This is a genomic window from Paraburkholderia sp. SARCC-3016 (genome assembly GCF_031119615.1).
In the GTDB taxonomy this organism is placed as follows: domain Bacteria; phylum Pseudomonadota; class Gammaproteobacteria; order Burkholderiales; family Burkholderiaceae; genus Paraburkholderia.
On sequence record NZ_JAVHZD010000026.1, the window covers coordinates 57,377 to 115,047 of the forward strand.

The window sequence follows — 57,671 nt, forward strand, 5'->3', positions numbered from 1 at the left end:
GCGCGGTATCGGCGAGGTGACCGATATCGTCGAGAAGGAAATGTACAGCTTCACCGACGCGCTGAACGGCGAGAATCTGACGCTGCGCCCTGAAAACACGGCGGCGGTCGTGCGTTCGGCGATCGAGCACAACCTGCTGTACGACGGGCCGAAACGCCTGTGGTACGTCGGGCCGATGTTCCGTCACGAGCGGCCGCAGCGCGGGCGCTATCGTCAGTTTCACCAGGTCGGTGTCGAGGCGCTCGGCTTTGCGGGCCCGGACGCGGACGCGGAAATCATCCTGATGTGCCAGCGTCTGTGGGATGACCTCGGTCTGACCGGCATCAAGCTCGAAATCAATTCGCTCGGTCTTGCGCAGGAGCGTGCGGCGCACCGCGTCGAGCTCATTGCGTACCTCGAACAGCACCAGGACGTGCTCGACGAAGACGCAAAGCGCCGTCTCTACACGAACCCGCTGCGCGTGCTGGACACGAAGAACCCGGCGCTGCAGGACATCGCACGCAATGCGCCGAAGCTGATCGACTTCCTCGGCGCCGAATCGCTTGCGCACTTCGAAGGTCTGCAGCGCATCCTGAAGGCGAACAACATCCCGTTCACGATCAATCCGCGGCTCGTGCGCGGTCTCGATTATTACAATCTGACCGTGTTCGAATGGATTACCGACAAGCTTGGCGCGCAAGGCACGGTTGCCGCCGGCGGCCGTTACGATCCGCTGATCGAGCAGCTCGGCGGCAAGCCGACGGCGGCGTGCGGCTGGGCGATGGGCGTGGAGCGCATTCTCGAATTGCTGAAGGAAGAGCAACTGGTGCCGGAGGACGAGGGCTGCGACGTCTACGTGGTGCATCAGGGCGACGCCGCGCGCGACCAGGCGTTTATCATCGCCGAGCGGCTGCGCGACACGGGGCTCGACGTGATCCTGCACTGCAGTGCGGACGGCGCGCCGTCCAGCTTCAAATCGCAGATGAAGCGCGCCGACGCGAGCGGTGCGGCCTACGCGGTCATTCTCGGCGACGACGAAATTGCAAACGGCACGGTCGGCGTGAAGCCGCTGCGCGAGGTCGGCGCGGCCGCCGCAAAAAGCGAACAGCAGACGGTCCCGGCGGAAGACTTGACCGAATTTCTAATCAATGCGATGGTTGCGTCCTCTGACGACGACGCCGACTGATTTCAGCGTTTTTCGCCGCTTTTCGCGCGCAAAACAGTTGAAAACATTTGAAAACGGATAAAGCATCAATAGGGAAGGAATCGCTTCGCGATGAGTTACCACGACGAACAGGAAACATTAGAAAGCGTGAAGGCATGGTGGGAGCGTTGGGGTAACGCGACCACGTGGGTTCTGCTGGTGGCGGTCGTCGCGGCAGCGGCCTGGAACGGCTGGAACTACTGGCAGCGCCATCAGGCTGGTGAAGCGGCGGTGCTGTACGACCGGCTGCAGCAGGCGACCGCGGCTGGCGACAAGGTCGACAAGGCAACCGTCACGCGCATCGCCACCGATATGGAAGACAAGTTCAGCGGCACCGCTTATGCTCAGATGTCCGCGCTTGCCGCAGCCAAGGCGCTGTATCAGGCCGGCGACGAGCCCGGCGCGAAGGCGCAGCTGCAGTGGGCGGCGGATCATGCGAAAGATCCCGAATTCAAGCAGATCGCGAAGTTGCGGCTCGCTTCGCTGCTGCTCGACGAAAAGTCGTACGACGCGGGGCTCGCGCTGCTCGAGCAACCGGAATCGGACGCTTTCAAAGGTGTTGTAGCCGACAGCCGCGGCGACCTGCTTGCCGCGCAAGGCAAGCGCGACGACGCACGCGCGGCCTACAAGGTCGCGCTCGATGCGCTGCCGAAAAACGATACTTCGACGCGTCAGCTGATTCAGTTCAAGCTCGACGCGCTGGGCGGTTAACGTCATCGGCTGCCGATGCATCTGCGCCGCGTCCCGCCTTCACTTCAATGAATAAACCAGACATGCTTCGTTCACCGATGAATCTGCTGAAACGTTACGCCGTGCCCGTCGCCTGCACGCTCGCGGTGCTCACGATGGCCGCGTGCTCGTCGTCGAAAGACGAGCGCCGCGTGCCGACGCCGCTGACCGAATTCAAGCCCCAGCTCGACGTGCAGCAGACGTGGAAGGCGAGCGTCGGCAAGGCGGGCCGCTATATGTTCGCGCCGGTCGCGGTCGGCGACGCCGTCTATGCGGCGGGCGCAAACGGCTCGGTCGCGAAGATCGATGCAAAGACCGGCAACGATATCTGGCGCGTGAAACTGAAGGACGATCTGTCTGCAGGCGTCGGCACCGACGGCAATCTGACGGCGGTCGGCGGGCTGAAGGGTGCGGTGGACGTGCTCGGGCCCGACGGCAAGCTGCTGTGGAGAGGCTCGGTGCAGGGCGAAATCCTGTCGCCGCCGCTTGTCGGCAACGGTCTCGTGATCGTGCGCACGATCGATGGGCAGATCATCGCGTTCAACGGGCAGACGGGCGAACAGCGCTGGGTGTTCCGCAACCGCGCCGTGCCGCTGAACCTGCGCGTGACCGCCGGCATGACGTTCGCCGGCGACGCGGCGGTGCTCGCCGGCTTCCCGGGCGGCCAGTTCGCGGCGATCAATCTGCAGAACGGCGATGCATACTGGCAAACGCCGGTCTCGTATCCGAAGGGCGTGACCGAAGTCGAGCGCATCAACGACGTGACCGGGCCGCCGACGCTCGTCGGCGCCGAAACCTGCGCGGTGACATTCCAGGGCCAACTCGGCTGCTTCGATGCGAACTCGGGCCGCGCGCTGTGGGAAAAGCCGTTTTCGAGCACGAGCGGTATTGCGCAGGACGAGCAGGTGGTCGTCGGCGGCGATGACTGGTCGATCGTGACCGCGTTCGATGCGACGACCGGCAAGCAGTTGTGGCGCAACGAACAATTGAAGAGCCGCGACGTCAGCGTGCCTACGCTGCTCGGCCACGCGGCGGTGGTCGGCGACTACAAGGGTTTCGTGCATTTCCTGTCGCGCGATGACGGCTCCTTCGTTGCGCGCATGAAAACCGATGGCAGCGAAATCACCGCGGCGCCGGTGCTGGCAGGCGATACGCTCGTCGTGCAGACGCACGACGGCGATCTGTATGGGTTCCGGCCGCGCTAAGCACGTGGTGGTGGCGGTGGCGGCGCAATCAGCGGGCTGCCGTCGCCGAGCGCACCGTCTTGCGCCGTGGCACGGATGTCATCCGAGCGATATGACGGCGGGGAAGCGGCGCAACCCGGTCTACCGCCAGAAGGCGTCAAGGGTGCGGTAGCCGGCCGTGCGGCTGAACCGAGCGGCTTAACCGAGAGGCTTAACCGAGCGGTGTTGAACGACTGTCAGCATCGCCACGCCGGGCGCCGGCTCGTCTCTGGCTCGATCAGGTGCAGGTGCGCATGTCCTCCCGGCGACATGCGCGCACTGTGCGCGCCAACGCACCACGTCTTCGCCAGCGTGTGTTGCACCGGCGCGAGCGGCACCCGTGGCCCTGTACGCCCACGCCGTCCCCGCATCCGGAGCGAGCCGAATTCGTGCTAATTTGCGACAAATGAAATAGCGGCGACTGAATGCCGCCCAATCGTTGCGCGGACCGCGCAAAGCCGCGATCCCGCGGGCCTGATCGGCCGCGTCGCCACACTGGCGCTGAACGACCGTAATCGGCAAGCCCGCGCCTCACAGTGAACAACATCAGATGAAACCCGTTATTGCCCTCGTCGGGCGCCCCAATGTGGGGAAATCCACGCTTTTCAACCGTCTCACGCGCTCGCGCGACGCGCTCGTCGCGGACCTGCCCGGGCTCACGCGCGACCGCCACTACGGCGAAGGGCGCGTCGCCGGCGAGCGGCCGTATCTCGTCGTCGACACGGGCGGTTTCGAGCCGGTCGCGAAAGAGGGCATCCTTTACCAGATGGCGCGCCAGACGCGCCAGGCGGTCGAGGAATCGGACATCATCGTGTTCATCGTCGACGGCCGCAACGGCCTTGCGCCGCAGGACAAATCGATTGCCGACTATCTGCGCAAGACGGGCCGGCCGGTCTTCCTCGTGATCAACAAGGCCGAAGGGATGAAGTACAGCATGGTCGCCGCCGATTTTTACGAACTCGGTCTCGGCGACCCGCGCGCGATTTCGGCCGCGCACGGCGACGGCGTCGCCGAAATGATCGGCGAAGCGCTCGACGTCGCTTATGCGGACCAACCGGAAGAATCCGAAGAAGAAAAAGCGCAGCACGGCGTGAAGATTGCGATTGTCGGGCGCCCGAACGTCGGCAAGTCGACGCTCGTCAACACGCTGATCGGCGAGGAGCGCGTGATCGCGTTCGATATGCCCGGCACGACGCGCGACTCGATCTACGTCGACTTCGAACGTAAGGGGAAAAAGTACACGCTGATCGACACGGCGGGCTTGCGCCGCCGCGGCAAGGTGTTCGAGGCGATCGAAAAATTTTCGGTCGTGAAGACGCTGCAGTCGATCTCCGATGCGAACGTCGTCATCCTGCTGCTCGATGCGCAGCAGGATATTTCGGATCAGGACGCGCATATCGCCGGCTTTGTCGTCGAGCAGGGGCGCGCGCTCGTGGTCGGCGTGAACAAATGGGACGGGCTCGATGCGCACGTGCGTGAGCGCACAAAAGCCGACTTGCAGCGCAAGCTAAAATTTCTCGACTTCGCGAAGTTCCATTTCATTTCAGCTGCGGAAAAGACCGGCATTGGCCCGTTGATGCGCTCGGTCGATGCCGCATATGCAGCCGCGATGGCGAAGCTGCCGACGCCGAAGCTCACGCGCGCGCTGATCGACGCCGTCGAATTCCAGCAGCCGCGCCGCAAGGGGCGGGTGCGTCCGAAGCTGCGCTACGCGCACCAGGGAGGACAAAACCCGCCGATCATCGTCATTCACGGCAATGCGCTCGATGCAGTGACGGACACCTATAAGCGCTACCTCGAAAACCGCTTCAGGGAAACTTTCGCGCTGACTGGGACTCCATTGCGAATAGAGTTCCGATCGTCGACGAACCCTTATGCGGACAAAGGCTGAGAGCCCCGTGCACGTTGGGTTTGGCAGCTTTGCCCTGAATTGCCGGGCAAAGCGCGCATAAAGGAAAATCGGCTATAGTGTAGCGATTGACGGCGGATTTCTTTTTCTTCGTCGTCAATTAAGTCAACCTGCAAAAAAACACGGAGTTTGCTATGAGCAACAAAGGGCAATTGTTACAAGACCCGTTTTTGAACGCGCTGCGTAAAGAGCACGTGCCGGTCTCGATCTATCTGGTGAACGGCATCAAGCTTCAAGGGAACATCGAATCGTTCGACCAGTACGTTGTGTTGCTCCGTAACACGGTTACCCAGATGGTTTACAAGCACGCTATCTCGACGGTCGTGCCCGCGCGTCCGGTGAATTTCCACCCGGATTCCGAATCGTCCTAAACCTCGTCGCGGCCGGTCGACGCATGCCGCCTGACGGCGTTGCGCACCGGCCGCTTCAACAGCGCCCTCTGCGGCCGCTTCCACTTTGACACCCGCCAATTTGACCAACGCAGCACTCGTCGGCATCGATTTCGGCAAGATCGACTTCGTCGCCAGCCTCGAAGAACTCAGCCTGCTCGCACAAAGCGCGGGCGCCCATCCCGCCTTCACGCTGACGGGCCGCCGTTCAAGTCCGGATGCCGCGCTTTTCGTCGGCAGCGGCAAGGCGGAAGAATTGCGCGTCGCATGCGAGGCGAACGGCATCGATCTCGTCATCTTCAATCACGCGCTGTCGCCGGCGCAGCAGCGCAATCTGGAGCGCTTGCTTAACAGGCGAGTCGTCGATCGCACGAGCCTGATTCTCGACATCTTCGCGCAGCGGGCCCGCAGCCACGAAGGCAAGCTGCAGGTCGAGCTCGCGCAACTGCAATATCTGTCGACGCGCCTCGTGCGCGCGTGGACTCACCTCGAGCGTCAGAAGGGCGGTATCGGCCTGCGCGGCCCCGGCGAGTCCCAGCTCGAAACCGACCGTCGCCTGATCGGCGATCGCATCAAGATGCTGAAGTCGCGCCTCGAGCGTTTGCGGCGCCAGCACGGCACGCAGCGCCGTGCGCGCGCGCGCAATCGTACGATGTCGGTGTCGCTCGTCGGCTATACGAACGCGGGCAAGTCGACCCTTTTCAACGCGCTGACGAAAGCACAGGCCTACGCGGCAGACCAGCTGTTCGCGACCCTCGACACCACTTCGCGGCGCGTGTATCTCGGCGGCGAGGTCGGACAGGTCGTCGTATCCGACACGGTCGGCTTCATTCGTGAGTTGCCGCACCAACTGGTGGCCGCGTTCCGTGCGACGCTCGAAGAAACGATTCACGCCGATCTGTTGCTGCATGTGGTCGATGCGTCGAGCGCCGTGCGCCTCGACCAGATCGATCAGGTGAACGAGGTGCTTGCCGGCATCGGTGCGGACACGATCCGGCAGGTGCTGGTGTTCAACAAGATCGACGCGGTGCCTGAACTCGCGGCCCGCGGCGAGGCGGTCGAGCGGGATGAGTATGGTAATATTTCGCGCGTCTTTTTGAGCGCGCGCACGGGGCAGGGGCTCGACGCATTGCGCGCTGCCATCGCCGAAATCGCCACTGCTGAACATCTTTCTGGTGCTGACGTCTGGGCGCAAGATGAAGGGATGCAACACCACGGGATGCAAGACGAAGGAGTGCCGGACGAACGGGCGCCCGACCAGCGTCCCCGGCCTGAAGCATTGCACGTCGATCGCCACGAAGACCACGAAGAATTTCACGAAGAGCACGAAGACCATCGCGCGCACCGTGGGGTCACCGAGCACGGACATTGATGTCGCGCCCGTTGACCGCCGGACGGACTCGCGCTGTGACCCCGCAGTGAACCATAAGCGGGCTCGACGCGTTGAGCTGCGACGGACTTCCCGCATGAGATTGGCCTTTTTCAGAATTGCATCGACCCGCTGTCTACTCTGGTGAACGAACACAGGTGAACCAATACAACCCACGGAGTACCTGGCTGCGTCTGCGCGCCATGATGTCGCTGAACGACCCGCGCTGGGGCCGGGGAGACGGCAACGGCAATGGCGGCAATGGCGACCGGCAACGTTCGAACGATTCGAAGCGCCCGCAGAACGGCAAAGGCGGTGATGGCCCGCCGGACCTCGACGAAATGTGGCGCGATTTCAACCGGCGCCTGTCGCGCTTCTTCGGCCGCAAGGGCGGCGGCGACCGCCGTCCCGACAACGGCCGCAGCGCGCGCATCGGCGTGGGCATCGTCATCGGCGTGCTGATCGCCATCTATCTCGGCAGCGGCGTGTTCGTCGTCCAGGAAGGGCAGGCGGGCGTCGTGCTGCAATTCGGCAAGTATCGCGGCACGGTCGAACAGGGCGTGCACTGGCGCTTGCCGTATCCGTTCGAGTCGAGCGAAATCGTCAACGTCGGGCAGATCCATTCGGTCGAAGTCGGCCGCAGCAATGTGGTGCGGCTAGCGAACGTGAAGGACGCATCGATGCTCACGCACGACGCCGATATCGTCGACGTGCGCTTTGCCGTGCAGTTCCAGATTCGCAAGCCGGTCGACTATCTGTTTCGCAGCGTCGACCCGGAACAGAGCGTCGCGCAGGCCGCGCAGGCCGCGATTCGCCAGATCGTCGGTTCGCGCAGCACGAGCGATGTGCTTTATCAGGACCGCGAAGCCATCCGTCAACAACTGACCGACGCGATCCAGCATTCGCTCGACGAATTCAAAACCGGTCTCGCCGTGACCGGCGTGACGATCCAGAGCGCACAGGTGCCCGAGCAAGTGCAACCGGCCTTCGAAGACGAAGCGAAGGCGCGTCAGGACCGCGAGCGCGCCAGGCGCGATGCGCAGGCTTACGCAAACGACCTGCTGCCGCGTGCCGAGGCGCAAGCCGCGAATCTTATCGACGAGGCGAAGAGCTACAGCGATCGCGTCGTCGCGCAGGCGCAAGGCGATGCGGAACGCTTCAAGGAAGTCTATGCACAGTACTCGAAGGCGCCCGCGGTGATTCGCGAACGGATGTATCTCGACACGATGCAGTACATCTACTCGAACACGACGAAGGTGTTCGTCGACAGCAAGGCCGGCAATAACGTGCTGTATCTGCCGCTCGACAAGCTCGTCGCCGACAACCAGCGCGCCGCGGCGGCTGCGAATGCGGCCTCGGCAGGCGGTGCGGGTTCGACGGCGCAGGCAGCAGGCGCACCGGGCGCGCAAACGTCGCCGGGTACGGTCATCGTGACCCCGCCGACCCCGCAAGCGGTCCCGCAATTTCAGGGGCAACAGGCAGATCAGCAAGCGGGCCAGCAAGCAGGTCAACAGGCAGGTCAACAGACGCCGCAAGCCGCATCGGGCGCGGCGTCCGCGACACCGGCAAGCCAGCCCGCCGGCGCCAGCGACCCGCTGCGTTCGCGCGATGCGTTCCGCAGCCGCGGCCGCGAAGACGATCTGCAATAAGGAGCGCGATCATGAACCGAATCATTGCGCTCGTCATTGCAGTCGTAATCGTGCTGTTCATCGGATCGTCGATGGTGTTCACCGTCGATCAGCGGCATATGGCCGTGTTGTCGCCGCGCGGCGACGGCGAGCCGACGCTCGTCGGTCCGGGCCTGCACGTGAAGCTGCCGCCGCCGCTGCAAACGGTGACGCCGGTCGACACGCGCATCCAGACGCTCGACACGCCTGACGAAGATCATTACGCGGCGGCGGACAAGACCGATCTGCTCGTGAACCCCGTCATCAAGTTCCGCGTGACCGACCCCGTCAGGCTCGTGTCCGAAACGAAGGGCGACGTGCAGAGCCTGCCGGACCGCCTCGCGCTGATTTCGCGCGGCGCGCTGACCGACGCGTTCTCGAAGTACAACCTCGCGGACCTGCTTTCGAAGCTGCAGACAGTCGGCGACGATGCGCGAGCAGGCATGGAGAAAGCGGCCGGGTCGCTCGGCGTAGAAGTGGTCGACGTACAACTGACGCGCGTCGATTTCCCTGCCTCGATGGCCAATACCGTCTACAAGCGGATGATCGCGGCGCGCGAACAGATCGCGAATCAGGAACGTGCGCAGGGCGCGGCCGAAGCCGACAAGATCAAGGATGCCGCTGCGCAGCAACAGCAGGCGCTGCTCGCAGACGCCTACAAGCAGGCGCAGGAAATCAAGGGCGACGGCGACGGCAAGGCCGCGGCGATCGCCGCCGACGCATACGGCCGCGACCCGCAGTTCTATCAGTTCTATCAGAGCATGCAGGCCTACCGGAACAGCTTCAAGCCGAACGACGTCGTCGTGGTCGATTCGAGCAGTGACTTCTTCCGCTTCATGCGCGGCCCGAACGGCGGGGAGACGACGCCGAACGACGCCGCGGCGCCGCGCAAAAATCATCAATAAAGGAAACGCCGCGGCAACCGGATCGCGGCAGCCTCATTCGCATGGACATAGCCGGATCGTTATTGCTCGCGATCGCCCTGATGCTGATCATCGAGGGGATGTTCCCCTTCGTGTTTCCGGTCGCGTGGCGCGATACCTTTCGTAGAATAGCGGAGCGCCCGCCGCACCATATCCGGATCGGCGGATTGATCGTGATGGGGCTCGGCCTCGTGCTGCTGCTGTTCGCGACCTGATGCGCGCGGCGCATGGCCCGGCGCGCTTCGATCTCACCTCGAGCCTGATCTGATTCTTCGGCGCGCAGCGCGCCTTGCACAACGTCGCAGGACTTATCGATGTCGACCTGGTTACTTCCCGAGAACATTGCCGACGTATTGCCGTCGGAAGCGCGCAAGATCGAAGAGTTGCGCCGGCGCCTGCTCGATCGCTTTCGCGCATACGGCTATGAAATGGTCATGCCGCCGATGCTCGAATATATCGAGTCGTTGCTGACGAGCGGCGGCAGCGATCTGAATCTGCGTACCTTCAAGCTCGTCGATCAGTTGTCGGGCCGCACGCTGGGCTTGCGCGCCGACATCACGCCGCAGGTCGCGCGCATCGACGCGCATCTGCTGAACCGTCAGGGCGTGACGCGCCTCTGCTATGCGGGCGTCGTACTCCATACGCGGCCGCGCGGCCTGCACGCGACGCGCGAACAGATCCAGATCGGCGCCGAAATCTACGGTCATGCGGGCCTCGAGGCGGACCTCGAAATCCAGCAACTGATGCTCGATGCACTGCGTCTCGCGGGACTCGCGAAGGTGCGGCTCGACCTCTGCCATGCGGGCGTGCTGGCCGCGCTGATCGACATGGAACCGGCCGCTGCGGCGCTCGGCGAGGCGCTGTACGGCGCGCTCGCGGGCAAGGACGTGCCGCACCTCGTCGAACTCACTGCAAACCTGAAGCCTGTGGTGCGCGACGCGCTGCGCGCGTTGCCGACGCTCTATGGTCAAGCGGACGTGATCGACGAAGCGCGCGCGCGCCTGCCGAATGCGCCCGATATCGCGCGTGCGCTCGACGATCTGACGTTCCTCGCGGCTCAGGTCGAAGGCGCGGAAGTGATGATCGATCTCGCCGATCTGCGCGGCTACGCGTACCACAGCGGCGTGATGTTCTCCGCCTATGTCGACGGCGTGCCGAACGCGGTTGCGCGTGGCGGGCGCTACGACCACGTCGGTCAGGCGTACGGTCGTGCGCGTGCGGCCACGGGCTTTTCGCTGGACCTGCGCGAAGTGGCGCGCATTTCGCCGGTCGAAGCGCGCAGCAGCGCGATTCTCGCGCCGTGGCAGCACGACGATGCGCTGCGCGCGAGTGTCGCCGCGCTGCGCGACGCGGGCGAGGTCGTGATCCAGGCGCTGCCGGGCCACGACCATGGCGTCGACGAATTCGCATTCGACCGCGTGCTCGTCGAAGAGGGCGGCGCGTGGGTCGTGCGAGCGCGGTGAAGTGCGCCCATGCCCTTGAGCGCAAAGGGAAATTTTGTGACAAAAAACCAGAACCAGGTCGCTAACCCCTGCGAACCCAGGTAAAATACGTTTTTAACCAGCTCAAGAAACAACATGTCTGCCAGCGCAGTGAATGTGAACCCCGGGCGCAATGTCGTGGTGGTTGGGACCCAGTGGGGTGACGAGGGCAAGGGCAAGATCGTCGACTGGCTGACGGATCACGCGCAAGGCGTCGTCCGTTTTCAGGGCGGTCACAATGCCGGCCATACGCTCATCATCGGCGGCAAGAAAACCATCTTGCGCCTGATCCCGTCGGGCATCATGCGGCCCGAAGTCGCGTGCTACATCGGCAATGGCGTCGTGTTGTCGCCGGAGGCGCTCTTCAAGGAAATCGAAGAGCTCGAAGCCGCTGGTATCGACGTGCAAAAGCGTCTTTTCATCTCCGAAGCCGCCACGCTGATTCTCCCGTATCACGTCGCTATCGATCAGGCGCGCGAAGCAAAAAGCGGCGCGGGCAAAATCGGCACGACGGGTCGCGGCATCGGTCCCGCGTACGAAGACAAGGTCGCGCGCCGCGGGTTGCGCGTGCAGGACCTGTTCGAGCCGCCAGCATTCGCCGAACGTCTGCGCGCAAATCTCGACTTCCACAATTTCGTGCTCACGCAGTATCTCGGCGCGGCAGCGGTCGACTATCGGCAGACACTCGATTCGATGCTCGGTTTTGCCGATCGTCTGAAGCCGATGGTCACGGACGTTTCCCGCCGTCTCTACGACGAAAACCACGGCGGTCATAACCTGCTGTTCGAAGGCGCGCAAGGCACGCTGCTCGATATCGACCACGGCACCTATCCGTTCGTTACGTCGAGCAACTGCGTCGCGGGTGCGGCATCGGCAGGCGCGGGCGTCGGTCCGCAGAAGCTCGACTACATCCTCGGCATCACGAAGGCGTATTGCACGCGCGTCGGCTCGGGCCCGTTTCCGAGCGAGCTGTACGATGCGGACAATACCGCGCGCCAGGCGCCGATCGGCCTGACGCTCGCCACCGTCGGCAAGGAGTTCGGCTCGGTCACCGGGCGTCCGCGCCGCACCGGCTGGCTCGATGCGGCCGCGCTGCGCCGCTCGATCCAGATCAACGGCGTGTCGGGGCTGTGCATCACGAAGCTCGACGTGCTCGACGGTCTCGACGAAGTGAACCTCTGTATCGGCTACAAGATCGACGGCAAGGATTCGGACATCCTGCCGCGCGGCGCGTCCGAAGTCGCGCGCTGCGAGCCCGTGTACGAGACCTTCGCGGGCTGGAAGGAAAGCACGATCGGCATCAGGGAATGGGACAAGCTGCCGGCCAATGCGCGCGCGTACCTCACACGCGTGCAGGAAGTCGCGGGCGTGCCGATCGACATGGTGTCGACGGGCCCTGACCGCGACGAAACGATCCTGCTGCGTCACCCGTTCAAGGTGTAATCGATGGTTGAAGGTGTACCGATGATCGCGATGAAGGATCCGCGCAACGATGACAAGAACCTTTGGGTCGGCTGGGACGAGTACCACCGGCTCATCGAACTGCTTGCGCTCACGGTTCACGAATCGGGCTGGAAGTTCGACAAGATCTTGTGCCTCGCGCGCGGCGGCCTGCGTGTGGGCGACCAGCTGTCACGCATCTACGATCTGCCGCTCGCGATTCTCGCGACAAGTTCGTATCGCGAAGCAGCCGGCACGCAGCAAGGCGAGCTCGATATTGCGCAGTACATCACCATGACGCGCGGCGAGCTGTCGGGCAACGTGCTGCTCGTCGACGACCTCGTCGATTCCGGCGTCACGCTTGCGCGCGTGCAGCAGCATCTGAAAGACCGTTATCCGGCGGTCACGGCGGTGCGCTCCGCGGTGCTGTGGTACAAGGCGTGCTCGAAGGTCAAGCCCGACTATCACGTGCAGCATCTGCCGACGAACCCGTGGATTCACCAGCCGTTCGAAGAGTGGGATACGGTGCGTCCGCACAATCTCGGCGCATGGATCAAGCGCGGCACGCCGCACGAAGCATGACAAATCCCCGCCCGCCTGATGCGAAGATACGAACACGGTCGTTCAGGAACGTATCGCATGCATGCGCAATGAAAGCAGCGGAGCCCAGCACGGGCTCCGTTTTTTGTATCCGCGAATCACGCACACTGACGATGCGATCGGGCGCAAGCACCGCGCGGCGCGGCATTGATGCACGAATGCATAACAGGAACATTTAAAAGACGATGCTCGCGGCAGACTTCGCCAAAGTGCGATGCTAAACTTCGGACGTTCCAGACCCACGTAGCGTTTGCACAACATGCCGGACGGCCGGCATTTGAGCCCGGTTTAGAATACCGCTCATTTTTGCCGCCGTGGAACGGCTTCTTTTCGCGCTTATGACAGACAACCATCACGCGCCGAGGCAACCCATGCCCGCGCTCGCGATCGCTGCGATCGGGGTCGTGTTCGGAGACATCGGCACGAGCCCGCTGTATGCGATGAAAGAAGCGTTCAGCCCTTCGCATGGCATTCCCCTTACTCAGGATTCGATACTCGGCGTGATTTCGCTGCTGTTCTGGGCAATCGTCGTGGTCGTCAGTATCAAATATGTGCTGTTCGTGATGCGCGCGTCGAACAACGGCGAGGGCGGCGTGCTCGCGTTGATGGCACTGGCGCTGCGCTCATTCGATGCGCGCACCAGGGCGGCAGGGCTCATTACGATGCTCGGCATCTTTGGCGCATGCATGTTCTACGGCGACGCCGTCATCACGCCGGCCATTTCGGTGATGTCTGCAGTCGAAGGTCTCGAGATCGCCGCGCCGAAGCTCGCGCATCTCGTGTTGCCGCTGACGATGATCATCCTGCTCCTGCTGTTCTGGATCCAGCGGCACGGCACGGCGGCGGTAGGGCGGCTCTTCGGGCCGATCATGGTGCTGTGGTTCGTCACGCTCGCGGTGCTCGGACTGTTGCACATCGTGCAGTCGCCCGAGGTGATCGCGGCGCTCAATCCTTACTACGCAGTGACGTTCATGTCCGAGCATTTGCTGCAAGCGTACGTGGTGCTCGGTTCGGTCGTGCTGGTCCTGACCGGCGCCGAAGCGCTCTATGCGGATATGGGCCACTTCGGCGCGAAGCCGATCCGCGTGGGCTGGTATGCGCTCGTGATGCCGTCGCTCGTGCTCAACTACTTCGGGCAGGGCGCACTGTTGATGCACGATCCGAAGGCGATCGAAAACCCGTTCTATCTGCTTGCGCCCGAGTGGGCGTTGCTGCCGCTCGTGGTGCTCTCGACGATTGCGACCGTGATTGCTTCGCAAGCGGTGATCTCGGGCGCCTATTCGCTGACGAGCCAGGCGATCCAGCTCGGCTATGTACCGCGCATGAAGATTTTGCATACATCGGAACTGGCGATCGGGCAGATCTACGTGCCGGTCGTCAACTGGATGCTGCTCTTCATCATCCTGTGCATCGTGATCGGCTTCAAGAGCTCCGATAACCTCGCGGCCGCGTACGGCATCGCCGTGACCGCGACGATGGTGATCACCACCATTCTCGCGTGCGTCGTGATGGTGAAGGTGTGGAACTGGAACAAGCTGATCGTCGCGCTGATCATCAGCGGGCTGCTGATCGTCGACCTCGGTTTCTTCGGCGCGAACCTGCTGAAGGTGGCCGATGGCGGCTGGCTGCCGCTTGGTATCGGCGCGCTGCTGTTCTTCCTGCTGATGACGTGGTTCAAAGGCAGGATGATCGTCAAGGAACGCACGGCAGCCGACGGTATTCCGCTGATGCCGTTCGTGCAGGGGCTGCTCGCGCATCCGCCGCATCGCGTGTCGGGCACCGCGATCTATCTCACAGGCAATTCGACGCTCGTGCCGGTGAGCCTGCTGCATAACCTCAAGCACAACAAGGTGCTGCACGAACGGACCATCTTCCTGACATTCGTTACACGCGATATTCCGTACGTCGAAGAATCGGACCGGTTGACGGTCAAGGATGTCGGCGATGGGCTCTTTCTCGTGAAAGCCGTGTATGGTTTTAACGAAACGCCTGATGTGAAGGCCGTGCTCGAAGCCGTGGGGCGTACGAACGACATGACGTTCGAACTGATGGACACTTCATTCTTTCTTGCGCGTGAAACGGTGGTGCCGACGCAATTGCCGGGCATGTCCGTGTGGCGCGAGCGAGTGTTTGCGTGGATGCATCAGAATGCCGCCAAGCCGACCGACTTCTTTAGTATTCCCGCAAATCGCGTCGTCGAACTCGGGACGAAGATCGAGATCTGACGATGGCGCGGCAGGGCGCGCGCGTGCCGTGCATGCGCTGCGGCCCGAACGCACGGTCGATCAAGGCAAAAGCTCATGCAGAACTTCTCCTGCATGGGCTTTTTTGTCGACTGCCGCCGGCGCCGGACGCTAGCGTTGCTTGAGCTTCGCGAATGCGGCGGCCATCGCGTTGACCGGTTCCGGATCGCGCGAACGGTGCGGCCCGCGCGCATTTCCACCCGAGCCACCGGAGCCAGCACCACCGGAGCGGCCCGCGCCGCCACGATCGCCGTGCGCGCCGGCGTTGCCGCCGCGTGCGCCCGTACTGCCGCTGCCTGCTGCCGCGAAATCGTCGTCGAGGCGCATCGTCAGCGAAATGCGCTGCCGCTTCACATCGACCTCGAGCACCTTGACCTTGACGATCTGGCCGGCTTTCACGACCTCGTGTGGGTCCTTGATGAACTTCGTCGACATCGCCGATACGTGCACGAGACCGTCCTGATGCACGCCGACGTCGATAAACGCGCCGAACGCCGCGACGTTCGTGACGACACCTTCGAGCACCATGCCCGGCGACAGATCCGAAATCTTCTCGACGCCTTCGCGGAACGTCGCGGTCTTGAACTCGGGGCGCGGATCGCGGCCGGGTTTTTCGAGTTCCGAAAGAATATCGCGCACGGTCGGCAGGCCGAAGCGCTCATCGACGAATTCGGTCGGCACGAGGCGCGATAGCGCTTCGCGATTGCCGAGCACTTCGCCAACGTGCTTGCTGATTTTCGCGAGCATCCGCTCGACGAGCGGATAAGCCTCCGGGTGCACCGACGAGCGGTCGAGCGGGTTTTCGCCGCCGTTGATGCGTAGAAAGCCCGCGGCCTGCTCGAAGGTCTTGTCGCCGAGGCGCGGCACCTTGCGCAGATGCTCGCGCGACGGGAACGGCCCGTTCGCATCGCGATAGTCGACGATATTGCGTGCGAGCGTAGCATTGAGGCCCGACACGCGCGCGAGCAGCGCGACCGACGCGGTGTTCGCATCGACGCCGACCGCATTCACGCAATCTTCGACAACCGCGTCAAGCGAGCGCGCGAGTTCGCGCTGGTTCACATCGTGCTGATACTGGCCGACGCCGATCGCCTTCGGCTCGATCTTGACGAGTTCGGCGAGCGGGTCCTGCAGACGACGCGCAATCGATACCGCGCCACGCAGCGACACATCGAGTTCCGGAAACTCTTTGGCGGCCAGTTCGGATGCCGAATAAACCGATGCGCCTGCCTCGGACACGACGATTTTCTGCAGCTTGAGTTCCGGATGGCGCGCGATCAGCTCGCTCGCGAGCTTGTCCGTTTCGCGCGACGCGGTGCCGTTGCCGATGCTGATCAGCTCCGCCTGGGTCTGCGCGGCAATGCGCGCGAGTTTTGCGAGCGAGCCGTCCCAGTCGCGGCGCGGCTCATGCGGATAAATCGTATCGGTCGCGAGCAGCTTGCCCGTACGATCGACGACTGCAACTTTCACACCGGTCCGCAGGCCCGGATCGAGGCCGATTACTGCCTTCGGGCCGGCCGGCGCGGCGAGCAGCAGGTCCTTCAGATTGCGCGCGAACACGCGGATCGCTTCGTGCTCGGCTGCTTCGCGCAGGTTCGTGAGCAACTCGTTTTCGATATGCGGCTGCACCTTGACGCGCCAGCACCAGCGGCAGACGTCGGCGAGCCATTTGTCGGCGGGACGCGCCTGGTTCGCGATGCCGAAGTGGCGCGCGATCATCGCTTCGCCGGGATGGGGCACCTGCGCGTCGAGCTCTTCGCCAAGACCGAGCTTGACGAGCAGCACGCCCGCGTTGCGGCCGCGGAAGAGCGCCAGCGCGCGATGCGACGGCACTGTTTTGATCGTTTCGGCGTAGTCGTAGTAGTCGCGGAATTTCTCGCCTTCTTCGCCTTCCTTGCCCTCGATCACCGACGACGTCACGACGCCCTGGTTGAACAGGTAATCGCGCAGCTTGCCGAGCAGCTCGGCCGTTTCGCCGAACTGTTCGGACAGGATATCGCGTGCGCCGTCGAGCGCCGCTTTCACGTCGGCCACGCCCTTGTCGGCGTTCACATACTGCGCGGCTTCGCTTTGCGGATCGAGCAGCGGATTGGCAAGCAGCGCCTGCGCAAGCGGCTCGAGACCCGCTTCGCGCGCAATCTGCGCGCGCGTGCGGCGTTTCGGCTTGTAAGGCAGATAAAGGTCTTCGAGCACCTGTTTGCTGTCGGCGGCTTCGATCGACGCGCGCAGCTCGTCGGTGAGCTTGCCCTGTTCGTCGATGCTCGCGATGATGGCCGCGCGCCGGTCCTCGAGTTCGCGCAGATAGAGCAGGCGTTCTTCGAGATTGCGCAGTTGCGTGTCGTCGAGGTTGCCGGTCACTTCCTTCCGGTATCGGGCGATGAACGGAACGGTGGAACCTTCATCGAGGAGTTGCACTGCCGCTGCCACCTGGCGAGTCTGGACAGACAGTTCGGTGGCAATGCGCTGGACGATCTTGAGTGCTACGGTTTCCGTCATAAGAGCTTGATGTTCGTGCCGGATCGATCTGGGGCCGCCTCGCGGCATGCCGTGGAATTTTGCGTCGGATTCCATCGGCGCGCGGCGGCCCGGGGTTGCTGAGACTGCCGGTAGAGCAGGGCGAAACTGGTCAAAACGCGGTAATGCAACGAATGGAGCAGCGGGGCATTTTGCCATAAATGCCGGGCCGCTCAAGCGCAGGATGTTAGAATTTCGGGCATGTTCCGTTGCCCATCTACGACGTTGCTCACCTTCCGTTTTCCACGCTTTGCGCGTGTGCCGACCGCCCCGTCACCGTCGTTCGCGCGGGTTTTCGCTTCGTGGTTTCGTGCCTCGTCCGCGCTTGCGGCGGCGGCCGTCAAGCGCGTTTCCGGCGCGCGCGCGATCGCGGCCTGCTCGCTGTGCGCGGCGCTTGTCATGCCGCTGCCGGGCCACGCACAGGAGCGGCCGCTCGCGGGGGCGGGCGCCGCGGTGTCAGCGACGACGTCCGGCAGCGGCGACGCCGCGCAGGGCGCCGACGCAACAGATGCCGCCGATGCCACCGATGCCATGGCTTCGGCCGCTTCGGGCGAGGGATCGTCCGCGGACCAGGCGTTTGCCGCGCGTCAGAAGGAACTCGACGATCGCAGCGCGGAGAACAACTACCAGTTCGCGGTCGAGCGGCACAACTGCTACGACACGTTCTTCGTCAATCATTGCGTGAACAAGGCGCGCGACAAGATGCGCGCGATCCAGGCCGACATTCGCAGCCAGCAGCTTGCGCTCGACGACGAAAAGCGTGCCGAGCACGCGCGGCAGCGCGACCAGCAGCAGGCGCTCAGACAGGCGCAGGACGAAGCGAACGCGCCGCAACGTGCCGCGCAGGACGCACGCAACCAGCAGGCCTTCGAAGACAAGCAGCGCCAGCACGCGCTCGACGAGGCGCAGCGCCAGTCCGAAGCGCCGCAGCGTGCGGCCAACGAGCAGGCGTACGAGCAGAAACAGCGCCAGTATGCGATCGATCAGGCGCAGCGCGGCATCAGCCCGAGCCAGGCGGCGGCCAATCAGAAGGCGTACGATCAGAAGCAGGCGGATTTCCAGCGTCAGCTCGACGAGGCGCATCGGCAGGCCGCGCAGAAGGCGCAGGAGCGTGCCGAGAAACAGCAGCGCTTCGAGCAGAAGCAGGTCGACGCCGCGCAGCACAGGAAAGATGTTGAAGCCCGCCAGAAGCAGGCGGCGGAAAAAGCGCAGCAGAAGCAACAGGATGAACTCAAGCAGCAACAGCAGTTCGAGCAGCAGCAACAACAACAGCAGCAGCAAAAGCAGTAGCCGTAGCAGCGACAGCAGTAACGCGTTTCAGGCCGGACAGCAACCTCGAGCGGGACGCGTGTGACAGTGGACCTCGGCAGATGCGCCGGCGCCTCTATCGCCGGACGACGCCGCCCGCGTTCACGATGCCGCGCGCTTCGCCCATTCTGGAGAGGAGGCGAGCATGCGCGCTCATCACGTCAACGCAGAAACACTTCGCGACCGCATTCTGCAACTGGAATCGGAGCATAGTGGGCTTGATCGGCTGATCGACAGGATGTCGGAAGAGCCCGGCGTCGACGACCTGGCGTTGCAGCGCCTTAAAAAACGCAAGCTCAAGCTGAAGGACACCATCATCCTGCTGCAATTGCAGCTCGAACCCGACGCGCACGGTTGAGCGTGGAACCTGGCAGGCGCCTGGGTCGACCACGCATTCGCGACGCTGACACCCGACTTTGCAGGAACCGCTTGCCTTGAACGCACCACTTGATTCTTCATCCCGCAATACGCCGGATGGGGCCGCTCATGCAGCCGCTCATGCAGCCAATAAGGCGTCCGCCAACGCAGCGCCTGGCACGGCTGCCAAAGATGCCGCGCGCGCCGAGCGCAATGCCGCGGGCATCGCACTGGCGTCGTCGCTTTCTGCGCGGCGCGCCGCGGAACTCGACGACATCTTCGCCGCCGACGGTCTGCTCGCCAGACAGATCGACGGCTATCGGTCGCGTGCATCGCAAATCGAAATGGCGCGCGCCGTGGCGGCGGCGCTCGAAGCGTCGGGCCGCGCCACGCCCGAGCCCGCGATGTTCGACGTGCAGCAGCGTCCCGCACGGCGCTTGCAGTCGTCCGCTTCGTCAGCCTCATCAGCCTCATCAGCTCTGTCTGCTCAGCAGCGCGGTACGCAGGACGGCGGCTTGGCGACCGCCGACGCCGACGCGAAAAACGAAGACACCGGCGAAAACACGCTCATCGTCGAAGCGGGCACCGGCACCGGCAAGACCTATGCGTATCTGGTGCCGGCGATGCTGTGGGGCGGCAAGGTCATCGTTTCCACCGGCACCAAGCATCTGCAGGACCAGCTGTTTCAGCGCGATATCCCGACCGTGCGCGACGCGCTCGCGGTGCCTGTCTCCGTTGCGATGCTGAAGGGCCGCGCGAACTATCTGTGCCACTACTATCTGCAGCGCACGGCCGACAATGGCCGCTTGCCTTCGCGTCAGGAGACGTCGTATTTGCAGGAGATCGTGCGTTTCGCGAAGATCACGCGCACCGGCGACAAAGCCGAGCTCGCGAGCGTGCCGGAAACGGCCGCGGTGTGGTCGATGGTGACGTCGACCCGCGATAATTGCCTCGGCCAGGAGTGTCCGCATTACAAGGAATGCTTCGTGATGCAGGCGCGCCGCGAAGCGCAGCAGGCCGACCTCGTCGTCGTCAATCACCATCTGTTTTTCGCCGACATCATGCTGCGCGATACCGGCATGGCGGAACTGTTGCCGACCGCGAATACGATCGTTTTCGACGAAGCGCATCAGCTGCCCGAAACGGCAACGCTTTTTTTCGGCGAGACATTGTCCACCGCGCAGTTGCTCGAACTCGCGCGCGATTCGGTTGCGGAAGGCCTTTCGAACGCGCGCGACGCAGTCGACTGGGTCAAGCTCGGTGCCGCGCTCGAACGCGCCGCGCGCGATGTGCGGCTGACGTTCAAGGAAGACTCGCTGCGTGTGTCGGTGGGTCAGCTGGCCGACGATCATCCGCTCTTTGCCGCGCTCGCTGCGGTGCAGGTCGAACTCGATGCGCTGACCGATGCGTTGGCAGGGCAGTCGGAGCGCGCGGAATCGATCGGCGCATGCCTGCGGCGTGCGAGGGAATTGCAGGATCTGCTGGCCGGATGGACCACGCTGCCCGCCGAAGCGCCCGAACGTTCGTCGCGCGACGCCGGGACAGGCCGCGACTCGCGCGCGACCAGCACCGGCGAAGGCGCTGCTCATGCCACGCAAGCCACGCAAGCCACGCAAGCCACGCAAGCCTCACGCGTCGAAGCGGAGTCGAACGAAAAGGTGCGGTGGATCGAAGTCTTTTCGCATACGGTGCAATTGCACGAGACGCCGCTCTCGGTTGCGCCGATTTTCGCGAAGCAGCGCGCGGGCGTGCCGCGCGCCTGGGTGTTCACGTCGGCGACGCTCTCGGTGCGCGGCGACTTTACGCACTACGCGGCGCAAATGGGCCTGAACGCGCGCCGCTCGATGACCTTGCCGAGTCCGTTCGATTACGAAACACAAGGCTTGCTGTACGTGCCGCGCAATTTGCCGCAGCCATCGTCGCCGGTATTCACCGATGCGGTATTCGATGCCGCGCTGCCGGCCATCGAAGCTTCGGGCGGCGGCGTATTCATGCTATGCACGACGCTGCGCGCCGTCGACCGGATCGCGACGAAGCTGCGCGATACGATCGAATCGCGCGCCTGGGATATGCCCTTGCTCGTGCAGGGCGATGCAAGCCGCACCGAACTGCTCGAGCGCTTTCGCGCGTATGGCAATGCGATTCTGGTCGGCAGCCAGAGCTTCTGGGAAGGCGTCGATGTGCGCGGCGATGCGCTGTCATTGGTCGTGATCGACAAGCTGCCGTTCGCGCCGCCCGACGATCCCGTGCTGTCCGCGCGTCTCGATGCGTTGACGAAGAAGGGGCTCAGTCCGTTTGCCGTGCACCAGTTGCCGCAGGCGGTGATCACGTTGAAGCAGGGTGCAGGGCGTCTGATTCGCGCCGAGACCGATCGCGGCGTGCTGATGATCTGCGATACGCGTCTTGTCGACAAACCGTATGGCCGGCGAATCTGGCAGAGCTTGCCGCCGTTCAAGCGCACGCGTGAGATCGACGTCGTGCGCGAATTCTTCGCCGATCGAACGCCTGGCGTTTAATATGCCGCGTGCATCGGTGTGCGTTGCGTGAGTCGTGCGGCGTGACGGTTGTCAATGCGCGTCGATGCGCCGCGTGCGGTTCATGGCGCGACGCGTCAAGCCGTTCGATGAGCGCCTGAAGCGCCGCGCGAAAACACGCTCGATCAGCCCTGAAAAGCAAAACGCCACGGAGATGATCCGTGGCGTTTTGACTATTCGCCTTCTGTGCGGCAGAACCGTGCGGCTTGCCCGCACAGTCGCCTTCCGGCGACCCTTCGCTACAGCTTACTGGCTTGCGCCCGAAGCCGGAGCGGCTGCCGAAGCGTCCGAAGCGGCAGCGCCTGCGTCCGAAGCAGCAGTCGAAGCCGAAGCAGCAGCGTCGCTCGCAGCAGCAGCAGCGCCCGAAGCGGCAGCAGCCGAATCCGAAGCGGCAGCGCCAGCGTCCGAAGCAGCAGCGGCCGGAGCCGATGCAGCAGCCGAGTCGCTAGCCGGGGCAGCAGCCTGGTCGCCGCTCTTGCTGCATGCAGCAAGTGCCATAGCCGCCAACAGAGATGCTACGAGGAGGGATTTCTTCATGATCACGTCCTTTTATGGTTAAAGGTAAGCAACAGCGCAAATTTACCGGTAATGTGCTCTAACACCGACCCGGGCCGCTGGTGGAGACGCACTTCATGAGCGTGAATCTTTCCCGTACGGCTTGGGCGGAAATTATATGCACTTTCGTATCGACCGTCGACAAATCCGGGGCCAATACGTTGTAGTTCCCAGACAAAATCCCATGATAAAGGTATATCAAGCGGCGAAATCTTATCCCAGTTCGCCTACCTGTATCCAGCCCGCACAATACCATTCGTGAAGTCGTGCTGTCATCGACGGATGCCGCGAGAGTGTTACAAAGCGTTTCCCGCTCAAACGGCGTCTATCGGCGAGTTCCGGAACCCATGTTTTAACCCCTGCAAGCGCATTTTCTTCGCCATTCAAATAGTACGCACGCCGGTCGTATAACAGCACACTTTTACGATCCAGACGAATACCGGCTTTAGACGCTTGCCTCACGAAACGCATCTCGTCGAGCGGCCGGCGCGGTGCATCGAATACGACGCTCGGTTTAGGCTCGCTAAGATACGTGCCAAGAAACGACGCGACGTCCGCGTCGTTCCATCTGACTTTAGCAAGGATCGCGCCCACCTTCTGGACAAGTGCGGCCGGCAGTTGCGCGGGCTGCGTGACGGCCGGCTGCTGCGGGTCGCGGTAGCGTTCATCCGAAACGTTTGCGCCCCGCCTTGCGCCGGTCCTTTCAGCAGGCCTTTCGACGAGCTTCTCTGCAAGGTGATAAAGGAATTGCGAGGTCAGTTCGGTCGCCGTCGGCGCGCGAAAGCCGATCGAACAGGTCATGCATTCGCCTTCTGCGACACCGTCATGTGCAATATGCGGAGGCAGGTACAACATGTCGCCCGGTTCCAGCAGCCATTCGGCGTCCGGTTCAAAGTGTTGTAGAACTTTCAACGGCAGGCCGGGCTCGAGCGTGAGGTCGCGCTGCGCTCCGATGCGCCACCGACGCCTGCCATGTACCTGCAGCAAAAACACATCGTATGAGTCGAAGTGCGGACCGACGCCGCCGCCATCGGTCGCGAATGAAATCATCAGGTCGTCGAGCCGCGCATCGGGAACGAAGCGAAAGCGGTCGAGCAGCATGCGCGCGCGTTCGTCGTGCAGATCGACGCCCTGCACGAGCAGTGTCCATGCGCGTTGTCTTAACGACGGCAGTTCGTCGCGCGCAAACGGACCGTGCTCGAGTGTCCACTTGTTGCGCGCATGCATGATGAGCCGGCTTTCGACCTCATCGCGACCGGCGAGCGCGAACAGTTCATCGCGCGCGAGCGGCAAGGCAGGAGCCGGTATCGCGCCGCGGATCAACAGCGGTTTTTTCTGCCAGTAGCGGCGCATGAATTGCGCGGGGCTGAGGTTGCCTAATAGCGCTGCCGGCACGTTCGGCGCGGGTGCCGCGAAGCGTGCAGAAGCCTGCGGATGGAACGTTTGATGCGAAGGAATCCGGGCTGAACCTGGGCTCGCCGGTTGGGCATTGGGCCGCTTGGGCATCGTATAATGAGAGCGGTAATCTTGGAGAGACGAATGAAGATCGCAAAGAACACCGTCGTATCGGTCGCCTACAAGCTATCGGATGCGCAAGGCAATCTGATCGAGGAGAGCGACGAGCCGATGGTCTATCTGCACGGCGGCTATGATGGCACGTTCCCCAAGATCGAGGAAGAGTTGGACGGGCGCGAGCCCGGCTTTCAGACGCAGATCCAGCTCGAACCGCAGGACGCATTCGGTGAATACGATCCTGAACTCGTGAAGATCGAACCGCGCGATCGCTTTCCCGAGCCGCTCGAAGTCGGCATGCAATTCGAAGGCACACCCGAAGAAGGCGATGAAGATCTCGATACGATGATCTACACGGTTACCGATGTCGCTGAAGACAAAGTCGTGCTCGACGGCAATCATCCGCTCGCGGGCATGGCGCTGCGTTTCGCGTTGACGGTCAAGGAAGTGCGCGAAGCAACCGAAGACGAGATCCAGCACGAACACGCGCATGGCGCCGATGGCCTCGAAGTCTACGACGACGAAGACGACGACGATCTCGAACCGAAGTCAGGGCCGACTCTGCACTGAACCTGCTGGCGCAGTCGTTCCCGGCGAAGGGGACGAAGTGGACGATCCGGGCGCACGCCCGATACCATCGGCCGCTTCGTCCCCTTTGCTTTGGGCGGCGCCGTGCGGCGTCCCGATCGTTCCAGGTGCCGGTGGAAACGCGGCTGGCGGGTTTTGCAACTGAGGTTGCAACTGTGGTTGCGGTTGCGGTTTCGGTTGAGGCTCGGGCAGAATCGGCGGCAATTCCGAAGCCGGCGAAAACTCGGGCACTGCGGGCATCGGCTCGGGCAGCGGATTGTAGTCGTCGCGCGCCGGCGGCGACGGCGTGGGCAACAGCGGCATGTCTTTCGGCACGTCGCGCACGCTGACGCGAAACGGCACGCGCCGTGCAAAATCAGCCTCGACCTGGACCCACTGCATGAGCCGATTGCGCGGCGCGATGGCCACGCGCGTGAGGTTCGTGACGAGCGCGCCCTTGTCGTTGCGCAACGGCTGGTCGATCGTAAAGCCGCCGCGCGATTTCTCGTCGTCCTGATGAATCACGAGCACGGGCCCGTGAAACGATTCGGCAAGCTTCACGAGGCTGCGCTTGAACTCCATATAGCCGTCGCGCGGCTTGTGTTCGAAACGCAGCCAGGCAAAACGCTCGCGCCGCTCATAGCGCTCCGGATCGAAATCTCCCTGCACGAACACGACCACTGCCTTTGCGTCGCGCCGTTTCGCGAATTCGGCCGCATGATCGAGCCAGAATGCGTTCGCGATCACGCGGTCCTCGAACTCGCCGTTACGGCCGCCCGCGGTCAGATAGTGGTTGTTGGGGCTCGGCACGTTGAGCCCGACGAATACCGTGTCGCCGAGTTGCCAGCGCACGTTTTCGCGATACGTGCGAAAGCGCGACACCTCGCTCTCGCGCGTGAGCGGCAGCGGGTTCTGGCCCATCGACGATTCGTCGATAAAAAGCGTCTGGCGCAACTGGTCGAGACGTTCGACCGGATCGAAACTGCCGGCCGCCGTTGTGCCGCAGTCTGCCCAGTCGTGCTGTCCGGGAATAAAGACGAGCGCCGGTTTCGATGCCTGCAGCAAGGCCTCGCGCGCTTCGAACAGCGAGTCGCGGCACGGTTCGCTGCCGCTCCTCAGGTTGCCGTCATAGACGATGAAAGCGATTTGCGGATCGCGGCCGATCGCGTCGATCAGCCTTTGCGTTGGCGCTTCGTCGGCGTTGCTCTGCAGCGTGCTGCCGATGACCGCGAACGCGTAGCGCGTGTCGCCGCCGTGGGTCGCATGGGCGGCGTAGGCGTTCACGGGCAGCCAGCCTGCGCAGGCGAGCGTGGCCGCGCTCAGCGTGACGCGCGCGGCATGTACGGATCGTGCGAGCCATGCCGCCCGTGGCGCGAGCGCGGAGTGCATCGACCGCGAGGTCGATGCAGCATGCGCGGGCCGCATCGACTGCGCGGCCCGCGCCGGACATGGGACCGATGCGCGTTCAGCGCTGCGCGTCCGGCGCCGCGGCCAGCTCATGTAACTCGTAAAGCAGATCGAGCGCGTCGCGCGGACGCAGCTCGTTCGGATCGATCGCGCGCAAGCGCTCGACAAGCGCATCGGCGAGCGGGTCGGCCGGTGCGCGCGCGGCATTGCCGTGACGGTCGTCGCGATAACCGTCGTAAGCGTCGTCGTCCGCATCCTCGACCATCGGCGGCGGCGCGAACAGATCGAGTTGCGGCGCGGGCTGCGCGGCCGACTGCTGTTCGAGATGCGCAAGATGTTTGCGCGCCGCGCGAATGACCGCCGACGGAACGCCCGCGAGTTGCGCAACCTGCAAGCCGTAGCTCTGGTTCGCCGGCCCCTCGTTGACCGCATGCAGGAACACGATGCCGTGCCCATGCTCGACCGCCGACAGATGCACGTTGGCTGCCTGCGGGAACTCCGCGGGCAGTTGTGTGAGCTCGAAGTAGTGCGTTGCGAAAAGCGTATGGCAGCCGTTATGCGCGAGCAGATGCCGTGCGATCGCCCATGCGAGCGCGAGGCCGTCGAAGGTCGACGTGCCGCGGCCGATTTCATCCATCAGCACGAGGCTTTGCGGCGTTGCATCGTTGAGGATCGCGGCCGCTTCGGTCATCTCGACCATAAACGTCGAGCGGCCGCCGGCGAGATCGTCGGCCGCGCCGATGCGCGTGAAGATGCGGTCGATCGGGCCGAACGATGCGCGCCGCGCGGGCACGTAGCTGCCCACATAGGCCATCAGCGCGATCAACGCGGTTTGCCGCATGAACGTCGACTTGCCGCCCATGTTCGGACCGGTGATCAGCAGCAGCTTGCGCTCGGGGCTCAACTGGCAGTCGTTGGCGATGAACTGCTCGACCTGCGCTTCGACGACCGGATGCCGGCCTTGCTCGATCTCGATGCCGCCTGCCGGCGTGAACGACGGCGCGACCCAGTCGAGCTCGCGGGCGCGTTCCGCGAAGGCCACGAGCAGATCGAGTTCGGCGAGCGCGCCGGCGACGCGCTGGCAGTCGGTGATAAACGGCAGCAGCGCTTGCAGCAGTGCGTCGTAGAGCGACTTCTCGCGTGCGAGCGCGCGTTCCTGCGCGGATAGCGCCTTGTCTTCGAATGTTTTCAGCTCGGGCGTGATGTAGCGTTCGGCGTTTTTCAGCGTCTGGCGGCGGCGATAGTCGTCGGGCACCTTGTCGGTCTGGCCGCGCGTCACTTCAATATAGAAACCGTGCACCTTGTTGTACTCGACGCGCAGATTGCCGATGCCGGTTCGCGCGCGTTCGCGCGTTTCGAGGTCGATCAGGTACTGGCCGCAGTTCTCCGAAATATCGCGCAATTCGTCGAGTTCGGCATCGTAGCCGCGCGCAATCACGCCGCCGTCGCGAATCATGGCCGCGGGTTCCGCTGCGATCGCGCGCGACAGCAGCTCGACGCATTGAGCCGGCGGTTCGAGCGACGCATCGAGGCGCGCGAGCGAATCCGCATTGGGCGCGACAGCGGCGAGTTGCGTACGCAGTTCGGGCAGCGCGATAAACGTATCGCGCAGGCTCGACAGATCGCGCGGCCGCGCCGACAGCAACGCGAGGCGCCCGGTGATGCGTTCGATGTCCGAGATCTGCCGTAACGCGCCGCGCAATGTATCGATGCTGGTCGAGGGGGTCAGTTGCGCGGATGCATCGAGCAGTGCGCCGATCGCCTGCTGACGCGCCTGCGCATACGACGCGTCGCGCGGCGGGTGATGGATCCAATGCCGCAGCAGGCGGCTGCCCATCGTCGTGCAGCAGGTGTCGAGCAATGAACAGAGCGTCGGCGATTCGGTGCCGCGCAGCGTTTCGGTCAGTTCGAGGTTGCGCCGCGTCGCCGGATCGAGACCGATGTATTCCGATTCGAGCTCGACCTTGAGGCTGCGCACATGCCGAAGCTGCTGGCCTTGCGTAGCTGCCGCGTAAAGCAGCAATGCGCCAGCTGCGCCACACGCGCAAGTCAGCGTTTGCGCACCGAAGCCGTCGAGGCTCGCGACGTCGAGCTGATCGCACAGACGCTGCTTGCCCGACGCGATATCGAAATGCCAGCCCGGTACGCGCGTGAGCGCGCCACTGCCGCTGCCGCTTGCGGGCGGTGTCCAGGCGTTGGCGTCCGCCGTCGACACGTCGGCGACGAGAATCTCGGCCGGGCGGATGCGTTCGAGCGCCGCTGCGACGCCATCGGGCGGAATCTCGGCGAGACGCAGCGCGCCGCTTGCGAGATTGAGCCACGCGAGGCCGACCGACGTCGCGACGCCGCGCCGGTTGTGCGCGACGCAGGTGGCCATCAGGTAGACATCGCTTTTGTCCGACAGCAGCGCCGCGTCGGTCAGCGTGCCGGGCGTGACGACGCGCACGACTTTGCGCTCGACCGGCCCCTTCGACGTGGCCGGGTCGCCGATCTGCTCGCAGATCGCGACCGATTCGCCGAGCTTGACGAGCTTCGCGAGATATTGTTCGACCGCGTGATGCGGCACACCCGCCATCTTGATCGGCGAGCCGGCCGATGCGCCGCGCTGCGTAAGCGTGAGGTCGAGCAGTCGCGCCGCTTTTTCGGCGTCGTCGAAGAAGAGCTCGTAGAAGTCGCCCATCCGGTAGAACACGAGCGTGCCCGGGTGCTCGCCTTTGATGCGGAGGTATTGCTGCATCATCGGCGTATGCGCAGCATCCGGCGCGCGAGCGGCGGCCGCCGCGGTGGTCGCAGTGGCCGCGGTGTCGTCAACGCCCCCAGGCGCTCCGGGTGCGCGAGGTGCTTCGTCGGCTGCGATTTGAATGCCCATCCTTGATGTCTTGAATGCGTTGCGGTTCAGGCCGAGAGTTTAACCCTTCGGCAGCGCGTGCGAACCCTGGCCAGACGGCCAGTTCATCCGCACCGCCGCTTCACTCGCGAATCATCGCGCCGAGATCGGCCTTTTTCGCACTGGCGGCGGTATGCCGCATGGCGAGCCACATCAGCATCGTAATGAAAGCGCCGAACGTTGCGATGATCCACGGCACCGTCATTCCGGCCGTCAGCAGCAACGCGTACGCGCCAAGCATCAGCAGCACGGCGAGATTCTGGTTGAAGTTCTGTACGGCGATCGAGTGCCCGGCGGAGAGCAGCGTCGCGCCGCGATGCTGAAGCAACGCGTTCATCGGCACGATAAAGAAGCCTGACAACGCGCCCAGCAGAATCATCAACGGATAGGCAAGGATGATGTAAACCGGCGCGAAGATCGAGCCGACGCGCAAGCCGGCTCCGGGCGGAAAAAGCCCCTTGCTATAGAACGCCATCGCCACCGCGACGACGCCCGCGACGATGCCCACCGGCAGCACGCGCAGCGATCCGCGCAACGGAATCCACGCGGCCGCGGCCGCGGCGCCAAGCGCGATGCCGATGCCGGCGACGCCCTGAATCACCGCGCCTTTCGATAGCGACAGGCCGAGATTCACGTCGGCCCACTTCAGCACGAGCAATTGCAGCGTAACCGCGCTGCCCCACATCAGCGTCGTGACCCAGAGTGCAATGCGGGCGAGCCGGTCGAGCCACAGCACGTTGAAGCAGCGGACGAATTCGCCGACCAGCTTGCCCGGCTCGTGCAGCCTGTTCTCGTAGCGCGCGCCGGTGTCGGGAATGCCGACGTTGAGCGCCGCCGCGCTCGCGTAGGTCAGCATGACGACGAGCATCGCGAGGTTCGCTGCGGTGTCGATGAACGGCAGATGCGCATGCGCGACGAAACGCGCCGCATAGGTGCTGATCAGCGCGCCGCCCATCACCGTGCCGACGATGGTCGACAGCACGGTAGCCGATTCGAGCCATGCATTCGCCACGACGAGCCGTTCGGCCGGCAGCAGCTCGGTCAGAATGCCGTACTTCGCCGGCGAATACGCGGCGGCGCCAAGGCCGACGACCGCATACGCGACCATCGGATGGACGCTGAAAATCATCAGCAGACAGCCGGCGGCTTTCAATGCGTTTGCGATGAACATCACATAGCGCTTTTGCAGTGCATCCGCGAACGCGCCGACGAACGGCGCGAGCAGCACGTACGACACCGTGAAGAGGATCTGCAGCAGCGGCGTGACCCAGGCCGGCGAACGGATGATCGTGAGCCGCTCGATCGCCGCGATCAGAATCGCATTGTCCGCGAGCGACGAGACGAATTGCGCGGCGATGATCGTGTAGAAGCCTTTTTTCATGGACTCGACTGAACGTCAGCGCGGAAACGACAAGGCGGCCGAAGCCGCCTTTCTGTTGACCGGCGTTACGCCGCCTGCTGTCTCGTGCGGCTGTAGCGCGACAGGATCGGCACCATCTGCGCGTAGATCTTCGGATTCGCCGCGACGATTTCGTGCACGTGCAGGAAATCGGAGTCGCCGGTGTAGTTGCCGACGAGGCCGCCCGCTTCGGTCACGAGCAGGCTGCCCGCCGCCATGTCCCACGCATTGATGCCCTGCTCGAAGAAACCGTCCATGCGGCCGGCCGCGACATTCGCGAGATCGAGCGCCGCGGCGCCGGGACGGCGCAGGCCCGCGCAGGCTTCGGTCATTTCGCCGAACAGCGTCGTGTAGGCGCCGAGGCCGTTCTTGTCGCGAAACGGAAAGCCGGTGCCGATCAGCCCGTCGGCGAGGCGGTCGCGCCGGCCGACGCGGATGCGCCGGTCGTTCAGATACGCGCCGCGGCCGCGCGATGCGGTGAAAAGATCGTTGCGCGTCGGATCGTAGACGACGGCCTGCGTGACGATGCCTTTATGCGCGAGCGCAATCGACACGCAGTAGTACTGGAAACCGTGGATGAAATTCGTCGTGCCGTCGAGCGGATCGATGATCCACTGGTACTCGGATTCGTTTTCGGATTGGCCCGATTCTTCGGCGAGGATCGCGTGATCGGGGTAGGCGGTGGCCAGCGTTTCGATGATCGCCGCTTCGGACGCTTTGTCGACTTCCGTGACGAAATCATTGTGCTGCTTCTTCGAAACCTGGATCAGATCGAGATCGAGCGAGGCCCGATTGATGATCTGTCCGGCGCGGCGGGCGGCCTTGACCGCAATGTTGAGCATGGGATGCATGAGTCGGGATCCTTTTGCCGATGATGAATACGGCGAGCCGGGCACGGCGGCAGCGGACTGCCGCGCAACGGTCACCGCAGGTAGGGCAGAGCCGTTTTGCGAATGTTCCGTCGACGAAAACGAATTGGATAAGAGCGAGGCGTCGGGTTGCACCACGGCGCGCGAGTAGCGTGATTTTACCCGAGTCTTCCGCTTTCCGGCGTGCAGCAGCGGGCGCACGGCGGCGCATCCGCATCCGCATCGGCACCCACGCGGCCGGCCAGGCCGCGGCAAACCGGCGCGCGACGCAAGCGTGGAAAGAGGGCACGAGTTGGCGCTACCATAGCTCTTCTTTCGTCTTCCGCTTCTTATCGTGGTCCGACCGCACGCCCCTTCGAACACTGCTTCGAACGCCACTTCGAACGCCACATCGCACGCCCCGTCGAACGCCGAGGCGCACGCATCCCGTTCGCCGACCGCTTCGTCGGCAGCCGACGACGCCGCCAGCCCGATGTCCGGCGGCTTCACGTCGACGCGCTTCGTGCTCGTCGAGCCGAGCCATCCGGGCAACGTCGGCGCCGCTGCACGCGCGCTGAAAACGATGGGCTTCTCGCGGCTCGTGCTCGTCGCGCCGCGCGTCGCGAACGTGCAGAACGATCCGGAAGCGATCGCGATGGCAAGCGGCGCCGACGACGTGCTGGCGAGCGCGCACGTCGTGCCGACGCTTGCCGATGCATTGTCGGGCGCGCAATGGTCGCTCGCATTGACCGCACGCTCGCGCGAATACGGGCCGCCGCGGCTCGCGCCGCGCACCGCGGCGGCGCGCGCGCGCGAATACGCGGCGCACGGCGATATTGCGCTCGTTTTCGGCAACGAGCGCACGGGCCTGTCGAACGAAGACGTCGAACGCTGCAGCGCGCTCGCGCATATTCCCGCGAACCCCGCTTACAGTTCGTTGAACCTGGCGCAGGCCGTGCAGGTGCTGTCATACGAACTGCGCATCGCGTATCAGGAAGCGCCCGACAGCCCGTTATCGGCCGGCGCTTCGACTTTCGCCGCGGGCGGTGCGGACGCGAGCGCGCGCGCGGCGAGCGATGAAGTCGAGCGTATGTTCGTGCATCTCGAGAATGCGTTGATCGCACTCGACTTCCTCGATCCCGCCAACCCGAAAAAGTTGATGTCGCGGCTGCGGCGGCTCTTTGCGCGCGCGGGACTCGAGCGCGAGGAAGTCAACATCGTGCGCGGCATCGCGAAACATATCCTGCTGAAAGCTGAAGGAAGGGATAACGAAATGCCTTGAGCGTTGTGTCGGCACGCGCAGTGCGCGTGCCGACTGCAGGCACCGATGCGGTTCGACCTTGACGGCGGGATGGGCATCGGCAGATTCGCGCGAATCGACCTACAATCGCCGGAAACGTCATAAGCAAAGCAGCCTGCGCGATATGTCGCGCGCCGCGGGTTATGCATCGCCTGTGCATGTTTAGCAGAACCATTCCCCGACACTTCCAGGACGGCGCCAGCCATGTTCACGAGACTTCGCGAAGACATCGCCACGATCCGCGAGCGCGATCCCGCCGCGCGCAGCGCGTGGGAAGTGCTCACGTGCTACCCGGGCTTGCATGCGCTTCTACTGCATCGTTTGTCGCACGCGTGCTGGCGCGCGAAACGCTACTGGATCGCGCGCGTCGTCTCGCAGATCGGGCGCTTTCTGACCGGCATCGAGATCCACCCGGGCGCGACGGTCGGCCGTCGTGTGTTTATCGATCACGGCATGGGCGTGGTGGTCGGCGAAACCGCGGTGATCGGCGACGACTGCACGATCTACCAGGGCGTGACGCTCGGCGGCACGTCGCTCACGCGCGGCGCGAAGCGGCATCCGACGCTCGAACGCGGCGTGATCGTCGGCGCGGGCGCGAAAGTGCTCGGCGGGTTCACGATCGGTGCCGATGCCAAGATCGGCTCGAATGCGGTCGTCGTGAAGCCGGTGCCGGCGGGCGCGACCGCGGTCGGCAATCCCGCGCGCGTGATCGCGCCCGCGTCTGCTACGCGTGGAGCGGCCGATGCAGCGCAACCCGCGGCCGCGCGTTCGGAGTTCTGCGCATACGGCATCACGCCGAATGCGGACGATCCGGTCTCGCTCGCGATTCACGGGCTCATCAATCACGCGGCGACTCAGTCGCTGCGCATCGACGAAATTGTCGCCGCGCTCGAACGGCTCGGCGCGAGTCTCGAGGCGCTGCAGGGCGCCGATGCGGCGCTGTTCGATCTGAAGCGTTTGTCGGCTGCGCTGGAAGGGAAGGTCGAGCCGGGCACGGAGCCGCACTGACTGCATCGAAGCGACCCCACGCGCCACGCTAGGCGACGCGGGGCGAGACCGCTCAATCGAGCGGCAGCGCCCGGATTCCTTCCGCATCGATGCGCAGATAACCGCCACGGCGTTCGCCGTGGTCGAGGTCCCAATCCGGCAGCACCCAGCGCGTGCCGCCCGCTTCGCGATGGCGGGCGGGACGGTGCGTATGGCCGTGGATGATCGTCGCCGTGCCGGTTCGCTTGAAGAGCGCCGCAATTCCCTGCCGGGTCACGTCGTAGCGCGGCGATACGGGCCGCGCGCGGTTTTCGTCGCCCGTGCGGCGCATGCGCTCGGCGAGCGCCTTGCGCCATCGGTATGGCCACAACAGAAAGAGCCACTGTGCGAAACGGTTGCGCGCGATGCGGCGAAAGCGCAGATAGCTGCGATCGTCGGTGCATTGGCCATCGCCGTGCGCGAGCGCGATGCGCGTGCCGAACGACGTGATCACGAACGGGTCCGGCAGCCAGATCGCGCCGGCCGCTTTCATGAAGCGCTTGCCCAGCAGGAAGTCGCGGTTGCCGTGCATCACGTAGAGCGCGATGCCGCGCTCCGACAGCGTGTGCATCAGCGCGGCCATGCGCGCGGGAAACGGTTCGGCGAGCATGTCGTCGCCAATCCAGTATTCGAACAGATCGCCGAGGATAAACACCGAATCGGCATGCTCGGCGTTGACGCGGATGAAATGCTCGAACGCGGCCACCGTGCGCGGCATCGCCTCGGACAGGTGCAGATCCGACAGGAAATAAAACGGACGTGCGGCGTGCGGGCGCTTGCCCTCGCCGGGCACGCCCGCGGCGACGCTTCGCAGCGGCGTTTCTTGCAGCATCGACGGTATTTTCTGTTGATTGCTCGTTTTGCGATTATGGAATAGCTGCAGCCGCCCGGCGAATCGTGACGACAGGCGTATCGCCGCTATCGAACGGCGACACGCCTCGTATGGCTATTCGACCACGACGGCCTTCTCGATGACTACGTCGTCGACGGGTACGTCCTGGTGAAAGCCCTTCGAACCCGTTTTCACCTTGCGGATGTTGTCGACCACATCGAGGCCATCGACGACCTTGCCGAACACCGCATAGCCCCAGCCTTGCGGCGTCGGCGACGAATGGTTGAGGAAATCGTTGTCGTTGACGTTGATGAAGAACTGCGCGGTGGCCGAATGCGGATCGTTCGTGCGGGCCATCGCAACCGAGCCCTTCACGTTCTTGAGGCCATTGTTCGCTTCGTTGTCGATCGGCGCTTGCGTCGTCTTCTGCTTCATGCCGGGTTCGAAGCCGCCGCCCTGGATCATGAAGCCGTCGATCACACGGTGAAACACCGTGTTGTCGTAGTGGCCGGCCTTCACGTAGTTGAGGAAATTCTCGACCGTCTTCGGCGCTTTGTCCGCGTCGAGTTCGAGCTTGATGACGCCGTGATTCGTATGCAGTTCAACCATGATGGATTCCTTGATCAGAGCGGGTGAATGAGCGGGTGAATGAGCGCGTGAGCGAGCAGGTGAACGAGTGGGTAGCGACAGGCGCCGCAAGAAGCGCGCCCTCCCAGATTACTACTTGCTGACCACCGTCGCCGACTCGATCACGATCGGCTTTTGCGGCACATCGCTCATGGGGCCGCGCGTGGTGGTCGGGGTGCCTTCGATTTTCTTCACGACGTCCATGCCCGACGTGACCTTGCCGAACACGGCGTAGCCGTTGCCGTCGGGATTCGGATAGTCGAGATTCGCGTTGTCGACGGTGTTGATGAAGAATTGCGCGGTGGCCGAATTCGGATCGCCCGTGCGCGCCATCGCGATCGTGCCGGTCACGTTCTTGAGACCATTGCGGCTTTCGAGCGGAATCGGCGCGCGCGTCGGTTTTTCGGCGAAGCTCGTCGTGTAGCCGCCGCCCTGGATCATGAAGCCCGGAATCACACGGTGGAAGATCGTGCCGTTGTACTGGCCGGACTTCACGTAGTCGAGGAAATTGGCGACCGTCTTCGGCGCTTTCTCGGGATACAGTTCGACGCGAATATCGCCATCCGAAGTCTTGAAGAGGACAGACGGATGCGCGGTTTGCGCTGCGGACTGTGCGAACGCGGGTGCGTTCGCGACGAGGGCGGCGCTGCCGAGCGCCAGCAACAAGCGTTTCATGGAGTTCCTCGGGTTAGGGAAAAAACGCGGGATGAACGCGGAAAGGAGGTACGAAAGAGCGCACGAAACAGCGCCGAAAAAGCGCAGCACAGGCGCGCCCGTCAGTCGACGCGCATCGCTTACCGCGGCGGCGCGACGTACGGCGGAATGGCAAGCGAACCGCTCGTCGGGCCGCCGAACTGGAACGAGGGCGTCTCCACGATGTTCGATGTGGCGCGCGTCGTGTAATCCGATTCGGACGGCGTGGCGCGCGCCGCCGCGCGCTTCGGCGGCGACACGATCTTCTCGATGTCCGCGAGACGCTGTTGCGTCGTGCCGGTCGCCGCGCCGAGGCTCTGCGCGCGTCGATAGGCCTGGTCGGCCATACGCAGATAGAGATCGCCGAGATTTGCGTACGCGAGCCCGTAGCCGGGATTCGCCTTGGTTGCCGTTTCGAGCGCGGCGCGCGCGTCGCCGTAGCGGCCCTGCTTCGCATAGAGCGCGGCAAGATTGTTGTACGGCTCGGGCAACTCGGGGTACATCTCGGTCAGTTCGGTGAACCCGGCGATCGCGTCGTCGGTGCGATTCATGCGTGCAAGCACGGTGGCGCGCTTGAACTTCGCCTGCGCGTCACGCGGATTCTGCGCGATGCGCGCGTTGAGTTCCGCGAGCGCTGCGCTCCAGTTCTTTTGCGTGATCGATGCGTCGGCCTCCGGTGTTGCGTCGCGTGTGGCCGGAGCGTGCGATACGACGTCGCTTTTTTGTGCATACGCGCTCGTGCCGGGCGCGATCAGCAACGCCAATGCAAAGAGCGCCGCAATGTGCGCGACGCCTCGTGCGCGGCCGCTGGAAGATTTCATAGGGAAGAGGTCTGGATGTTATACTCCGACCCATTCTAACAAAAGGTCTGCGCGTTTTCGTCGCGTGTTTCGTCGAACCACAGACTGTCTTTCGCCACTCGTGGTCGTCTCCGCTTTGATGGCAGTGTGATCGCCGCACCAGGTGCGCGATCGGTTTCCGAAGGATCCGTGCCGGGTGAGTGTTGTGTAGTGGAGGCTTGCCCGCCTGCTTTCATCCGGTCTCCGGTCACACCGCCGATCATGTCGTCGCACCATGTGTCCGTTACCGCCATAATCAGTCGCATGTGCGGTTCATCGCATGGGTTCATCGCCTTATGGCGCGGCATGAACGAGCACAACGCGGATTTCTTTCGGCCCACGCATCGTTCTCTATGGAATCACTGCGCATCTACAACACGCTCGCGCGTGACAAGCAAACTTTCGTGCCACTGCAGGACGGCGTGGTGCGCATGTACGTGTGCGGCATGACCGTGTACGACTACTGTCACATCGGCCATGCGCGCGTGATGGTCGTGTTCGACATCGTCCAGCGGTGGCTGCGCACGCTCGGTTACAACGTAACGTACGTGCGCAACATCACCGACATCGACGACAAGATCATTCGCCGCGCCGTCGAGAACGGCGAGACGATCAAATCGCTGACCGACCGTTTCATTCGGGCAATGCACGAAGATGCGGATGCGCTCGGCGTGCAGCGTCCGGACCTCGAGCCGCGCGCGACTGCTTTCATTCCGCAGATGCTCGGCATGATCGAAACGCTCGAAGCGAAGGGCTTCGCGTATCAGGCGGCCGACGCAGATGTCAACTATGCCGTGCGCAAGTTCGCCGGCTACGGCAAGCTCTCGGGCAAGTCGCTCGAAGATCTGCGCGCGGGCGAACGCGTCGCGGCGAACGATGCGAAGCAGGATCCGCTCGACTTCGTTCTGTGGAAGCAGTCGAAACCCGACGAGCCCGCCGACACCGGCTGGGAATCGAAGTACGGGCGCGGCCGTCCCGGTTGGCATATCGAATGCTCGGCGATGAGCTGCACGTTGCTCGGCGAACATTTCGACATTCACGGCGGCGGGCAGGACCTGCAGTTTCCGCACCACGAGAACGAGATCGCGCAGAGCGAGGCCGCAACCGGGCAAACGTATGTGAATACGTGGATGCACAACGGCTTCGTGCAGATCGACAACGAGAAGATGTCGAAATCGCTCGGCAACTTCTTTACGATTCGCGAGGTGCTCGCGCAATACGATGCCGAGGTTGTGCGGTTCTTCATCGCGCGTGCACACTATCGGTCGCCGCTCAACTACAGCGACGCGCACCTCGACGATGCACGCAACGCACTCACGCGTCTTTACACGGCGTTGAAAGACGCGAGCGGCGACGGTGCGCCGCTCGACTGGAACGAAGCGCATGCCGCGCGCTTTCGCGAGGCGATGAACGACGACTTCAATACGCCGGTGGCGGTCGCCGTGCTGTTCGAGCTCGCAAGCGAAGTAAACCGTACGCGTGACGCGGCGTTAGCACGGCAATTGCGTGGGCTTGCGCATGTAATCGGTTTCCTTGACCGTGAGCCGCGCGAGTTCCTGCAGCAGGCGGCGGGCGGTGTGAAAGAGGGTGGGCTCGAGGCGGCGCAAATCGAAGCGAAGATCGCTGCGCGCGTTGCCGCGAAGCAGGCAAAAAACTATGCCGAGGCGGACCGGATTCGCGCGGAGTTGCTCGAATCCGGGGTTGCACTTGAAGACAAACCCGGTGGGTTGACCGAGTGGCGGCGCGTGTAAGCGCACCTCGTTTTTCACTCTGATCGTCTCACCAGGCAGGAGGCAGGATGGCAACGGCCACGAAGACGCCGGCTAAACGTGCCGCGTCTCAAACCAGAACGGCATCTGCAGTCAAACGTGTGCGCGCGGACAACGCGGCGCAAAGCGCGGCGAAGGGCACAGCGAGGGGCGCGACGCAAACGGTGCCGCGCAAGGCAGGTGCAAAGCGCGTGCTGAACGGTGCGGCGGGTCCGGCTGACGCAATGACGGTCAAGGCGTCGCGCTCGCGCGCGAAGGCCGCGGTGAGCGGCAATGGCGAATTGCCGGCCGAACTGGCGGGCACGCAGCAGACCTTCGAAGCGGATACGCTCCATGAGGGCGAAGTCGTGCGCAAGACGCGTGCATCCGTCGATACCGAGGTCGCCGTGCCGGTGCAGATCGGCGGTCTCGCGCCTGAAGTCACGCGGCCTGCGTATTGGGACAAAGCATGTGCCGATCTCGTCAAGCGCGACCGCATTCTGAAGAAGCTGATTCCGAAATTCGGACCTGTGCATCTGCTAAGCCGCGGCGATTCGTTCGTCACGCTGGCGCGCTCGGTCGTTGGTCAGCAGATTTCGGTTGCGAGTGCGCAAGCCGTTTGGGAACGCATCGAAAGTGCATGTCCGAAGCTCGTGCCGCAGCAGATCATCAGGCTCGGCGCCGCGAAACTGATCGCGTGCGGACTGTCGAAGCGTAAAACCGAGTACATTCTCGATCTCGCGCAACACTTCGTGTCGGGCGCGTTGCACGTCGGCAAGTGGACGTCGATGGACGATGAAGCGGTGATCGCCGAACTCACGCAGATTCGCGGTATTGGCCGCTGGACTGCTGAGATGTTCCTGATCTTCAACCTGTCGCGCCCCGATGTACTGCCGCTCGACGACCTCGGGCTGATTCGCGCGATCAGCGTGAATTATTTCAGCGGCGAGCCTGTTACGCGCAGCGAAGCGCGCGAAGTCGCAGCAAACTGGGAACCGTGGCGCACGGTCGCGACGTGGTACATGTGGCGCAGTCTCGATCCGCTGCCGTCGGACGAATAACGCCGCGCAGCGTGCATGCGGCACGCGGCCGCAGTCGCCCCGTCCGTTGCGTCCGCTCGTTGCATCCGCTTGTTGCACCCGAGTGTGCGGCGGGTCACATGGCGACGTGCATGGCGGCCGCGACAAAAGGCACCATAACGACTGTTGCAAGCGGCGTCCCCCGCGAGCGAGGCGAGCCTCGCCGGGAGCATGCACGAGCGGGTGCTATCGAATTTGGGATCTAATAGTTTTGAGACGGTTTGGACAGCGGCGGGCGCGGTTAGAATACGCGCTGCCGGTAAGTCGAAGGATTAAAAACCAATGAAGACCACCTTTCTGGATTTCGAGCAGCCCATCGCCGAGCTCGAAGCGAAAATTGAAGAATTGCGCTTCGTGCAGGACGATTCGGCCGTCGATATTTCGGAAGAGATCGAGCGGCTGTCGAAGAAAAGCCAGCAGCTCACGAAGGATCTTTATGCGAATCTGTCACCGTGGCAGGTGTCGCAAATCGCACGTCATCCGCAGCGCCCGTACACGCTCGACTACGTGAACGAACTGTTCACGGACTTTCACGAACTGCATGGCGACCGTTCCTATGCGGACGATCTGTCGATTGTCGGCGGCCTCGCGCGATTCAATGGCCAGCCGTGCATGGTGATTGGTCATCAGAAAGGGCGCGATACGAAAGAGCGCGCGCTGCGCAATTTCGGCATGCCTCGCCCCGAGGGCTATCGCAAGGCCGAGCGTCTCATGCGTCTTGCCGAGAAATTCGGCCTGCCGCTGTTCACGTTTATCGACACGCCGGGTGCGTATCCCGGTATCGGCGCCGAAGAACGCGGCCAGTCGGAAGCGATCGGCCGCAACCTGTATGTGATGGCCGAGCTCAAAACGCCGATCATTTCAACGATCATCGGTGAGGGCGGCTCCGGTGGCGCGCTGGCAATCGCGGTTGGCGACAGTGTGCTGATGCTGCAATTCTCCACCTACTCGGTGATCTCGCCGGAAGGCTGCGCATCGATTCTGTGGAAGAGCGCCGCGAAAGCGCCGGAAGCGGCCGAAGCGCTCGGTTTGACCGCGCATCGTCTGAAGGCGCTTTCGCTGATTGACAAGATTGTCAATGAACCGCTCGGCGGCGCGCACCGCGATCCGAAGGGCATGGCCGCATTGCTGCGCCGCGCGCTCGCCGATTCGCTGCGCCAGTTCCAGGGCATGAGCGTGGGCGACCTGCGTCAGCGCCGTTTCGACCGGCTCATGGCGTACGGCAAATTCAAGGAAACGACGCCGGGCGCGTAAGCGCGGCGCAGCGCAGCGCTTTTGCGAGCCGATTGCGTGCTTCTCGCGAGCTGATTCGGTGCTGATTCGGTGCCGATCGGGTGCTCACTGCGAGTTCATTGTCCGTCTATCGCGCGTGTTCTTTGTGCGATGAAATGAACGGGCAATGGCGGTCGGTCCGGTCCATCATCGGCGCTACGCGAGGCAAGGCGAGGAGCGCTGGCGCCGCGGGCTTTCCACCGGTCATCGGCCGCGTGCGCATCGTGCTGCACGTATCATGAGCCTGTCGTGCAGATGCGCGCCTTACTGCACCTTTGCCGTCTGTGACTCGTATCGTGACTGCTTGTCGTGAACACTTCCTCTGATCCCGCAGCCGATCGCATCGTGCTCGATGCGATCGAGGCTGCGCTTATTCACGAGCCCGCCGATACACGCATCGCCATCGCCTACAGCGGCGGTCTCGATTCGACCGTGCTGCTCGATGCGGCGGTACGCGTGGCCGGCGCGGCGCGCTGCCTTGCGTTCCACATTCATCATGGCTTGAGCCCGGATGCCAACCGCTGGCTCGCGCACGGCGAAGAGCAGGCGGCCGCGCTCGGCGTGTCGTTCGCGGCGCGTCATGTCGAAGTGCGTCGCGACGCGGGGGCCGGTGTCGAAGCCGCGGCCCGCGAGGCGCGTTATCGCGCGCTCGACGCGTTGTGCGAGAGCGAGCATGTTCGGCGCATCTGGCTTGCGCAGCACGCGGACGATCAGGCCGAAACGGTGCTGCTGCAATTGCTGCGCGGCGCGGGTCTCGCGGGACTGGCGGCGATGGCGGCCGAATATCGGCCCGCCGGCGCGGCGGTTACACGGGTGCGGCCGTTCCTGCATCTGCTGCGCGCGCAGCTCGAAGACTATGCGCGCGGTCGCGCGCTGCGCTGGATCGACGACGAATCGAATACCGACACACGCTTTGCGCGCAACGCGCTGCGTCATCACGTGCTGCCGCAGCTTGCCGTGCACTTTCCAGGCTTTCGCGATGCGCTCGCGCGCACGGCCGCGCATGCGGGCGCCGCGCAGCGCCTCGTCGACGAACTCGCACGCAACGATATGCAAAACGTCGCGAGCGACGACGACACGCACGGGTTGTCGCGCGCCGCATTACTCGAACTCGACGACGAGCGCGCGCTGAATCTGCTGCGTTACTGGATGCGCACGCTCGGTCTGCCGGCCGCATCGACGGCGCGACTCACCGATGCGCTGCGGCAGCTGCGCGATGTGCGCGACGATCATGGCTTGCGCGTCGACCACGCGGGGCAGACGCTGCGCAGCTACCGCGGCCAGATCTACTGGGAAGCGGGCGACAGCAGCGATGCCGCCGACGAAACTGCGTTCGCCGCGCGGCCTGTCAGCGAATTGACGTGGCACGGTGAGGCGGTCTGGCGCCTGTCGGCGTGGCGCGGCACGTTTGTGTTTGCGCAGGAGGCGGGCGGTGACCCGGCAGACCCGGCAGCGCACGACTTGTCGGTGATTCCCGCGGCGCTGTTGCTGCACAGGCCGTTGTCCGCTCGCGCCCGCAGCGGCGGCGAGCGTATGCGCTGCGACGCGCATGGCCCGAGCCGCACGCTGAAGAATCTGTTTCAGGAGCGGGGCGTGCCGTCGTGGAAGCGCGATGTGCCGCTGCTCTATGTGGGCGATATGTTGCTGTACGTGCCGCTGCTCGGCGTGAACCTCGCAGCGCTGGATGCGTGGTATGCCGACGATGCGAGCCGCGCGGACCATGCAAAAGACCCGCAAAAGCCGCAAGACACGCAACACGCACCGCGCGCGAGCGAGGAGGGTGCTGCCGCTGCCGCGCCGTTTGCCGATCGCTGCATCCGGATTGACTGGCGCGAAGATCTGCTGATCGCCTGATCCGCGTGGCACGCTCGTGCCGACGAACCAGCCACCGAAAGGGCTGACAAACCAGTCGATATCCGCCGATAAACCCTTTCCCCACAAGCCTTTGCGGCGCATTTGACTTGTCAAGTCGCGTCGCTTCAGGTAGGGTAGCTTGTTTGTCCGACCTGCTTTACACGCGTTTTCCGGCGCTTGGGGTCGATTCACGGTCAGCGCAAAGTCCCGAAGTCAGGTCGGATTCGAGCCCAGATTCAAGGTCAGATTCATGCCTGGATTCAGGGGCGATCCCACGGTCGATCAAGATCGATTGAGGTCGAGCAGCGAGCGGCGCATCGTCCGCGCGCGAGCCGCCGCACTACCGCCGCCACGGGTCCTACAGGGCACGTATTCGGAGCAGGGTGCGGAGCGGGATTGCGATGGCCGGACCGGTTTCGTTCCGCGTCCTGTTGAAGAGCAAAATCGGAAGGGCAAATTCGAAGGGCAAATCGCGCGTCACGCGCACGCTAACTTCGCGCCGCACACCTCGCCGTCGTTCCAGAACGTTGTGCTTCCAGCTGTGCGGCGCGTCCTCGACGTGCGGGCGCGGCGCGCATCGAGCGTCTGAAGCATTTCCAGCTTTTCCTACGGTTTAAAAACGACAATGGCACTCATCGTACACAAATACGGCGGCACCTCGATGGGCTCGGTCGAGCGCATCAAGAACGTCGCGAAGCGCGTCGCGAAATGGCACAAGGCCGGCCACCGGATGGTCGTCGTGCCGTCCGCGATGTCCGGCGAAACGAACCGCCTCATCGGTCTCGCGAAAGAAATCTCCGGTCAGCCGAGCCCGCGCGAACTCGACATGATCGCGTCGACGGGCGAGCAGGTCAGCGTCGGTTTGCTGTCGATCGCACTGCATGACGCGGGCGTCGACGCCGTCAGCTACACGGGCTGGCAAGTGCCCGTCAAGACCGACAGCGCATTCACGAAAGCGCGCATCAACGACATCGACGGCGAACGTGTGTTGCGCGACCTCGATGCGGGCAAGGTGGTCGTGATTACCGGCTTTCAGGGTATCGATCCCGAAGGCCACATCACGACGCTCGGCCGCGGCGGTTCGGATACGTCGGCCGTCGCGGTGGCCGCGGCGCTCAAGGCGGACGAGTGCCTGATCTATACCGACGTCGACGGTGTCTACACGACGGACCCGCGCGTCGTCGAAGAGGCGCGCCGGCTCGATCGCGTGACCTTCGAGGAGATGCTGGAAATGGCGAGCCTCGGCTCGAAGGTCCTGCAGATCCGCTCGGTGGAATTCGCGGGCAAATATCAGGTGAAGACGCGCGTGCTGTCGAGCCTGACCGATCCGCTGATGCCGCTCGAAAGCGAAATGTCCTCGGGCACCCTGATTACTTTTGAAGAAGACGAGACCATGGAAAAAGCAGTCATCTCCGGCATTGCGTTTCAGCGGGACGAAGCCCGTATCGCCGTGATGGGTGTGCCCGACAAGCCGGGCATCGCGTATCAGATTCTCGGTCCGATCGCCGAGGCGAACATCGACGTCGACATGATCATCCAGAACCAGAGCGTCGAGGGCAAGACGGCATTCACGTTCACGGTCGGCCGTGGCGACTATCAGCGCGCGATGGACATCCTCACGAATCAGGTGAAGGGTCATATCTCGGCCGAGCAGGTGCTCGGCGATCCGAAGGTGTCGAAGGTGTCGGTGGTCGGCGTCGGCATGCGCTCGCATGTGGGCATCGCGAGCAAGATGTTCCGCACGCTGTCGGAAGAAGGCATCAACATCCAGATGATTTCGACGTCCGAAATCAAGATCTCGGTGCTGATCGACGAGAAGTACATGGAGCTCGCCGTGCGTGCGCTGCATAGGGCGTTCGAACTCGATCAGGCCTGATCGTTCGATCGTGCGCTGCCGATTCGGCACGGTTGCGCCGGGCTGCGTCGCTGGGTTGCGTCGCCAGGTTGTCGAGGCCGGTTTCGTGGCTCTGTGGCAACTCGCGCAGCCGCGCCACGGCGATGACAGCGCGGTGACATCGCTGGCATAAAAATCGTGCCGGGGAAATTGACCTGTCTTCCTGAACCCGCTATTATCTTGGCTTCGTCGCGCTGCCTCCCTGGCGCGAGCGAAGGTTTGGGAGACGTGGCCGAGAGGTCGAAGGCACTCCCCTGCTAAGGGAGCATCTGGGCCAAAACCTGGATCGAGGGTTCGAATCCCTCCGTCTCCGCCAGTACTTCAGTATATGGCGGTGAAACCCCGTAAGTTTTCGGACTTACGGGGTTTTGTTTTGTGGGCGTCCCGTTTCATCCGCCAATGTGAAGGTCTGCGCGGCGCCAAATTCAGGAATGAAATTACCTGGGATAACCAGGCGATAGCGCGAGAACCCGCGAAAGGGCGGATCGGACCGAGGCGCGGGTGTCCGCGCAGCATCGCGATCGACGCAGCCGACTTCGACGCGCAACCCGCATGACAGACATCGCGAGCATCTGCGCATCGTGCACCGTCAAGTTTTTCACCGTGGTGCCGATAAGACACGCAACGTCGACACGCGACGCTTGCGGAGCCCCGTTGCGTCAAGGAACGCTATCGCGTGTAACTGAGCGTTACAGGCGGGGGTAGGACGCGATTTTGTGCATCAGTTATTACAAAGTTGAAATATGCTGGCCGCCTGCGTTTGTTATATTGAGATGCAGGTAGTCGACAACACGAACACACATACTCGCAAAATAGGTGAACACATGAAGACCACGCGTCTTGTTACGTTACTGGTCGGGGCGCTCGCGATCGGCGCGTCGAGTGCCGCGATGGCTGGAGGAGTGCATGTCGGTATCAACCTCGGCATCCCCGCACCGGTCTATGCCCCGGCTCCGGTGTACGCAGCTCCGCCGCCCCCGCCGCCGGTCGTGTATGCCCCGGCTCCGGTGTATGCAGCGCCGCCGGCGATCGTCATCGGCTGGCATGGCGACCGTTACTGGGACGGTCGCCGCTACTGGGGCCGCGACGAGTGGTATCGCCATCATGGCGGATACCATGGTGGTTATCACGGCGGTGGTCACGGCCACGGTCGCTGGCACTGAGCCCGGCGTGCGCAGTTCGACATTGCGCACCGCGAACACGAGTCGACTAGCAAAAAACCGCCCTTGAAGGGCGGTTTTTTTTATATCGGTTGCGGATACAACGAGCTGTGCAGCGCCCCGGTCACGCAGTGCGCTTTAACGCAGCGCCGCGGGTCAGCCGAATGCAACCTGGCTAACGTTACTCAGCCGCGGCTGCCGCCATCCCGCCGACCACCGCATTGAAGCCGCTGTCGACATGCACGATCTCCGCTGTCACGCCGGCCGCGAGATCCGACAGCAGGAATGCCGCCGTATTGCCGACCTGTTCGATCGTTACGTTGCGCTTGAGCGGCGCATTGTCTTCGACGAAATCGAGAATCTTGCCGAAGCCCTTGATGCCGCTTGCCGCGAGCGTCTTGATCGGACCCGCTGAAATACCGTTGACGCGCACGCCCTTGTTGCCGAGCGACACGGCGAGATATCGGACGCTCGCCTCGAGCGATGCCTTTGCGAGGCCCATCGTGTTGTAGTTCGGAATCGCGCGCTCGGAGCCGAGGTAGGTCAGCGTGAGCAGCGCCGCATCGTTCGACAGCATCGGCTGCGCGGCTTTCGCGAGTGCCGCGAAGCTATAGGCGGAAATATCGTGCGCGATGCGGAAGTTTTCGCGCGTCATGCCGTCGAGGAAGTCGCCCGCGATGGCTTCGCGCGGCGCAAAGCCGATCGAGTGCACGAGGCCGTCGAGGCTATTCCAGTGTTGCCCGAGCGAGGCAAAGAACGCATCGATCTGCGCATCGTCGCCGACGTCGCACGGGAAGACGAGGTTGCTGCCGAACTCGGTGGCGAACTCGGTAATGCGATCCTTGAAGCGATCGCCGACATACGTGAACGCGAGTTCGGCGCCTTCGCGCTTGCAAGCCTGCGCGATGCCGTAAGCGATGGAACGATTCGACAGCAAGCCGGTCAGCAGGATACGTTTACCAGCGAGGAAGCCCATGGATTCTCCTAATGAGGTCGGTGCACCGCATGCCCAGTCGGGTGGGCGCGCGCGGATTTTGAGTAGAATTCTCTCACATTGCAACAGGCCGGCCTTTGCAATCCGCCAGATCGGCGCTTGATCCAGGCTTGATTCACACGGGATACGGCGCCGGTACCGCGCGGGCACCGAGCCCGGTACCGCGCTTTGCACGTCCAGCACTTTCTTCGAACAAGGCACCATGACGCTCGACTCACGATGGCTTGAACCCGTTCGCGCGCCGGTGCGCATCGTGTTGCGTTTGCTGTTCGAGGAGAAGGGCATTGCGCGGTTTACGAAACAGCAGGGCGCATTGCTGTTGTTCGCTTTGCTTCTCTTCACCCCATCGGCATTCGCGGCCTACGCGATCGCGCAATACGGCCAGCCGAAATACCCGCCGGACTTCAAACACTTCGATTATGTGAACCCCGATGCGCCGAAAGGCGGCACGCTGGTGCTCGCGAATCCGGGCCGGCAGACGAGCTTCGACAAGTTCAATCCGTTCACGCTGCGCGGCAATGCGGCGCCCGGCATCGACGTGCTGTTCGAGAGCCTGACCACGGGCAGTTCCGACGAAGTCGCCTCCGCCTACGGCCTGCTTGCTGACGACATCGCCGTCGCGCCCGATGGGCTGTCGACCACGTTCCACATCAATCCTCACGCGCACTTTTCGAATGGCGACCCGGTGACCGCCGACGATGTGAAGTACTCGTTCGATACGTTGAAGAGCCCCAAAGCGGCGCCGCAATACGCCGCGTATTTCGCCGAAATCGCGCGTGCGGTGGTGCTCGACCCGGCCACGATCCGCTTCGAGTTCAAGCAGCGCGACCGCGAACTGCCGCTTCTGGCGGGCAGCATGCCGGTGTTTTCGCGCAAGTGGGGTGTGAGGCCCGACGGCAGCCGAGTGGCGTTCGATCAGCTCGCCTTCGAAAAGCCGATCGGCAGCGGGCCATATCTGATCGAGCAGTACGACAATGGCCGCAACATCACCTACAAACGCGATCCGAACTACTGGGGCGCGAAGTTGCCGGTGCGCGTCGGCATGTTCAATTTCGATCGCATCCAGTACAAGCTGTACGGCGACCCGACCGCGCGGCTCGAAGCGTTCAAGGCCGGCGAGTACGATGCGCTCGTCGAATACGTCGCGCGCAGCTGGGTACGGCGTGACGTCGGCAAGAAGTTCTACGACGGCGAACTGATCAAGCGCGAGTTTGTGCAGCACAACGGCACCGGCATGCAGGGTTTTATCCTGAACCAGCGGCGAGCGCTCTTTCAGGACGTGCGCGTGCGCGAGGCACTCGATCTCGCACTCGACTTCCAGTGGCTCAACCGGCAACTGTTCTACAACCAGTACAAGCGCATCGACAGCTTTTTCGTCAACACCGACTGGCAGGCCAAAGGATTGCCGTCGCCAGGCGAGCTGAAGCTGCTCGACCCGTACCGCGCGCAACTCGAGCCTTCGGTATTCGGTTTGCCGCCCGTGCAACCCGATACCGATCCGCCCGGTTCGCTGCGTGCCAATCTGCTGAAGGCGCGCGAGCTGCTCGCGCAAGCGGGCTGGACCTACCGCGACGGCGCATTGCGCAATGCGAAGGGCGAGCCGTTCGAATTCGAGATTCTCGACGACTCCGGTTCCGCGCAGAGTTTCGAACCCGTCATTGCACCGTATGTCCGTAACCTGCAAAAGCTCGGCATCAACGTGCGCATGCGTGTGGCGGACTTCGCCGTTTATCAGAAGCGCCTCGACGCATTCGACTTCGACGTGACGACACTGCGTTATCCCGATACGCAGGTGCCCGGCTCCGATATGGTCGACCGCTTCGGCAGCAAGGCCGCCATGGAGCCCGGCTCGGGCAACCTGATAGGCCTCAGGTCGCCGGCCGTCGATGCGATTCTGCGCGCGCTCGTCGGCGCGCAGACGCTCGAGCAACTGAGCGACGCGACGCACGCGCTCGACCGCGTGCTCATGCATGGTTACTATGTCGTGCCGCAGTGGTATAGCGCGACCCATCGTGTTGCGTTCAAGCGCGGGCTCGCGTGGCCGAAAACCTTGCCGCTGTACTATTCGGCGGAAGGCTGGATCGTGTCGATGTGGTGGTTCGCGCCGCCGCAAGCGGCGCAACGGCCCGTGCAGCAAGCGGTGGAACAAGCGGTGGAACAAGCGGCGCAAGCCTCGCACTAACGCAGCGCGACGCCTGTCTTTCGCCACAGCGTCGCAACGTCTTTCGATCGACTGCCTTACCACACCGGATCGCCGCCATGTGGAGCTACATCCTCAAACGTCTGTTGCTGATGATCCCGACACTGATCGGCGTGCTAACTGTTACGTTTATCGTGATCCAGTTCGTGCCGGGCGGCCCGGTCGAACAGGCCGTGCACGAACTGCGCCGCAGCAGCGCGGAAGGCGGCACGCCGTTCGGGCTGCGCGCGCATAGCGGTGTCGACGCGCAGCAGATTGCGCAACTGAAGGCGCTGTACGGTTTCGACAAACCGCCGCTCGAGCGATACTGGCTCATGCTCAAGCGCTTCTCGCGTTTCGATCTCGGGCAAAGCTATTTCCGCCATCAGAGCGTGTGGTCGCTGATCGTGCAGAAGCTGCCCGTGTCGATCAGCATCGGCCTCTGGACGTTCTTTCTGACCTATCTGATATCGATCCCGCTCGGCATCGCCAAGGCTGTGCGCAACGGCTCGCATTTCGACGTCGCGACGAGCTTTATCGTGCTGATCGGTTACGCGATCCCGGGTTTCGTGCTCGGCGTGCTGCTGCTCGTGCTGTTCGGCGGCGGCAGCTTTCTGCAACTGTTTCCATTGCGCAATCTGACCTCGGACAACTGGGACCAGTTGAGCCTCGTCGGCAAAGTGCTCGACTATCTGTGGCATATCACGCTGCCGATCGTCGCTTCGGTGGTCGGCAGTTTCGCCGTCGTCACGATGCTCACGAAAAACTCGTTTCTCGACGAAATCCGCAAGCAGTATGTGCTGACCGCGCGCGCGAAGGGCTTGTCCGAGCGCCGCGTGCTGTGGAAGCACGTGTTTCGCAATGCGCTGCTGCCGCTGATCGTCGGTTTCCCGGCGGCGTTTATCGGCGCGTTCTTTACCGGCAGTCTGCTGATCGAAACGCTGTTCTCGCTCGACGGGCTCGGCCTGCTCTCGTACGAATCGGTAACGAGGCGCGACTATCCGGTCGTGCTCGGCACGCTGTACCTGTTCACCCTGATCGGTCTCGTCACGAAGCTGATTTCAGATCTCTGCTACGTGTGGGTCGACCCGCGCATTCAATTCGAACAACTGGAGCGCTGACTTGAACCGCGTCCGTACCGATGCCGAACCGATTTCGCGCGACACGCCGGTGCGCGCATTCGTCTCGCCGACGCCCGCGCGCCGTGTGTGGGCGCGCTTCAGGAAGCAGCGGCTCGGTTACTGGAGTCTCGTCGTCTTTATCGTCGCGTTTGCGGCGAGCCTCGCGGCGCCGCTGTGGTGTAACGACAAGCCGCTCGTGGTCCGCTACGACGGCCACCTGTATTTCCCGCTTTTCGAGACGTATCCGGAAACCACGTTCGGCGGCGACTTTCCGACGCCCGCCGATTATCTCGACCCGTACATCCGGCACCGCTTCGAGCTGAACGGCAACTTCGCGGTCTATCCGCCGAATCCGTACTACTACGACACGCTGAACTATTTCTCAAAGGTGCCGAACCCGGCGCCGCCGTCGCGCGCCAACTGGCTCGGCACCGACGCGCAGGGCCGCGATCTGGTCGCGAGGCTCGTGTACGGCTTTCGCGTGTCGGTCGAGTTCGCGCTCGTGCTGACGCTGATCGGCACCGTGCTCGGCGTGCTGGCGGGCGCCGTGCAGGGTTTTTTCGGCGGCAGGACCGATATTGTCGGCCAGCGGCTGATCGAAATCTGGAGCGCGCTGCCGGAACTGTACTTGCTGATCATTTTCGCGTCGATCTTCGAGCCGGGTTTTGTTCTGCTGATCGTGTTGCTGTCGCTGTTCGGCTGGATCGGTCTGTCCGATTACGTGCGCGCGGAGTTTCTGCGCAATCGCCAGCAGGACTATGTGCGCGCCGCGCGTGCGATGGGGCTGTCGAACTGGCAGATTATCTGGCGCCATGTACTGCCCAACAGCCTGACGCCCGTCATCACGTTCCTGCCGTTCCGCATGAGCGGTGCGATCCTCGCGCTGACGAGCCTCGATTTTCTTGGCCTCGGCGTTCCGCCGCCGACGCCGAGTCTCGGCGAACTGCTGTCGCAGGGCAAGGCGAACCTCGACGCATGGTGGATCTCGATGTCGACGTTCTGCGTGCTCGTCGTCACGCTGATGCTTCTGACGTTCATGGGCGACGCGCTGCGCAATGCGCTCGATACGCGTCTCTCCGATGCGATGCGCGCCGGAGGCAACCAGTGAGCGACGCGATGCGAAACCCGCGCGAGCCGCTTGAGCGCGATGAGCGGCATGAACGGCATGAGACCGACGCGCCGCTGCTGCAAATCGAACACCTGAACGTGCGCTTCGGCGATACCGTCGCGGTCAGCGACGTCTCGCTGTCGATCGCGCGCGGCGAACGCGTCGCGCTGGTCGGCGAATCGGGTTCGGGCAAAACCGTGACGGCGCTGTCCATCCTGCGTTTGCTGCAGGATGCGCAGACGAGCGGTGCGATCCGCTTCGATGGCGAAGACCTGCTCGCGAAAAGCGAACGCGCGATGCGCGGCCTGCGCGGCTCCGACATCGCGATGATCTTCCAGGAACCGATGACGGCGTTAAACCCGCTCTATTCGGTCGGCGAGCAGATCGCGGAAACCATCGTGCTGCACGATGGCGTGTCGGCCGCCGAGGCGCGCAAGCGCGCGGTCGAACTGCTCGGGCGCACCGGCATTGACGAGCCCGGCAAGCGCGTCAACAGCTACCCGCATCAGTTGTCGGGCGGGCAGCGGCAGCGCGCGATGATCGCCATGGCGCTCGCATGCCGACCGCGCCTGTTGCTTGCCGACGAACCGACCACCGCGCTCGACGTGACGATCCGCGCGCAGATCGTCGAACTGCTGCTCGAACTGCAGCGCGAGGAAGCGCAAAAGCGCGGGATGGCCGTGCTGCTGATCACGCACGATCTGAACCTCGTGCGCCATTTCGCGCAACGCATCGCGGTGATGGAGAAGGGTGTGCTGGTCGAAAGCGGGCCCGTCGCGCAGGTGTTCGGCTCGCCGCAGCACCCGTATACGCAGCGGCTGCTCGAAAGCCGCCCGCAGCGCACGGTGGTGCCGGTGCTGCCGATCGCGCCGGTGCTGCTCGATGCGCGCGAGGTGTCGGTCGACTTCAGGACGAAGCTGCCGGGCATGGCCGGCTGGTTCCGCTCGGGCCGCTTTCGCGCGGTCGACGACGCGACGATCACGGTGCGCCAGGGCGAGACGCTCGGCATCGTCGGCGAATCGGGCTCGGGCAAGTCGACGCTCGCGATGGCGCTGCTCGGCCTGCAGCGCGTCACGCGCGGCGCGATCGAGTTTCAGGGCAGAGCGCTCGCGAGCTACCGCGGTCGCGAAAAGACCGCGCTGCGCTCGAACCTGCAGGTCGTGTTTCAGGACCCGTTCAGCTCGCTGTCGCCGCGCTACACGATCGAGCGGATCGTCGGCGAAGGGTTGGCGCTGCATCAGCCGCAGCTCGACGCGGCGTCGCGCCGCGAGAAGGTCGTGTCGGTGCTGCGCGAGGTCGGCATCGACCGCACCGCGCTGTACCGGTATCCGCACGAGTTTTCGGGCGGTCAGCGGCAGCGCATCGCGATCGCGCGGGCGCTCGTGGTCGAGCCGCGCATTCTGATCCTCGACGAACCGACGAGCGCGCTCGACGTGTCGATCCAGCAGCAGGTATTGAAGCTTCTGGCGGGTTTGCAGAAGAAATATAACCTCGGCTTTATATTCATCAGTCACGATCTGGCCGTGATCGGCGCGATGGCGCATCGCGTCGCGGTCATGAAAAACGGATCGATAGTCGAGAGCGGCGACGTTGAGAAAATTTTTGCGTCGCCATCGCACCCTTACACCCGAAAGCTGCTGAACGCGGCGTCTGGTGGTGAAAATTCACTGTTGTAACCAATTGTATGTCTTTCTCAATTGTTTTTTTCTATTCCTTTTGACACTCGAATACTTACTGGCTAGTATCGACCAAACTTTTTTCCTAGTTCTCTGATTTTTAGGCAAAAACTACCGACCAATGCAGCACCGATCTCTACCCCAGGCTTGTACGCGCGTCGTCGCCGGGATGTTCATTGGCGTACTGATGGTGGCAGCTTCCGGCACGTTTGCCGACGAAGTAAGCAGCTTTAACCAGAATGCCGCATTTTCGACGCCCACCAGTTTCTCGGGCGCCGGATCGAATTTCCTGATTCCCTCCGTTCCTTCCAGCAGTTCGCCGAGCAACGCGCCGGCCGCATCGGCTTCGTCGTCCTCGTCTGCTTCGTCTGACGCGTCGTCGAGTACGAGCGGTGCACGCTCGTTCCTGTCGGGCGTCGCCGGCAAGGCTGGCGACGTCGTCGTGGGCGCGTTGAACCTGATCGGCGTGCGCTACCGCTGGGGTGGCTCTTCGCCGGATTCCGGGCTCGATTGCAGCGGTTTCGTGCGCTACGTGTTCCAGGACACGCTCGGTCTCGCGCTGCCGCGCCGCGCCGAGGAAATGAGCCGCGTCGGCGAAAAGGTTCGCGTGACCGATCTGAAGCCGGGCGATCTCGTGTTCTTCAATACGATGCGCCGCACGTTCTCGCACGTGGGCATCTATATCGGCGACAACAAGTTCGTGCACTCGCCGTCGACGGGCAGCACGATCCGCGTCGACGACATGGACGACGCGTATTGGGAAAAGCGCTTTACCGGCGCGCGCCGCGTCGAGACGTCGTTCTCACCCGACCAGCAGCAGGATTTTCGTCAGCGCGTGAGCGCGACGATCGGCGGCAGCAACTAATTGCGGTATGACGGCTGTCGGTGCTCCGGCGGCCGTGGTTGGAATGGCCGTCCGAATGACGAAAGGCCCGCTTGACCGGAATCGACCGGCAGCGGGCCTTTCGATTTGATGCGGCGTTTATTCGAAACACATCCCTTGGCGGCGCTCATGACCCTCGCGCCTCTGGCCGTCTCATACCGCCACGCGGCTCGCCGCAAGCTTGCGCTGTAGTTCCGGCATGATCTTCGCGACCGCTTCCTCGCCGGCGAGAATCGCCGCATTGCGCTGCCCGAAGTCGCTGCTGCTCATCGCCGCCAGATTCGGGCGAATCACGATATCGGCGTACTTGTCGAGCTCGTAGGCCTTGATGGTCTGGCCCATGATCGTGAAAGTCTGCATCAGCACGTCGAACGAACTGTCCGTCAGGCCTGTTTCGGGGCGTGCGGAGATATCGACCGCGATCACGAAGTCCGCGCCCATCTTGCGCGCGAACGACGCCGGCACGGGGCTTACGAGGCCGCCGTCGACGTACTCGTGCACGCCGATCTTCACCGGCTCGAACAGCGACGGCACGCTGCACGATGCGCGCACCGCAACGCCGGTATTGCCGCGCTGAAACAGGATGGGCTGGCCGGTTTTCAGATCGGTCGCGACGACACCGAGCGGCTTCGCCATCTTTTCGATCGGCCGGTTATCGAGCGTCGTGTTCAGGTAGTTCTGCAGCGCGACGCCTTGCAGAAAGCCGCGCGTGCGAAACGGCATGGCCCAGTCGCTGAGCGACGCTTCATCCATTTTCAACGCGAGGCGATTGAGCGCGAAGCCGTTCATTCCCGACGCGTATAGCGCGCCGACCACCGAGCCCGCGCTCGTGCCGCATACGAGATCGACCTCGACGTTGCGCGCTTCGAGCGCCTTGATCACGCCGATATGCGCAAAGCCGCGCGCCGCGCCGCCGCCGAGCGCGAGCCCGACGCGCAGCGGCCGTGGCCTGACGACGGGCGGCGGCGCGACCGGTGACGGATTCGCCGCGGTGCTGTCGGACGGTTTGACGGGTTCGGGTTGCTTGCTGCCGGGCAGCGCGCAGGCGCTCAGGACGGCCGAAGCCGCCGCCAGCGAAAAGTGGCGGCGCGAAAGACGGGGCGAGGACTGTTTCAACGAATTCTCCAGCCGCGACATGCGTGCGGGCCGCGGCGCGCACATCATAAAGCAAAGCGTTCGGCGTGCGACAGATCGGCGAGACACGTATCCAATCGTGATCGAACGGCAAAGGTATAATTCGCGTCTTCGCATTTGATTCGCCGCCCCGCGAGCTCCACCGTGACTGCCCTCATGAACACCCCCGCCGATACCGCCGCCAGTACCTCCGCCAACACGACGGTCCGCACCCGGTTCGCGCCGAGCCCGACCGGTTTCATCCACCTCGGCAATATCCGCTCCGCGTTGTATCCGTGGGCGTTTGCGCGCAAATCGAAGGGCGTGTTCATTCTGCGTATCGAAGACACGGACCTCGAACGTTCGACCGAGGCCTCGGTGGACGCAATCCTCGAAGGGATGGCGTGGCTCGACCTCGATATCGACGAGGGCCCGTTCTATCAGATGCAGCGCATGGATCGCTATCGCGAAGTGCTGCAGCAGATGGTGGAGAAGGGGCTTGCGTACCCGTGCTACATGTCGACCGAAGAGCTCGATGCGTTGCGCGAGCGGCAGCGTCTCGCGGGCCTGAAACCGCGCTACGACGGCACGTGGCGTCCCGAACCGGGCAAGGTGCTGCCCACGCCCCCCGAGGGCGTGAAGCCCGTGCTGCGCTTCCGTAATCCGCTGACGGGCACCGTCGCGTGGGACGATGCGGTGAAGGGGCGCGTCGAGATCTCGAACGAGGAACTCGACGACCTCGTGATCGCGCGTCCGGACGGCACGCCGACGTACAACTTCTGCGTGGTCGTCGACGATCTCGACATGCGCATCACGCATGTGATTCGCGGCGACGATCACGTGAACAACACGCCGCGCCAGATCAATATCCTGCGCGCGCTCGGCGGCGAAGTGCCGGTCTACGCGCACCTGCCGACCGTGCTCAACGAGCAGGGCGAAAAGATGAGCAAGCGCCACGGCGCGATGAGCGTGATGGGCTACCGCGATGCCGGCTATCTGCCGGAAGCGGTGCTCAACTATCTCGCGCGCCTCGGCTGGTCGCACGGCGACGCCGAAATCTTTTCGCGCGAGCAGTTCATCGAATGGTTCGACCTCGAGCATCTGGGCAAATCGCCGGCGCAATACGATCACGACAAGCTCAACTGGTTGAATAACCACTACATCAAGGAAGCGGACAACGCGCGCCTTGCCGACCTCGCGAAGCCGTTCTTCGCGGAACTCGGCATCGATGAAGCGACGCTAGCCAACGGCGCCGATCTTCCCGCCGTCATCGGTCTGATGAAGGACCGCGCGTCGACGGTGAAGGAAATCGCGGCCAACGCGGCGATGTTCTATCGCGAACCGAGTCCGGAACCCGAAGCGCTCGCGCAGCACGTGACCGATGCGGTGCGTCCGGCGCTGGCCGAACTCGCCGACGCGCTGCAGACCGTCGAGTGGAGCAAGGAAGCGATTGCGGCGGCAATGAAGGCCGTGCTCGCGTCGCAGAAGCTCAAGATGCCGCAGCTTGCGATGCCGGTGCGCCTGCTCGTGGCCGGCACGACGCATACACCGTCGATCGACAGCGTGCTGATGCTGTTCGGCCGCGAGACAGTGGTGAGCCGGATCGGCAAGGCGCGCGGTTGAGGCGCCGCTACTGTCGATACAAAAGGTATTTACAAAGCGGGATTTGATGTCTAAAATCTCGCTTCTGTTCTGCAAGGGGGTATAGCTCAGCTGGGAGAGCGCTTGCATGGCATGCAAGAGGTCAGCGGTTCGATCCCGCTTACCTCCACCACTACAGGTCAGCAGACAGAGTCAAAGAAGTACCGCTTCAAAAGCACGGCTTCAAAGCACATAAAGCACGGCTTTAAAACAAAACTTCGAAGCAAAACTTCAAAGCAAAACAAGCCCCGAACGAATTCGTCGGGGCTTTGTTTTTTCTATCGCCGCTTTTTTGCCGCACGTTCGTCGCGAACGACCATTACGGCGCAAGCCGCGTAAACACAAAATCGTGGTTCTTCACGCGCGCCTGATGGCAAGCGAAGCAGGTCTGGTGTTGCGCGAGATCGGCCGGCTGCCCGTCGATGAAGCGGCCGAAACCCCAGCCGCCCGAGTCCCGATAGCGCTTCGAATCCTTGACCATCACCTGTACGGTCGTCGCGGCGCCGGGTACCGAGGCCGGGCCGAACTCAGTAGAGGGCACACGCTTCCACGCGAGCTTCACGAGTATGGAGCCGTCCGGAAACGGCAGCGTGTTCTTCTCGAGCGCCTTCATCACGGTCGGATTGCCGAGCACGATGCGCAGTTCGTCGAGCGGATCGGCCTCCTCGGCCGGCGCGACGAACTGCCACTTGCGATAGCCGTGCGGAATCGTGACGCCGTAGATCGGCGACGCCGCTGCGGCAGGCGCATCGCGAGTCTCGTTTGCAGCGAACGGCGTCGTCGACGCAAGCGACAGCAGCAACGTGGCGACGAGGCCACTTCGGGAACATTTCACTCGAACTCCTTCTTTTGCTGATGTTCTGATGTTGCATAAGCTATCCATCGATGTGGATTGCCAGGTAACGGTTAAACCTGAGTCAAACCCGAGTCGCAGCGAGTCACAGCGAGTCACAGCGAGTCAAACCCAGGCGAACCGCAGGCCAGGCGAAACGCAGACGAAACGCGCGCGATGCCGCGAGGCGTCGACCTTTATCGTACCGGGCCAGCGTCTTCGGCGCGGGCCGTGCCGTTTGCGCCGCCGCCAGCGGGGCCGGCGCTATTTGCGGTCGCCGCGGTCGCACCGGCTTCATCGCAGCGAGCCAACTCGGCGACCTGCAGCACTTCGCCTGTCGACGCGCGCTCGACGAACGCGACCACGCCTTGCTTCGCCGACGGCGCAATCGCGTAGCTGCCCGTGAGCCGCGCATGGCCGCCGACGACCGGCACCGGCCCGAACCAGTTGCGCGTCACGCGATCGTGATGCAGCGTTGCGCCCGCGTTCTCGCCGCCCTTGATGTCGCTTTTCAGCCCGTCTTCGTAGACCGCGACGTATGCGAATGCGTCGCTCGGCAGCGGTGTGCGCGCATCGATACGCGCGTCGAATGCCACCATGCCCGACGCCGACGATTGCGCGCCGATGCGGATGTCGGCCGGCGCCGGCTGCGCGTCGAGCTGCTCCACGCGCGCGCCGAAGCCCGTATCGCTGGACCAGCCGCGCAGCTCCTCACCGCCGACGAACACCGCCGGCGTATAGACGATATGCGAGCCG

At 63.6% G+C, this 57,671-nt stretch carries 46 protein-coding genes and 2 tRNA genes (2 of these 48 running past the window's edge); 33 read left to right on the top strand and 15 right to left on the bottom strand.

Annotated elements, in window-relative coordinates; all coding sequences use genetic code 11:
• The 13 genes from hisS to QYH69_RS24690 all read left to right on the top strand — a co-directional run.
• Positions 1 to 1,165 carry the 3' portion of a histidine--tRNA ligase gene (hisS, locus tag QYH69_RS24630; protein ID WP_308834346.1) on the top strand. It extends 176 nt beyond the left edge of the window, so 1,165 of the gene's 1,341 nt are visible here — the last part of the coding sequence; its start codon lies off the left edge, out of view; its stop codon occupies positions 1,163 to 1,165.
• Positions 1,166 to 1,255: 90 nt separating this feature from the next.
• Positions 1,256 to 1,894 (top strand): tetratricopeptide repeat protein, encoded by a 639-nt coding sequence (locus QYH69_RS24635; RefSeq protein ID WP_308834347.1) that lies wholly within the window; start codon positions 1,256 to 1,258, stop codon positions 1,892 to 1,894.
• Positions 1,895 to 1,971: 77 nt separating this feature from the next.
• The gene (gene bamB / locus QYH69_RS24640; protein ID WP_308834397.1) at positions 1,972 to 3,117 is read left to right on the top strand and encodes an outer membrane protein assembly factor BamB; all 1,146 of its coding nucleotides are present in this window, start codon (positions 1,972 to 1,974) and stop codon (positions 3,115 to 3,117) included.
• A gap of 568 nt (positions 3,118 to 3,685) precedes the next feature.
• Positions 3,686 to 5,026, top strand: coding sequence for a ribosome biogenesis GTPase Der (gene der, locus QYH69_RS24645; protein WP_308834348.1), 1,341 nt, complete (start codon positions 3,686 to 3,688; stop codon positions 5,024 to 5,026).
• Positions 5,027 to 5,178: 152 nt separating this feature from the next.
• Positions 5,179 to 5,415 carry an RNA chaperone Hfq gene (hfq, locus tag QYH69_RS24650; RefSeq protein WP_007580427.1) on the top strand — a complete coding sequence of 79 codons (237 nt, stop codon included), beginning with the start codon at positions 5,179 to 5,181 and terminating at the stop codon, positions 5,413 to 5,415.
• Positions 5,416 to 5,500: 85 nt separating this feature from the next.
• Positions 5,501 to 6,805: a GTPase HflX gene (hflX, locus tag QYH69_RS24655; protein ID WP_308834349.1), complete on the top strand. Its 1,305-nt coding sequence runs from the start codon at positions 5,501 to 5,503 to the stop codon at positions 6,803 to 6,805.
• A gap of 155 nt (positions 6,806 to 6,960) precedes the next feature.
• Positions 6,961 to 8,451: an FtsH protease activity modulator HflK gene (hflK, locus tag QYH69_RS24660; RefSeq protein ID WP_308834350.1), complete on the top strand. Its 1,491-nt coding sequence runs from the start codon at positions 6,961 to 6,963 to the stop codon at positions 8,449 to 8,451.
• 11 nt (positions 8,452 to 8,462) lie between these two features.
• A complete protein-coding gene (hflC, locus tag QYH69_RS24665; protein WP_308834351.1) occupies positions 8,463 to 9,374 on the top strand; it encodes a protease modulator HflC in 912 nt (303 codons plus the stop codon).
• Between the two features lie 41 nt (positions 9,375 to 9,415).
• Entirely contained in the window at positions 9,416 to 9,607 is a 192-nt protein-coding gene (locus tag QYH69_RS24670) for a DUF2065 domain-containing protein (RefSeq protein WP_308834352.1), read from the top strand.
• A 99-nt stretch (positions 9,608 to 9,706) separates the two neighbouring features.
• Positions 9,707 to 10,855, top strand: coding sequence for an ATP phosphoribosyltransferase regulatory subunit (locus QYH69_RS24675; RefSeq protein WP_308834353.1), 1,149 nt, complete (start codon positions 9,707 to 9,709; stop codon positions 10,853 to 10,855).
• A 114-nt stretch (positions 10,856 to 10,969) separates the two neighbouring features.
• Positions 10,970 to 12,316 (top strand): adenylosuccinate synthase, encoded by a 1,347-nt coding sequence (locus QYH69_RS24680; protein ID WP_308834354.1) that lies wholly within the window; start codon positions 10,970 to 10,972, stop codon positions 12,314 to 12,316.
• Between the two features lie 3 nt (positions 12,317 to 12,319).
• Positions 12,320 to 12,895 (top strand): phosphoribosyltransferase, encoded by a 576-nt coding sequence (locus QYH69_RS24685; RefSeq protein ID WP_075156802.1) that lies wholly within the window; start codon positions 12,320 to 12,322, stop codon positions 12,893 to 12,895.
• A 356-nt stretch (positions 12,896 to 13,251) separates the two neighbouring features.
• Positions 13,252 to 15,138 carry a potassium transporter Kup gene (locus tag QYH69_RS24690; RefSeq protein WP_308834355.1) on the top strand — a complete coding sequence of 629 codons (1,887 nt, stop codon included), beginning with the start codon at positions 13,252 to 13,254 and terminating at the stop codon, positions 15,136 to 15,138.
• 129 nt (positions 15,139 to 15,267) lie between these two features.
• Here the strand turns inward: QYH69_RS24690 and QYH69_RS24695 are convergent, their stop codons facing one another.
• Positions 15,268 to 17,652: a Tex family protein gene (locus tag QYH69_RS24695; protein ID WP_308834356.1), complete on the bottom strand. Its 2,385-nt coding sequence runs from the start codon at positions 17,650 to 17,652 to the stop codon at positions 15,268 to 15,270.
• A gap of 549 nt (positions 17,653 to 18,201) precedes the next feature.
• Here QYH69_RS24695 and QYH69_RS24700 point away from each other — a divergent pair.
• The 3 genes from QYH69_RS24700 to QYH69_RS24710 all read left to right on the top strand — a co-directional run bounded on the left by QYH69_RS24700 (position 18,202) and on the right by QYH69_RS24710 (position 21,851).
• Entirely contained in the window at positions 18,202 to 18,960 is a 759-nt protein-coding gene (locus QYH69_RS24700; RefSeq protein ID WP_374992494.1) for a colicin transporter, read from the top strand.
• Between the two features lie 163 nt (positions 18,961 to 19,123).
• The gene (locus tag QYH69_RS24705) at positions 19,124 to 19,336 is read left to right on the top strand and encodes a DUF465 domain-containing protein (RefSeq protein ID WP_075156804.1); all 213 of its coding nucleotides are present in this window, start codon (positions 19,124 to 19,126) and stop codon (positions 19,334 to 19,336) included.
• A gap of 76 nt (positions 19,337 to 19,412) precedes the next feature.
• Complete coding sequence (locus tag QYH69_RS24710) at positions 19,413 to 21,851, top strand: ATP-dependent DNA helicase (RefSeq protein ID WP_308834358.1); 2,439 nt, start codon at positions 19,413 to 19,415, stop codon at positions 21,849 to 21,851.
• A gap of 264 nt (positions 21,852 to 22,115) precedes the next feature.
• Here the strand turns inward: QYH69_RS24710 and QYH69_RS36135 are convergent, their stop codons facing one another.
• Both QYH69_RS36135 and QYH69_RS24720 read right to left on the bottom strand, forming a co-directional pair.
• On the bottom strand, positions 22,116 to 22,406 hold the full coding sequence (locus tag QYH69_RS36135; RefSeq protein WP_374992489.1) for a hypothetical protein: 291 nt from the start codon (positions 22,404 to 22,406) through the stop codon (positions 22,116 to 22,118).
• Positions 22,407 to 22,637: 231 nt separating this feature from the next.
• Positions 22,638 to 23,930 carry a cupin domain-containing protein gene (locus QYH69_RS24720; protein ID WP_308834360.1) on the bottom strand — a complete coding sequence of 431 codons (1,293 nt, stop codon included), beginning with the start codon at positions 23,928 to 23,930 and terminating at the stop codon, positions 22,638 to 22,640.
• A gap of 33 nt (positions 23,931 to 23,963) precedes the next feature.
• On the opposite strand from QYH69_RS24720, the gene QYH69_RS24725 reads away from it, so the two are divergent.
• Positions 23,964 to 24,506, top strand: a complete 543-nt coding sequence (locus QYH69_RS24725) for a peptidylprolyl isomerase (protein WP_308834361.1) — start codon at positions 23,964 to 23,966, stop codon at positions 24,504 to 24,506.
• On the opposite strand, the gene QYH69_RS24730 is transcribed toward QYH69_RS24725, so the two are convergent.
• The 4 genes from QYH69_RS24730 to QYH69_RS24745 form a co-directional block, all read right to left on the bottom strand.
• Positions 24,486 to 25,892, bottom strand: coding sequence for a hypothetical protein (locus QYH69_RS24730; protein WP_308834362.1), 1,407 nt, complete (start codon positions 25,890 to 25,892; stop codon positions 24,486 to 24,488). The genes QYH69_RS24725 and QYH69_RS24730 overlap by 21 nt on opposite strands.
• A gap of 76 nt (positions 25,893 to 25,968) precedes the next feature.
• Positions 25,969 to 28,650: a DNA mismatch repair protein MutS gene (gene mutS, locus QYH69_RS24735; protein WP_308834398.1), complete on the bottom strand. Its 2,682-nt coding sequence runs from the start codon at positions 28,648 to 28,650 to the stop codon at positions 25,969 to 25,971.
• Positions 28,651 to 28,879: 229 nt separating this feature from the next.
• On the bottom strand, positions 28,880 to 30,178 hold the full coding sequence (lplT, locus tag QYH69_RS24740; protein ID WP_308834363.1) for a lysophospholipid transporter LplT: 1,299 nt from the start codon (positions 30,176 to 30,178) through the stop codon (positions 28,880 to 28,882).
• Between the two features lie 65 nt (positions 30,179 to 30,243).
• A complete protein-coding gene (locus tag QYH69_RS24745; protein ID WP_308834364.1) occupies positions 30,244 to 31,047 on the bottom strand; it encodes an inositol monophosphatase family protein in 804 nt (267 codons plus the stop codon).
• Positions 31,048 to 31,537: 490 nt separating this feature from the next.
• Here QYH69_RS24745 and QYH69_RS24750 point away from each other — a divergent pair, with 490 nt between their 5' ends.
• Entirely contained in the window at positions 31,538 to 32,326 is a 789-nt protein-coding gene (locus tag QYH69_RS24750) for an RNA methyltransferase (RefSeq protein WP_308834365.1), read from the top strand.
• A 222-nt stretch (positions 32,327 to 32,548) separates the two neighbouring features.
• The gene (gene cysE / locus QYH69_RS24755; protein WP_308834366.1) at positions 32,549 to 33,352 is read left to right on the top strand and encodes a serine O-acetyltransferase; all 804 of its coding nucleotides are present in this window, start codon (positions 32,549 to 32,551) and stop codon (positions 33,350 to 33,352) included.
• 52 nt (positions 33,353 to 33,404) lie between these two features.
• Here cysE and QYH69_RS24760 read toward each other — a convergent pair whose 3' ends face one another.
• From QYH69_RS24760 to QYH69_RS24775, 4 genes are all read right to left on the bottom strand, one after another.
• Positions 33,405 to 34,202, bottom strand: coding sequence for a UDP-2,3-diacylglucosamine diphosphatase (locus tag QYH69_RS24760; RefSeq protein ID WP_308834367.1), 798 nt, complete (start codon positions 34,200 to 34,202; stop codon positions 33,405 to 33,407).
• Positions 34,203 to 34,316: 114 nt separating this feature from the next.
• The gene (locus QYH69_RS24765) at positions 34,317 to 34,811 is read right to left on the bottom strand and encodes a peptidylprolyl isomerase (protein WP_308834368.1); all 495 of its coding nucleotides are present in this window, start codon (positions 34,809 to 34,811) and stop codon (positions 34,317 to 34,319) included.
• A 111-nt stretch (positions 34,812 to 34,922) separates the two neighbouring features.
• Positions 34,923 to 35,504: a peptidylprolyl isomerase gene (locus QYH69_RS24770; RefSeq protein WP_075156814.1), complete on the bottom strand. Its 582-nt coding sequence runs from the start codon at positions 35,502 to 35,504 to the stop codon at positions 34,923 to 34,925.
• 119 nt (positions 35,505 to 35,623) lie between these two features.
• Positions 35,624 to 36,343, bottom strand: coding sequence for a tetratricopeptide repeat protein (locus QYH69_RS24775; protein ID WP_308834369.1), 720 nt, complete (start codon positions 36,341 to 36,343; stop codon positions 35,624 to 35,626).
• A gap of 371 nt (positions 36,344 to 36,714) precedes the next feature.
• On the opposite strand from QYH69_RS24775, the gene cysS reads away from it, so the two are divergent.
• The 7 genes from cysS to QYH69_RS24810 all read left to right on the top strand — a co-directional run bounded on the left by cysS (position 36,715) and on the right by QYH69_RS24810 (position 45,371).
• A complete protein-coding gene (gene cysS, locus QYH69_RS24780) occupies positions 36,715 to 38,112 on the top strand; it encodes a cysteine--tRNA ligase (protein WP_308834370.1) in 1,398 nt (465 codons plus the stop codon).
• Positions 38,113 to 38,159: 47 nt separating this feature from the next.
• Entirely contained in the window at positions 38,160 to 39,170 is a 1,011-nt protein-coding gene (locus tag QYH69_RS24785) for a DNA-3-methyladenine glycosylase (protein WP_308834371.1), read from the top strand.
• Between the two features lie 300 nt (positions 39,171 to 39,470).
• Positions 39,471 to 40,442 carry an acetyl-CoA carboxylase carboxyltransferase subunit alpha gene (locus tag QYH69_RS24790; RefSeq protein WP_308834372.1) on the top strand — a complete coding sequence of 324 codons (972 nt, stop codon included), beginning with the start codon at positions 39,471 to 39,473 and terminating at the stop codon, positions 40,440 to 40,442.
• Positions 40,443 to 40,769: 327 nt separating this feature from the next.
• On the top strand, positions 40,770 to 42,314 hold the full coding sequence (gene tilS / locus QYH69_RS24795; RefSeq protein ID WP_308834373.1) for a tRNA lysidine(34) synthetase TilS: 1,545 nt from the start codon (positions 40,770 to 40,772) through the stop codon (positions 42,312 to 42,314).
• A 625-nt stretch (positions 42,315 to 42,939) separates the two neighbouring features.
• The gene (locus QYH69_RS24800) at positions 42,940 to 44,190 is read left to right on the top strand and encodes an aspartate kinase (RefSeq protein WP_308834374.1); all 1,251 of its coding nucleotides are present in this window, start codon (positions 42,940 to 42,942) and stop codon (positions 44,188 to 44,190) included.
• A 240-nt stretch (positions 44,191 to 44,430) separates the two neighbouring features.
• Positions 44,431 to 44,524 (top strand) — tRNA-Ser (locus QYH69_RS24805).
• 508 nt (positions 44,525 to 45,032) lie between these two features.
• The gene (locus QYH69_RS24810) at positions 45,033 to 45,371 is read left to right on the top strand and encodes a hypothetical protein (RefSeq protein WP_308834375.1); all 339 of its coding nucleotides are present in this window, start codon (positions 45,033 to 45,035) and stop codon (positions 45,369 to 45,371) included.
• Positions 45,372 to 45,549: 178 nt separating this feature from the next.
• Here the strand turns inward: QYH69_RS24810 and fabI are convergent, their stop codons facing one another.
• Positions 45,550 to 46,344 carry an enoyl-ACP reductase FabI gene (gene fabI / locus QYH69_RS24815; protein WP_308834376.1) on the bottom strand — a complete coding sequence of 265 codons (795 nt, stop codon included), beginning with the start codon at positions 46,342 to 46,344 and terminating at the stop codon, positions 45,550 to 45,552.
• 220 nt (positions 46,345 to 46,564) lie between these two features.
• Between fabI and QYH69_RS24820 the strand changes: the two genes are divergently transcribed.
• From QYH69_RS24820 to QYH69_RS24840, 5 genes are all read left to right on the top strand, one after another.
• Positions 46,565 to 48,544: an extracellular solute-binding protein gene (locus QYH69_RS24820; RefSeq protein ID WP_308834377.1), complete on the top strand. Its 1,980-nt coding sequence runs from the start codon at positions 46,565 to 46,567 to the stop codon at positions 48,542 to 48,544.
• Between the two features lie 77 nt (positions 48,545 to 48,621).
• Positions 48,622 to 49,662 (top strand): ABC transporter permease subunit, encoded by a 1,041-nt coding sequence (locus QYH69_RS24825; protein WP_308834378.1) that lies wholly within the window; start codon positions 48,622 to 48,624, stop codon positions 49,660 to 49,662.
• 1 nt (position 49,663) lies between these two features.
• On the top strand, positions 49,664 to 50,770 hold the full coding sequence (locus QYH69_RS24830; protein ID WP_374992490.1) for an ABC transporter permease: 1,107 nt from the start codon (positions 49,664 to 49,666) through the stop codon (positions 50,768 to 50,770).
• Between the two features lie 8 nt (positions 50,771 to 50,778).
• Positions 50,779 to 52,446, top strand: a complete 1,668-nt coding sequence (locus QYH69_RS24835; RefSeq protein WP_308834400.1) for a dipeptide ABC transporter ATP-binding protein — start codon at positions 50,779 to 50,781, stop codon at positions 52,444 to 52,446.
• Between the two features lie 121 nt (positions 52,447 to 52,567).
• Entirely contained in the window at positions 52,568 to 53,311 is a 744-nt protein-coding gene (locus tag QYH69_RS24840; RefSeq protein WP_308834379.1) for a C40 family peptidase, read from the top strand.
• Between the two features lie 171 nt (positions 53,312 to 53,482).
• On the opposite strand, the gene QYH69_RS24845 is transcribed toward QYH69_RS24840, so the two are convergent.
• Entirely contained in the window at positions 53,483 to 54,493 is a 1,011-nt protein-coding gene (locus QYH69_RS24845) for a patatin-like phospholipase family protein (protein WP_374992491.1), read from the bottom strand.
• Positions 54,494 to 54,619: 126 nt separating this feature from the next.
• On the opposite strand from QYH69_RS24845, the gene gltX reads away from it, so the two are divergent.
• Together gltX and QYH69_RS24855 are read left to right on the top strand one after the other, a co-directional pair.
• Positions 54,620 to 56,065: a glutamate--tRNA ligase gene (gene gltX, locus QYH69_RS24850; protein ID WP_308834381.1), complete on the top strand. Its 1,446-nt coding sequence runs from the start codon at positions 54,620 to 54,622 to the stop codon at positions 56,063 to 56,065.
• 75 nt (positions 56,066 to 56,140) lie between these two features.
• A tRNA-Ala gene (locus tag QYH69_RS24855) sits at positions 56,141 to 56,216 on the top strand.
• A gap of 186 nt (positions 56,217 to 56,402) precedes the next feature.
• On the opposite strand, the gene QYH69_RS24860 is transcribed toward QYH69_RS24855, so the two are convergent.
• Both QYH69_RS24860 and QYH69_RS24865 read right to left on the bottom strand, forming a co-directional pair.
• A complete protein-coding gene (locus QYH69_RS24860) occupies positions 56,403 to 56,966 on the bottom strand; it encodes a cytochrome P460 family protein (RefSeq protein WP_308834382.1) in 564 nt (187 codons plus the stop codon).
• A 146-nt stretch (positions 56,967 to 57,112) separates the two neighbouring features.
• Positions 57,113 to 57,671, bottom strand: partial view of a DUF1223 domain-containing protein gene (locus QYH69_RS24865; RefSeq protein ID WP_308834383.1) — the 3' portion only. 317 nt of this gene lie beyond the right edge of the window; 559 of the gene's 876 nt are visible here — the last part of the coding sequence; the start codon falls outside the window, past its right edge; its stop codon occupies positions 57,113 to 57,115.

Bases quoted from the DNA above. Each gene is read 5' to 3' on its own strand.
- QYH69_RS24700 (WP_374992494.1), top strand. From the start codon at position 18,202: ATGGCTTCGGCCGCTTCGGGCGAGGGATCGTCCGCGGACCAGGCGTTT.
- QYH69_RS24690 (WP_308834355.1), top strand. From the start codon at position 13,252: ATGACAGACAACCATCACGCGCCGAGGCAACCCATGCCCGCGCTCGCG.
- hflC (WP_308834351.1), top strand. From the start codon at position 8,463: ATGAACCGAATCATTGCGCTCGTCATTGCAGTCGTAATCGTGCTGTTC.
- der (WP_308834348.1), top strand. From the start codon at position 3,686: ATGAAACCCGTTATTGCCCTCGTCGGGCGCCCCAATGTGGGGAAATCC.
- QYH69_RS24730 (WP_308834362.1), bottom strand. From the start codon at position 25,892: ATGCACTCCGCGCTCGCGCCACGGGCGGCATGGCTCGCACGATCCGTA.
- QYH69_RS24800 (WP_308834374.1), top strand. From the start codon at position 42,940: ATGGCACTCATCGTACACAAATACGGCGGCACCTCGATGGGCTCGGTC.
- lplT (WP_308834363.1), bottom strand. From the start codon at position 30,178: ATGAAAAAAGGCTTCTACACGATCATCGCCGCGCAATTCGTCTCGTCG.
- QYH69_RS24705 (WP_075156804.1), top strand. From the start codon at position 19,124: ATGCGCGCTCATCACGTCAACGCAGAAACACTTCGCGACCGCATTCTG.
- QYH69_RS24835 (WP_308834400.1), top strand. From the start codon at position 50,779: ATGCGAAACCCGCGCGAGCCGCTTGAGCGCGATGAGCGGCATGAACGG.
- QYH69_RS24680 (WP_308834354.1), top strand. From the start codon at position 10,970: ATGTCTGCCAGCGCAGTGAATGTGAACCCCGGGCGCAATGTCGTGGTG.
- QYH69_RS24685 (WP_075156802.1), top strand. From the start codon at position 12,320: ATGGTTGAAGGTGTACCGATGATCGCGATGAAGGATCCGCGCAACGAT.
- mutS (WP_308834398.1), bottom strand. From the start codon at position 28,650: ATGATGCAGCAATACCTCCGCATCAAAGGCGAGCACCCGGGCACGCTC.
- QYH69_RS24845 (WP_374992491.1), bottom strand. From the start codon at position 54,493: ATGATGTGCGCGCCGCGGCCCGCACGCATGTCGCGGCTGGAGAATTCG.
- hfq (WP_007580427.1), top strand. From the start codon at position 5,179: ATGAGCAACAAAGGGCAATTGTTACAAGACCCGTTTTTGAACGCGCTG.
- QYH69_RS24670 (WP_308834352.1), top strand. From the start codon at position 9,416: ATGGACATAGCCGGATCGTTATTGCTCGCGATCGCCCTGATGCTGATC.
- QYH69_RS24635 (WP_308834347.1), top strand. From the start codon at position 1,256: ATGAGTTACCACGACGAACAGGAAACATTAGAAAGCGTGAAGGCATGG.
- QYH69_RS24825 (WP_308834378.1), top strand. From the start codon at position 48,622: ATGTGGAGCTACATCCTCAAACGTCTGTTGCTGATGATCCCGACACTG.
- bamB (WP_308834397.1), top strand. From the start codon at position 1,972: ATGAATCTGCTGAAACGTTACGCCGTGCCCGTCGCCTGCACGCTCGCG.
- QYH69_RS24790 (WP_308834372.1), top strand. From the start codon at position 39,471: ATGAAGACCACCTTTCTGGATTTCGAGCAGCCCATCGCCGAGCTCGAA.
- QYH69_RS24720 (WP_308834360.1), bottom strand. From the start codon at position 23,930: ATGCCCAAGCGGCCCAATGCCCAACCGGCGAGCCCAGGTTCAGCCCGG.
- QYH69_RS24675 (WP_308834353.1), top strand. From the start codon at position 9,707: ATGTCGACCTGGTTACTTCCCGAGAACATTGCCGACGTATTGCCGTCG.
- QYH69_RS24860 (WP_308834382.1), bottom strand. From the start codon at position 56,966: ATGGATAGCTTATGCAACATCAGAACATCAGCAAAAGAAGGAGTTCGA.
- QYH69_RS24750 (WP_308834365.1), top strand. From the start codon at position 31,538: ATGTCCGGCGGCTTCACGTCGACGCGCTTCGTGCTCGTCGAGCCGAGC.
- QYH69_RS24695 (WP_308834356.1), bottom strand. From the start codon at position 17,652: ATGACGGAAACCGTAGCACTCAAGATCGTCCAGCGCATTGCCACCGAA.
- QYH69_RS24745 (WP_308834364.1), bottom strand. From the start codon at position 31,047: ATGCATCCCATGCTCAACATTGCGGTCAAGGCCGCCCGCCGCGCCGGA.
- QYH69_RS24840 (WP_308834379.1), top strand. From the start codon at position 52,568: ATGCAGCACCGATCTCTACCCCAGGCTTGTACGCGCGTCGTCGCCGGG.
- QYH69_RS24785 (WP_308834371.1), top strand. From the start codon at position 38,160: ATGGCAACGGCCACGAAGACGCCGGCTAAACGTGCCGCGTCTCAAACC.
- gltX (WP_308834381.1), top strand. From the start codon at position 54,620: ATGAACACCCCCGCCGATACCGCCGCCAGTACCTCCGCCAACACGACG.
- QYH69_RS24775 (WP_308834369.1), bottom strand. From the start codon at position 36,343: ATGAAATCTTCCAGCGGCCGCGCACGAGGCGTCGCGCACATTGCGGCG.
- QYH69_RS24820 (WP_308834377.1), top strand. From the start codon at position 46,565: ATGACGCTCGACTCACGATGGCTTGAACCCGTTCGCGCGCCGGTGCGC.
- QYH69_RS24770 (WP_075156814.1), bottom strand. From the start codon at position 35,504: ATGAAACGCTTGTTGCTGGCGCTCGGCAGCGCCGCCCTCGTCGCGAAC.
- fabI (WP_308834376.1), bottom strand. From the start codon at position 46,344: ATGGGCTTCCTCGCTGGTAAACGTATCCTGCTGACCGGCTTGCTGTCG.
- QYH69_RS24765 (WP_308834368.1), bottom strand. From the start codon at position 34,811: ATGGTTGAACTGCATACGAATCACGGCGTCATCAAGCTCGAACTCGAC.
- QYH69_RS24760 (WP_308834367.1), bottom strand. From the start codon at position 34,202: ATGCTGCAAGAAACGCCGCTGCGAAGCGTCGCCGCGGGCGTGCCCGGC.
- QYH69_RS24725 (WP_308834361.1), top strand. From the start codon at position 23,964: ATGAAGATCGCAAAGAACACCGTCGTATCGGTCGCCTACAAGCTATCG.
- cysE (WP_308834366.1), top strand. From the start codon at position 32,549: ATGTTCACGAGACTTCGCGAAGACATCGCCACGATCCGCGAGCGCGAT.
- cysS (WP_308834370.1), top strand. From the start codon at position 36,715: ATGGAATCACTGCGCATCTACAACACGCTCGCGCGTGACAAGCAAACT.
- QYH69_RS36135 (WP_374992489.1), bottom strand. From the start codon at position 22,406: ATGAAGAAATCCCTCCTCGTAGCATCTCTGTTGGCGGCTATGGCACTT.
- QYH69_RS24810 (WP_308834375.1), top strand. From the start codon at position 45,033: ATGAAGACCACGCGTCTTGTTACGTTACTGGTCGGGGCGCTCGCGATC.